We start from the raw sequence: 57,671 nt of genomic DNA, 5'->3' as shown, positions 1-57,671 counted from the left end.
CGTCGGCGATGGCGGCGCTGTCGATGTGACGATCGGCGCGGCGATCCATGCCACAGGTGACCAGGCAAATGGTGTGGTTGTCCAATCCATTGGTGGTGGCGGTGCCTCTGGCGGGTCGCTTGCTGGTGCAGGCGCCGGCGGCGGACTTCACCTGACGGTCAATGCCGACGTCACCGCCAGCGGTGCGGGCGCCACGGCACTTGTCGCCGAAAGCAGTGGCGGGAACGGCGCTGCGCCGATCATCGTCGATATCGGTGCAGTCGAGGTTGTTGGTGGGATCGGCGGCCATGCCCTGTCGCTCTTGGGCGGCACGGACAATAGCGTCACGAATGCTGGCACGCTTGCGACCCAGGATGGTCAGGACGGCATGGTGATCTATGCCCAAGGCGGCAACAACAGCATCACCAACAGCGGACTGATCGTCGGTTCGATCGACCTGGGCGCGGGCAACAACAGCTTCACCAACACCGAGGGCGGCATCTTCCTTGCCGGTCCGATCGTGAACATGGGCACTGGCACCTTCACCAACTCGGGTATCATCAATCCGGGCGGCGCGGGCGTCGTCGCTAATCTCAACGTCAGCGGCGGTCTGTCGATGACGTCGACGAGCGTCTACAATGTCGATCTCGACTTCAAGACCGGCACGGCCGACAAGGTCATCGTCTCGGGCGGTGCGTCGCTCGCCGGCTCCCTCACCACCAATCTGCTCAACCTGGGTTACGCCCAGACCGGGCACCATGGTCTTGTGGTCATGGACGCAGCCGCCGGCATAACCGGCCAGGACAGCATCAGCCTGATCGCGCCCAACTCGGCGGTCGCGACCTTCAGCCTCGGCTATCCGTCCGCTCAAGAGCAGTCGCTCGATTATGTCATCGAATTCTCGCCTGAGGGGCTCAGCGCGCGCCAGGCCAGGATCGGCAGGGTACTCAATCGCATCCAGACGACGCCGACCGATGCGTTCGCTCCGACCGCTGCCGCGATCATTGCCATTCCGACTGTGTCGGCCCTGGGAACGATCTACCAGAGTCTGACGGGCGAAGGCACGACCGCAGCGCAGTCGGCGACGCTCTCGGCGGTTTCGAACAGCCATGACATCGTTGAGAGCCAGATCGGCACGCGGGTGGGATCCTATGCGGCAGCATACCGCCCCGAGCCGGCAGGCAATCTCTGGCTCGCGATGAAGGCCGGTCGTCAACGGCTGGACGGCACCGATGGCGCATTCGACATGCGTTCGAATGGCTTCGACATCCAGGGCGGCTGGGACTACCGCCCCAATGCACGCACCGTGGTTGGCGCGACGTTCGGCTACGATCGCGAGCGGTTCGCGGTAGCCGGCGTGGACACGTCAGGCAAGGCGCAGGTCTATACCGGCGGCGTCTATGGCGGCATCAACCCGGGCGCGTGGACGATCAGCGCAAGCCTGCTCTACAGCGCTGCGGACACGTCGCACACCCGATTCATGACAGTGCCGGGGGCCGGCAGCGTCAATGCCTATGGCGACTACAGCATGCATGCATGGTCGAGCCGCGCGCAGGTCGGCTATCGCGTCGGGCTTGGCGATGTGCAGTTCCAGCCCTTTGGCGCGCTCGAAGCGACGCGGCTCAGCCTCCCCGCCTACCATGAGACATCGGCCACCTCGGACGGCGAGCCTGGTGCGCTCAGCCTTGCCTTCGATGCCAAGCGGATGACCCGGACACGTAGCTTTCTTGGCACGGATGTCGCGGGACGGATCAGCCTGTCGGGCAGCAGCGAACTCATCACAACGCTGCGCGGGACCTGGATCCACGATTTCGACACGTCCCGGTCGGTCATCGCATCCTTTGCGAATGCACCGGTCGAGAAGTTTGAAACCTTCGGCGCCCCGGCGGTGAAGGACAGCGGCCGTTTCGACCTGCGCACCACCCTGCGCAACAGGAACTTCGACTTCCAGGTCGGTGGCAGCGCAACCGTTGGCGCGGGCTATAGTGACGTCAGCGTCCAGGCCGGCATCAGGATCAGAATGTGACCCGGTGACGCTTCCCTACCATTTGCACACCCCCTCCAATCGGCATTTCGCTCGCGTGATAACAGGAGACAGAAAGTGAAAACCACGCTCATGATCGGCGCATCTGCGCTGGCCTTCAGTCTCGCGACGCCGGGCGTGGCGCTCGCCAATCAGGAATGCGGCCTGCCCGACGCAGCGCAGAACCCGAACGTCGCCAACTGCCTCAACGAGCCCAGTAATTGGGCCAACGGCATTACCTATGATCAGGGCGACTATGCGACGCCCGCCGGGATCAAGGTCGATCTGTGGGCAACGGCCGTCGTGGCGCCGACGACCAACGACACGGCGGTCACCGTCATCGGATCGCCCGATCAAGCAGCCGTCATCAGCGCGCGCGGTGGTTCGACGATCACCGCTATCGGTACCGGGCTTTCCGCGCAGACCACCGGAACGGGGGCCGCGATTGTCGAGAGCCATGGCAACGTCGTGGCTGGCAACAGGGGCCTGCTGGCCACCACCGATCTTGCCGGGGGAACAGGCCTTGCCTCGGTCATCAACCAGAGCGGCGGCACGGTCACTTTGACGCTCCCGGCCGCTCTTGCGCAAAGCGCCGCCCTGTTTGCCCGAGGCGGCTCGGCCAGCGCCACGAACAACGGCACCGTTAGCCTATCCAGCCTCGCGCCGGTCGGCGGGCTGGTCTACGGCATCGCCGGCGAAAGCCATGCGGCCGACGGGACGGTCACCCTGGCCAATGCCAACAGCGTCACCCTGACAGGCCTCGACACAGATTTTATCGGTGTCGGGACCACAGAAAGCAGCGGCCAGGTCGATATCAGCAACACCGGCTCCATCGCCATCGCGACCGCTGCGGGCGACGCGACAGGGCTTCACGTCGCAGGCGCCGGCACCCCGGGCGCGGTCACGCTTGCCAATAGCGGCCTCCTTTCGGTCTCCACGGACATTGCGGTCGGGAGCGGTCACGCGATCGGCATGGACGTCCAGCAAGGCACAAGCGCCACGCTCATTTCGGCGCGTACGGGCGCAACGGGCGGCATGACGGTGTCAGGCGGCGGCGCTGCAACTGGCTTCCTCGTCGAGAATGTCTCGGGGCCGGTCAGCGTCCGCAATACCGGCTATGTCCTCGATGTCGCATCGGGAGGCCTGGCGACCGGCGTACAGCTGTCCGGCGGATCGAGCCAGGCTGTTCGCTTTGAAGATACCGTGATCGGCGGCAATATCTACAATGGCGACCTGGTGGTCCAAGGCGCGGGCTCGGCTCGCGGGATTGTTCTCGACGGCGCAACCGACACCGTCTCGGTCGATTTTGACGGCGCATCTCTTTTAGTTACCAGCACCGGCGCGGACGCCTCGGGCATTGTCACGCAGGGCGGCGCGGATGTCGCAATCACGACCGCGGCCAAAGTACAGAACGGGAACGGCGCTGCCATCACCGTCAGTGCGGCTGACGGAACGGCAGCCGGGATCACGATTGCAGGGGCGACCGGCGCTCAAGCCGTTGCGCTTGGCGATGCCATCACCGTCACCAACATCGGCGGCAGCGCTGTCGGTCTCAGCCTGGCCGACGGCACCAGCCAGTCGGTCTCGTTGGCCAATGGCGCGACCGTGGCCGGGATGGGGGCGACCGGCGCGCAGTTCACCGGCGCAAGCGGCTCGATTGAGTTGACGAGCGCGGCGGGTTTCACCGTGGAAGGGGGGACTGGCGGGGCAACTGGCGTCATACTGGAAAACGGAGCCGACCAAACCGCGAACTTCGCGGGCAATTTCTCGGTCAACGCGGATGATGGCGATGTGAAGGGTGTCACTTCGTCAGGCGCGGGCGGTGCGGTGAGCGTTAACGCCCAGCAAGGTTTCAATGTCACGAATGGCGGTGGCCTTGCGGCTGGCATTATCGTTACGGATGGAACGAGCCAGACGGTGCTGATGGCCGATGGCCTCTCGGTCACCGGGACCAGCGCCACTGGTGCGCAGTTGACCAATGGCTCAGGAGCGGTGAGTTTCACTGCCAACGGTCCAGTCGCGGTCGATGGTGGCGTCGGAGGCGCGACCGGCATAGTTCTTGCCGACGGGTTCGATCAGACTACTCATCTGGCCGGCGATCTTGCGGTGGATGCCAGCGGCGGTGTTGCAACCGGCCTGATCTCGACGGGCGCCGCCGGCGCGGTGGAACTGAACGCGCAGGGCGCCTTCGCCGTCACCAATCGCGATGGGTCGGCGACCGGCCTCATCCTCGCGGACGGCACGAGCCAGGCGGCGACGTTGAGCGAAGGTCTGGGCGTCGCAGGGACCGGAGCCATCGGCGTGATCCTTACCGGTTCGGCTGGAGCTGCGACTTTCACGGCCAACGGTGCCGTTGCGGTAGATGGCGGAACCGGGGGCGCAATGGGTGTCCTGCTTGCCGACGGCATCGACCAGACCGTCACCTTTGCGGGCGATGTGGCGGTGGACGCCAGCGGCGGCATTGCGACCGGTGTCTTGTCGACCGGCGCCAGCGGCGCGGTGGGGATAGCAGCGCAGAACGGCTTTAGCGTCTCCAATGCAGGTGGCGCGGCGACGGGCCTCACTCTCGCCGGTGGAGCAAGCCAGACGGTTACGCTCGGTAACGGGCTCAGCGTTGTCGGTGTCGGCGCGACCGGCGCTCAACTGGTAGGCGCGACGGGGGCAGTCACTCTTGCCTCCACAAACGCAGTTGCCGTCGATGGAGGAACCAGCGGCGCAACGGGCGTCATTCTCGCCGGCGGGTCCGACCAGACTATCGATCTGAACGGTGATCTTGCGGTCAGGGCAAGCGCGGGGACTACGACCGGCCTCATTCTGACCAGCGCCAGCGGCGCGATGGAGGTTAACGCAAATGACGCGTTCAGCGTCACCAGTGGCGATGGTCCTGCGGCAGGCCTTATCCTCTCGGGCGGGACCTCCCAGGCGGTGGTTCTGGGCGAGGGGCTTCATGTTGCCGGGGCTGGTGGAGCAGGCGCACAGATGTCCGGTGCGCTGGGCTCTGTGGATCTGGCCAGCACAGGGGATTTCACGGTCGAAGGCGGCGCAGATCAGGCTGTCGGCGTGGTGGCGCGGGATGGCACCACGCAATCACTTTCGTTCGAGCAGGCTGTGCGTGTGAATGGGCTGGGAGCGACCGGCATCGATCTGGCGGGCGGCTCGGGAGCCTTGTCGGTTGCGCTCGGCGACGCCCTGACCGTCGTTGGTGGCGCAGCGGGCGCGACCGGGATTTCTCTCGCCGATGGAACCGCGCAGACGATCGACCTTGCCGGACCCGCCATCATTCAGTCGAGCGGCGGTGTCGCGACTGGCGTGCAATCCACAGGCGCGGCAGGAAACATCGGGATTGTCAGCCGGGATGCGCTGGCGGTCACCAACAGTGCCGGCAGCGCCGTCGCGATCGATATTGACGGCGGCACCGGCGCGGACATCGCGCTTGCCGGGCCGGTAACGGTTACCGCAAGCGGGGACACATCAGGTGTGCAGATAGCCGGCGCAGGGTCGCTGGACCTGATCTCGGCTACGGACTTCACCGTCACGAGCGGTGAAGGCGATGCGACAGGCGCTGCCGTGACCGGCGGGGCAAGCCAGTCCGCTACCTTTGGCGGTCCGGTTGCGATCACCGGTGCCGAGCGGGCGGTCGGCCTCAGCCAAACCGGCGCATCGGGCGCGATCGTCGCGTCCTTTGAAGGTCCGCTCACAGTTGCCGGTGGTTCTGGGCTCACCGCCGGCATTGTCCAGACGAACGGCACGACCCAGACCGTTTCCTTGTCCGACACCATGTCCGTTTCGTCGGTCGATGGGCCTGCCCTTGGCATCCTCCTCGAGGACGGTGCCGGTGTTGCAACGGCCCATCTCCCCTCGATGCTGACCGCAACCAGCCTTGAGAGCGATGCCTTTGGCCTCGTCGCGACCAATGGTCAGGGTCTGGTCATTGACGGTGAGGGGACTGTCACGGCAATCGCAGGGGGCACCGCCCGCGGGATTGCCAGCGTCGATCAATCCGGTGCCCAGACTGTCCAGATTGGCGATGTCACGGCCACTTCGACGGGAGGCATGGCATCGGGCGTCCTTCTTGGCGGTTTCGATGCAATCAGCGTGCGAAGCGAAGGAACGATCACGGTTTCGGCCATCGCGGGGGGTGTCGGCGTCGGCATCGACACCAGCGGTTCTGATGCGGCCATCGATGTCGTGCTCAACGATATTGCTGTTACAGGCGACAATGTGACGGGCATCAGCCTGAACCAGACGGGCGGCGCCGGCAGTAGCGGAACAATCGCCGCGTCGGTCAATGCGGTCACGACAAATGGTGCGAATGCCATCGGTATGTCGGCGACCGGATCCCAAAGCGGCGCAGTTGCGCTCACGCTCGGCCAGGCGAGCGCGGATGATCATTCGGGGGGTGTCACCACAGCCGGAGATGGCGCGACCGGGGTCCAGATGACAGTGACCGATGGCCCAGGATCGATCACCAACCTCGGCAGGGTCGCGACCAGCGGCGAGGCGGCCAACGGCATTGGCGCGGTGGCGACGGGCAACGGCGCTATTTCCGTCGATAGTTGGACCTTGGTCACCACTGGCGCGGGCTCGGACGGCATCGCTGTCACCACCGGCGCCGGCGCGCAAACCATCAAGGCGCATGCGGTCTCTGTTTCAGGCGCCGGCGCCAGCGGCATCGCGGCTAAGTCCGCCGCCGGTGCGATCGCGATCGAGACGGGAACGCTCGAAGCGCTCGATGGGGCCGGACATGCCATCGTCGCAAGCAGCGACATCGGGGCGATCAGCGTTACGAGCGTCAACAGCTCTGCCCAGAGCGCGGACGCCATTCATCTCAGCTCCGTGTCCGGCGACGTCGCCGTCACCCTTGTAGACGGGGGGAGAACCTCGTCGGCTAACGGCGCGGGCCTGTTTGTCGATACCGGCGGTCACGCAACGATCAACCTGGGAACCGAGACCAACAATGCCATCCTTCATGGTAGCACGGTCGGTCTGTCTTCACATGCGACCGATGGCCAGACGATCACGCTTTCGGGCGTCCTGGGGGCTGATAGCGATCTCGCGCTAAGCCTCACGGGTGGCTCGGCAACCCTCCTCAACAACGGCGCGATCAACGGCTATGTGTCGCTTGGGACCAGCAGCATCGCGTTCACCAACGCCGGCATCTGGAATGGCTTTGGCGGCAACTCGGCCTTCACTGCAAATTCGACCTTCACCAATAACGGTACGTTCAACGTCAATCCTGGCGCTGCCGGTCCAGCAACGATGCTGCTGACGGGCCTCGGCACGTTCCGGAACGCCGGAACGGTCAGTCTCGTCAATGGCCAGGCTGGCGACCTGCTCGACCTTGGCGGGGCAGCCTTTGCCGGCTCGGGCGGTTCGCGCGTCATCCTGGAAGCGAACCTTGGTGGCGCAGCGATCGGCGCGATTGCGGCCCAGACCGCTGACCAGCTTTCCATGGGAGCTGCCTCGGGTGTCACGACGATCGTCATCAACGATCTTAGTGGAGCTGCTGCCGCACAGTTCAATTTCTCGGGCATTCGGATCGTCAGCAGCACGTCAGCGGAGGACGGCGCCTTCATTCTCCAAGGCGGGAGCATCAACAAGGGCTTTGCGGAATATCAGCTGGTTGGCGACGGGAACGGTAATTTCAATCTCGTCAGCGTGCCCTCTGTCCAGGCCTTCGAACTTGTCCGGACCGGTGCGGAGGTCCGCCGCTACTGGCGCCGCTCCGGCGACGCCTGGGCCGAGCAGATGCGCGCGAGCAAGGGGCGGGAAGGGCTTTCGGCATGGGGCCAGTTTTACGGCGGCGGCGAAACGAACGAGGCGCGGCCGGTCTATTCCCTCACGGTGCTGGACCGTCCGATGAGCTTCACCCCGAACCTCGACATACGCGACAGCTGGACCGGGGCGCAGCTGGGGTTCGACTGGGGGCAGGGCGACTGGAGCGTCGGCCTGACCGGCGGCTATGTCGGTCAACAAGGCAGGGTGAAGGCGACTGGAGACGAGATCAAGCTTGATGGCGCGAATATCGGCGCTTATTTCCGCTATCGCTCGGCCAGCGGTTTTTTCGCTCATGTGCTGGCCAAGCTGGACCGCTTCTCTGTCAAATATGATCTTCAAGGTGCAGCGTCGGCCCGCAAGTTCGATGGCACCAGCTATGGCATCCAGGCCGAGGCTGGGTACCGCCTTGACATGGGCCGGGCCTTCATCGAGCCGGCCGTGAGCATTGCCTGGTCCCACAGCGATCTTGACGGTATCAAGGGCGCCGCTGGCGGCTTTGATGCATCGTTCCACAATGTTGGGAGCGCCTACGGACGTGCTGGAGCGCGAGCGGGTATCGCCGCTATGGCGGGCGGCTGGGCGATCAGCCCGTATGTGGGGCTCGCCTTCGAGGGCGAACTCAAGGACCAGCCCGGCATGACCCTTGTATCAGGCGGAAATGCCGTCTCCTTCCAGGACGTATCGGAGGGCGGGCGCGCGCGCCTGGAGGCCGGTGTCGAGGGAAGCGGCCACAATGGCTTGTCGGCTTTCGCCAAGATTGAGGGCATCACAGGCAAACATGCAAATGGGCTGGCCGGGCGCGTGGGCGTCGCGTTCCGCTGGTAGGAGCGGCATAGGGCCCAAGTCTTCAGGCAGAACGGATCGCCCCCTGGCGGTCCGTTCACCACTTCTCCCGTACCTCGAAGATGACATACTGTACTGGCCGAAGTACGTTGGACCGGTAACAATCCTGATGGGTGCGACCTTCGTAGCGGTTCAGCTCTTGAACTTCTGGATGATTGACAAGACCCGGAACCGCAACGGCAGCAATAGATCAGCTGCGAACTGTTTATGTGTTCACGGCCTAACCATATTCGCGGACAACGGGAGTGAGCCCGGCCAGAGATTGGGCTTGCCTTCCATCAAGACAGCTCCGGTTCCCGCATTGTGACGATGAGATGGTGGCGGTCAGCGTTCCCACGCCAGTGATGCTGGTGAGGATCACCAGCGTTGGCGCTGCCTCGGCGCCTGGGGGTGGTCTCGTTCGATCGCGTGCACGGTAAATCTTTCAACACTGGATTTAAACCTCTCTAACCTTTGTAACGCAATCATTGAAACAACACGCCGATGAGTGCATATAAGAGGCGAGGAGTGCACTCATGCTTGCTGCTTTTCTGGATGATATTCGCGAGGGTGACATGATCGCCCCACGCCGGATGGCGGAACGCCTGCGGCTTCCCATGACACGGCTGTCGCGGCTCGCACACCTCAATCGCAACACGATGACAGCGCATCCCGGGAGTCCTGCCGTGCAGGCCAAGCTGGGAGAGATTGCCCGGATTATCGCGCGCGCAGCCGAGCTGGCAGGGGATGAAGGCAAGGCCATCATCTGGTTCAAGCACCAGCCGCTCCCCGGATTTGGCAAGACGGCCGAGGAATTGGTTGAGGATGGTCATGCCGATAGCGTGATCCAAGATCTCGATCGCATGGCCGCCGGTGTCTATTCCTGACATGGTTCACGCTGGTGCGCAGGCTTGACCAAGTTCCTTTTCCCGCTCGCCGGTAGAGCGGCCCCATGACCTATGCTCTTGGCCAGTTGTCGCTTCCCCTCTGGGGCATGATCGGGATCCGCCATCAGTTCAGTCCAACCTCGGGAGAGGGGGCACGGCTCTACGGCGGCCGCTGGAACAGGCAGGGATGCTCGGCGCTCTATCTGGCGGCGGATGCTGTCACCGCGGTGGCGGAATATTATCAAGGACTGCCGAAGCCCGGGACGCTCGTCCCTTATCACCTCGATGCGGGGAGAATCGCGGATCTCACCGACGCTGCGGCCGGCCCCTGCGATGGGCGCGTTGCTGAAGCCTTGGCGGCGAACTGGAAGGCTGTGGCGTTGCTCGATGGCAAGACGCCGCCGAACTGGGCGCTAACCGAAGAGCTGATCGCGGCCGGAGCCGAGGGCGCACTTGTTCCCTCGGTCCAGAATCCTGGCGGCCGGAACCTGGTTCTGTGGCAATGGCACGAGAAGGGGCAGCAAGGCGACGGGGCCGCGCTCACCGTACTTGATCCTGATGCTGTTCTAGGAGCGCCCCGCTAGAGTTCACCCGAACTGCGGCCACTCTTGGCTCTCGCCGCGTCAAATTCGGCAGCCGCCGGGCGCAGGGGGGCAGGAGGCTTATCGAGGCCCGCCGGCCTGAAACACCCCTGGAGTATTGCGCGATAAGCAACATTTGCCCTTGACCGTCTGGTGCCGGGCCAGACCCGCGGCCACAGGGTTACTCGCCGCTGCGCGCCAGCAACAGCGATCCGAGGGGGATCAAAGCCAGATCAGGTCTCATCATCTTTCGCTACGGTCCAGCTCGACCAAGATTGGCCTTTCTCGCAGCTCACAGCATTCTCTGACGAGGCGATCTGCTCGCGAAAGCGAAGTCTATGTGTTTTACAGCGCAAGCTGGCGTCTGGCCGGCGTGGATGGTTTTGAACGTCCAGTCGCCGCATAGAAGGCTGGGCCCGCTTGGTCCTCTCCCGTCGCGGGGGACGATCAGCGCGACAGGGACTTGTCGGCACCGCGCAAGGCCAAGGCAGCAGGACATGATGTCGCGCGAAGCCATGAGGAGCGATCCTTCTTGCTCAGCGCCATTCGACCAGGGGCTCTTCCTTTCCCGGCGCGATGAACGCGACGCGTTCAAACTCTGCCGCGATCACGCAGCGTGGCATCAGGGTGCTGTCCTGCTGGATGCAATGCACAGGCTGTCCGTCGGGGAAGCCGGTGATGCGGCCTTCAAGCTGGATCTGGTAGCCCTCGGGGGAGGGCATCTCCCCCTCTTCCAGCTTGATGGTCGAGGCATAGGGGCGATCGCCCCGCCTCAGGTTTCGAGGGCTCTCGGGCGAAAAGAACTGGGCGATCGCCAGGCGCTGGTCGCCCGGGGTCGGCATAGCGTCGGACATCAGCTTTTCCCCGCGCACGCATTGATCCGCGCGGGTCCAGGGACGCTGGATCCAGAAGCCCTCTACCGCATCGAACTTCATCTCGCCAGCCAGTGGCGTCACCCAGTCGGCCTCAGCGAGATCAGTGGTCCGGGCACTGAGCCTCAATGCCCGGCTCTTCGGATTGAAAACCCACCCAGCCCAGCTTTTGGCGTCATCGGTCATTTCGCCCCGGCAGCCAAAAGGCATGCGCAGGATGAAGGAGCGCCCCACCAGCGCAGCGCTCGATCCGGGCAGGGCCGAACCGCTCGCCGTTGCATCGGCCGCCGCTGCCGCCACAGACAGCAATGCAGCTCTGTCCAACGGGGGAGGGGGAGTGACAGGGATTTTCGGGACGTTCACCTTCGGGGCAGCCTGTTGCGGTTCTGGCGCTCGCGGCTGCGGTTCAGGCCCCGGCGCCCCGGAAACCAGAGCAAAGGTCAGCGCGGAACCCGCGGCCGCCGCAATGAGATGGGAGAGGATGCGCAAACGGATGTTCTGTTCGGCCATCGGCCAAGCCTAGCAGATATGATGTTGAAATTGACCCCTCCTTTCAGGAATATTCCTTTCCCGATGCCATTTCGCCTGCCCGAGCCTGCCCTTTATGCTACCGGGTCGCCATGACATTGGAGCAACTCGTCACTCTTCTGGTCCTTGCAGGCGTGGTCATCGCGCTCATCTGGGACAAGGTGCGCGCGGATGTCGTGGCGCTGGCGGGGGCTGCGCTGCTGCTCCTTACAGGCGCCGTGCGGCCAAGCGAGGTGCAGGGCGCCTTCGGCAGTCCGGCAATCATCGCGCTTGCCTCGCTGTTCGTCATAGCCCACGCGATGGAACTTTCCGGCCTGCTCGATCTTCTGATCCGTAAAGCTGTCGCGCTTTGCGGTCGTATCGGGTCGCTTGGGCTATGGCTGCTGATCCTGATGTGCGGCGGGGCGTCGGGTTTCCTCAACAACACGCCCATCGTCGTGCTCGCAGCGCCGGTGGTGCGCGATGTCGCGACATCCTTAAGGCTCGATCCCAAGCGCTTCCTCATGCCGCTTTCCTATGTCGCGGTGCTGGGCGGATGCTGCACGCTGATCGGCACATCGACAAACCTGCTCGTCGATGACATGGCCCGCTCCTCGGGGCAGGCGCCCTTTTCCATTTTCGAAATCACGCCGGTGGGACTGGTGGTCGCCGCGGCCGGAGGGCTTTACCTCTTCCTCTTTTCCGGACGGCTCCTGGCAAAGCCCTTGCCTGGCGCGCTCGATCGGATGGAGGCGGCCTTGCCCCACCATGTGAGCCACCCCGATATCGCGGGCGATGCGATCGGCGATGCAGCCGACTTCGCGAAGCAGAGGCCGCTGGCCCCGGCAAAGGCGCTGACCTCGACCGCGATCTTTGCCGGCGTCATCCTTCTTGCCGCCCTCAATATCACGCCCATCGCCGCTTCCGCCTTTGCCGGCGCGGTGCTGCTCATCCTGCTCAGGGTCATCCGCCCCGAGGAGGCCTATGGCGGGTTGAGGCCGGAAATCCTGATGCTGATCGTCGGCATGGTTGTTATCGGCATCGCGCTCGAGCAGACGGGGCTTGCCTCCTCGGCGACCAACGCGCTGGTCGGGAGGGTAGGGCTCTTCGGTCCGCTCGGCGCCCTCATCCTGCTTTATGGCGCGACGCTGGTTCTGACCGAGCTGCTCTCGAACGCTACCGTCGCGGTGCTGGTCACACCCATCGCCGTTGCTCTTGCCGAAAGCCTCCATGTCAGCCCGCGGCCCTTTCTCGTGGCGGTCATGATGGCGGGGAGCGCCGCTTTTGCAACGCCTTTTGGCTACCAGACCAATGTCCTTGTCTACCAGATGGCGGGGTATAGCTATCTTGACTTCACCAAGGTCGGACTGCCGCTCAATCTTGTCACCTGGTTTGCGGCAGTGGCCGCTATCCACTGGTTTTTCCCGTTCTGAGACAAAGCGCAGCGGGTGGAGCCCGCAGCGTCGCGCTGGCTCGGCTGCGAGATCCCAGGAGGCAACAATCTCATAGGGAGCATGGCGCTCCAGCCAAGCCTGTCCCATGCCGAGGCGATGACAATCTGCGCTTTCTAAAAGTGACAGCGGCTTTCACTTTGGTCAGCACCCTTTGTTATGCCCGGTCCAAGATGATAGCGGCACTCAGCACTTGGGATCGCGCTGCGACGACCGGGCAGCACAGCATCGCATCGAGTAGGAGATTGGCATGAGGTTCACCAACTTTCCGGTCGCGGCGTACGGGATGCGGATCGCGCTGGCCTGTGCATCGATCGCCGGCGCCAGCGCGGGTCCGGCTTACGCACAATATGCTGAGGATGTCTCGGCTTCGATCGAGGTCGCCACAGATGAACGCCGCAGGGGGCTCAGTTGGAGCGACGGCGATCCGGTAGTGCGGGGCTCGATCCTGATACCCGTGGCCGCTGGGCTGAGCCTCGAAGCTACGGCGGTTTCGCTATGGGGCGCCAAACGGCACGGCGGCGCAGATGCCGTGGCTGACCTGGGCGCGGCCTATGTGCGGCAGACCGGCGGTTGGAGACTGAGGGCGCAAGCGCGTTATCATCTGTTCCCCGGCGCTGCCGGTCAGGGCTTTGGCGAGTTGGGCGCTGGTGCCGGATATCTGATCGGACCCGCGAGCGTCGATTTCCATGCCGTTTATGCCCCGCGGCAGTCATCGATCGGAGGCGACAATCTCGCGCTCTCCGTTTCCGCCGCTGTGGGGGTGCCCGGAATCCCGATCACGGTTGCGACCTGGATCGGGCGGTCTTCAGGCGATGCGCGAGATACGGTTGCGGCAGCCCGGCTACGGCCTGATGGTTCCTATTGGGACTATGGTGCGAGCGTCGATTATCTGAAAGGCCGTTGGTCTGCCGGGCTGCGCTACACCGACAGCAGCATCAATGCGCCCGGAAGCTGCCATACCGGGGCGACCCTGATCGGTCGGGTGGGATTGAGCCTCTAGCCATTCCGACCGGTCGCATCGGCTCGCCTGCCCGGAGCGTCGGTGTCGCCGCGACCGATCGCTTTGCGCCGCACCGTGATTGTCGGCAGGCTTCATTTCAGTGAACAGGCGCGGCAACGGTGATGGTCTACCAATCGCGCCATAACCGCCTAGGCCACCCAACAATGCAGATTGGCAGGCGTTCGGCGGATCGCGGGGCGTGCTGATTGCCGTTCGCCGTTGAAGCGAACCTCGGTTCCTTCCAAAAAAAATATGGCCGCCGATTTCACCCCCAGCGGCCCTATCGAAAGCGGCTTTGAGAATGCCGGCTGTCACATCAGAATTCGAAGCGCACGCCGACGTTGACATTGTGGCTGTGGTCGGTTCGCAGTTGCTTGTCATCGTGCATTCTGGCCGCCGCTGGCACAGTTCTGCTCCAACCATCCTGCGCACGGCATTCGGCCTTTCCATCGCCGAAATTGACGTTGCTTTGGCGCTCGCCCGAGGCGAGACCCGCGACGAGATCGCTGCTGCGCGCAGAACTAGCGTCCAAACGGTCAGGGCCCAACTCAAGTCCATCTTTGCCAAGCTGAGCGTAACGCGAGAGATTGAACTGGTCACGATGTTTGGGGAGACGCTCCGATTATGACGGCAAGGGCTGAGCGCGGGGAAGCCAGGACATGCAGCTGAATATGGGCGAAGATACCCTGATCGGGATATGACGCTGAACCGCAGAGTTGATAGGATCGCGCCTGCGACCCGAAGGCTCAGGCCTCTATGGTCAATGAGACTTCTCCTAGCTCGACTGCCCTCGTGACAGTCGGGCTATTTTTTGTGCCAAGAACGGCAGCTTACCGCGCGGCTCACATGCTGGGCTGACAGTCGGCAAACGGCCCCATGCCGCCCCTTGTCCTGCGTGACGCTCCGGCACTTGCCGTAGTAACAATTTGCTTGACGGCATGGCTTTCTGTTACTACAGATAGCATATGATCATCAAGTGGGGCGAACCGAAACGGCAAGCGAACATCGCCAAGCATCGCATCGATTTTGCTGACATCGGAGAAGAGTTTTTCGCTTCCGCACTGATCGGCGACGCCAAGGATGGTCGGTACTTCGCGCTCGGCGAGTGGAACGGTTTCATCGTGGTGATTTTTGTCAGGCTTGGCAGCGAGGGTGTTTCCATCGTTTCAGCCCGGCCCGCCAGTCGCAAGGAAAGGAAGCTGCTGTCATGACTCAAGCCAAGTATACGCAGGCCGATATGGATGCGGTGTCGGACAACCCTGAATTGACGGCAGAGGATATCGCTAAGGCCAAGCCCTTCGCTGAAGCCTTCCCGGATCTCGCTGCTACCATCCGTCGTCGGGGAGTACAGAAAGCCCCCACGAAGGTGAGTACAACCGTTCGGTTGGATCAGGACGTATTGGCCCGGTTGAAGGCCGATGGACCGGGCTGGCAGACCCGCTTGAATGACACGCTCCGAAAAGCGTTGGGAGTATAGCGTGATCCGCATCTCTGAATTGTACGATCGGCGCTAGGGGGCTTCTTGCTGGATAGAAGCGCAACGTCCGTGATTAGGGGTCCGACTTTGCCAAATGGAGACAATCAGAGCATCGTGCGCAAAAGTGGGAACCGGCTTTTGCGCAAAAAACGATGCGGCAACAAAGAACTGGAGCGCGCGACCTGCGTCGGATTTAACGCAGCGCGCTCCAGAGGCCGAACAGCTTGCGTCACTTTTTGCCCTCCGATTGAAATGATCACTCGCGCATCGGATCAGAAACTTCTTGCGCCACGGGCGGCAACCACATGAAATCCTATTGATCGGGTGCCCTGACCGCAGTGTAATCCGGTAAAAAAATCAGACTGAGGGCGCGCCGCATCCTCAATCGTTGCTGCGCAGGTTGGCTGTCGTCGGGAAAGGCCTCTTGGCGCATTCGACGAACAAGCGCCCTTAGTGCCGCTCGGCCGGGCCTCTGGCCAGTTCCGACGCTCGCCAGTATCACAGGATAGTTCCAGCACCGCTCGACCATTATTCGCCTCCGATATGCGGCGGCGCACGATCAGCACCGCTGAACAGCCACAGGAACAAAGCTCCGACAAGGACGCAGATTGCACTCAATCGAGCGAATTCACTTTGGTTCAGGCTGCTGAGGGGAACGATCGGCAGCAATATGACAACGAGGAAGGGCGCCCAGCGGGTATGGTGAAGCCGGACCGCGAGCCAACACAACGAGCCTGCGAGCACAACGCTTCCGACGACCAAGCCTACGGATTCGATGATAATGCTCAGCACGTACATCGACGCCTTCCTCGTTGTAGCGGTATCCTCTACTGAACATATTATATCGCGCTACGATATACTGGTCAACCTGTTTGAAGGGCCTTGTCGACCCGGTACGAATATCCTGGCCTATCTGCCGGCGTTAGTCGTACGCGCGCGATCCTTCTTGAATTCGCCACGCATTCGGCAGCTCGGCATCGGAAACCAGAACTCCGCTCGCCGCCGCCGCCAGCGTTTGTCCGCGTGGGACAATATGTGGTCGCCCGCCTTCCGATCGAGGGTGGGCGACCTTCTTGTACCGAAAAGTTCGCGGCACATGCCGCTCCCTAGCGAAGCCGGACAGGAACATAGCTTGGGCGTTGGCCGCGGCGTTGGACGCGCAGCAGAAGAGCGCCCCTTGAGGCGCGCCTCGCCGCCTCGATCCGGCTTTCAAGATCTCCGGCCGATGTGACCGGCCGATTATTTGCCGACAGCACGACATCGCCTCGCCGCAACCCCTTGGCCGCCGCGTCGGACGAGGAGTCCACGCTGGCGATCACAAGGCCTTGGGTCTTCTCACTCATTCCAAGTTGCCGCGCAATACGGGCCGTCAGCGGCTGGACCGAAAGGCCCAGAGCCTTTAGCACCGCAGCTTCGCTCTGATCCTGGGATGGGCCGCCAGACCTGTCGTCGCTGCGCCCCGGTTCAAAGCTCTGGCCCGCAAGCTGCGACTCCTTGGGCCGCAGGTCCAGTGTGACGTGCACGGTCATCTGCTTGCCGGCGCGGATCAGCGCGATGGGTATGCGTTCCCCGGGGTCCGTGTTTGCAATGAGGTAGGATAAGGATTGTCCCGCAGAGACTTCCTTGCCGTCGACCGTGATGATGACGTCGCCTGGCCGGACGCCCGCTTTGTCGGCGGCGTTGCCAGGTTCCACCGACTGGACGAAAGCGCCTCTCCGGTGCGGGATGCCCAGCGCCTCGGCGAGGTCGTCCGCGACTGGTTGTATGCGCACGCCAAGATAACCCCGGTCGATCGATTGACCGGCCTTGAGCTTCTCGACGATAGGCGCTGCGATTTCAGCGGGAATGGCGAAGCCGATGCCCACGCTGCCGCCATTGGGCGAGTAGATGGCGTTGTTGATGCCGATGACCTGACCCTGCATGTCGAACATCGGTCCCCCTGAATTGCCGCGGTTGATGGCAGCGTCGGTCTGGATATAGCGGTCGTAGGCGGTGCCCATGCCTGTGTGGCGATAGACCGCCGATATAATGCCCGACGTCACCGTTCCGCCAAGGCCAAAAGGGTTGCCGATCGCGATGACCCTGTCGCCCACACGCGCGCTGCGGGAATCGCCGAACTTGACGAACGGCAGAGGCTTGCCGGTATTGATCTTGAGAACGGCGAGATCTGAAGCGGCATCGCGGCCTACCAGCTCGGCGGGATACTCCGCGCCGTCCGGCATCGTGACGGTGATCGACTTCACTTCGGCTTCTTGCCCGCTGGGCGTGATCACATGATTGTTGGTCACGACATAGCCATCGGCCGAAATGATGAAGCCCGAGCCGAGCGATTGCGCTTCGCGCGTTCGTGGCCGAAGGCTGCGGCCACCGAACAAGTCTTCGAACGGCGTTCCGGCAAAGGGGTTGACGACCGGCGTCCGGACGCGCTGGCGGGTCGAGATGTTGACCACCGCGGGCGCGAGCCGTTCGGTCAGATTTGCAAAGCCGGCAGCCGCTTGCGGGCGTTGGGCGCTCGGCGCCAGGGGAACCGCCTCGTTCTGAGCGACCTCGGCTTGCGACGCAGATCCCGCCGCGAGAAAAATTGCGCTTGTTCCGATCAGTGCAGAAGCTGCCAGAGTATAGGTATATCGCACGCTTTCCACCTTCCTTTCTTCAATGGCCGTTTCCAACCCGTGCGCAGGGGGCGATGGCCAGAAAACCACCAGGCAATCGACGCATATGCGTACCTGGTAGCCAATGTCGGCGCGATGAGCGGGGGAAGCTCTTCGTCAAGCGCCAGTTAATGGGGATGGGCTATCGTTGTTCGTGGGCATTTTGCATATCCCAGGAGCAGAGGTGTACCGATACTGGTTCCATCGCAACACCGCGCTTGAAAGTTCGTACCGCTGCGCGACTATGCCAAATCCTGCGAGGACAAAAAAGACCATGAAGCAACTGCGTCCAGTGACCCCCATGTTTATAGGAGCGCGCGATACTATTGAGAAAGGCTGAACGCAGCATGACCGTCGTGCTGCTCAACGGGATTTGGTGCCATGCGACGTACGGCTTTTGCGAAGCCCCGGGACATGGTCTGGTGTCTGCTGCCCACGCGCGCCCCGGCGGCGTTACGGTCATCGGGCACGGCTTTGCGCCAGGCGACATGATGATCGGTCAGTGGCGAAAAGATTTCGCGGTCTCGGCGATCAGTCGGGTGCATCAGCCAGTGGCCGGATACATCGCCGCCAGGGACATCGCCAGGCGATATGGTCAGCGATGAACACCGCCTTTTTCCATTTTGTCGATCGCTGCCAGGGCCAGGCCGATGGGTTTGTTGCGACCTCGCCATTGGCGCGATGGCGATTGGGCGCCGTCCTCATGGCGCAGCATGCGGGGAATTTTGTAACGATCCGCAAATCGCCAGCCGATGGCGGGGCCTATGAATTTGGCGGTCTCCATGCCCTGCCAGGTGGAATGGTTCGGACCGGCGACTGGCCCGGAGAGGAAGAGGCGGCGGCGCCGGCGCTGGTCGAGGCGTCACTGCGAGCGCGTGTGCTCAAGGAAGCGTCGCTCACCTCGGCGGCGATACCTGCCATATCCTTCTGCGGATTGGGTCCGGTCGTTTCGAGCTACTCGGTCAAGGGGCAGGCCCGCTTCACGCTGATAGCGCCCTATGCTTGCCCGCTGGAGGAGCGCGCTTCGCTGCAGGCTGACGATCACTCCGTCGACGAATGCGCCTGGGTATCGTGCGCGGCGATCCCCTGGGACCGGTTCGCGCCTGCAAACCGCGTGATCGTAGCGCATCGGCTCTGGGCGATCCTTGCCGATTGCGAGCGTGAAAGCGCCCGCCCGCATGTCGCGCGCTCCGTTGCGCAATGTACGCGTTGGGCCACTTTGATGGGACTGCCTGCGGTTCCTCGTCCTTGGGATGGGCCCGAGCCGATCGAGGCCTGGCGGAATGCATGGGAGGCCGTTGGCTAGGTTTCGCGGTTCATGATCGGCAAGCCTTTGGTCAATCTGTGCCGGTCTGCCTATCTCACAAGCCTTGGAGGCTCCTTCATGACGGGCAGCGGCGGTAGCTGTAGGCCGCTCTGTTCTGTCAGGATGGAGAAAAGAGCGCGGAAATAAGGGTAGCAGGAGAAGCGGGCTACCCGATCAAGATAGCTTAGCGCGGCCTTCTCGTCGCATTCCGCCGACAGGCGATAGGTCGCGAAATAGCGGGCGCCAAGCGACACAGGATGCCGGCGCCCCTCGACACAGGCAACCTTGAAGGCAAAAATTCCACGTAGCTCGAGCGCATCGCAATCGAGGCTCCAGTCCTCGAGCGAGGCTGAAATCCTGTACGCCCAGTTGCGGCGGCTCTCGCCCATGGCATCGGGTTTGAGGTCGAAGCTCGAACTCATCAGCCGCAAGCGAGACAGGCGAGCATGCGCGACCAGCTTGTTGAAATTCTCGGGGTCGATCTTCTCGCTTTTCTTCGACGTCCTGACCTTCAAAGACTTTTTTTCGGTCATGCTGCGAGATCTTCATCAAAACAGGGCTCGTTCACCGCGAGATCGCTGTCGAACTCGACCCATGATGCGATGCCGGCATCGGGGTTCCGGGCGGTCGCCTCCGTCATGATCCAGCTTCCCGTGTCCAGGGACTGCTCTTGCGCCTTGATGACCGAAGGGGCGTGCTCGGCGCGCGCATGCGACCGGCCCGCAGAACTAAGCTCGAAGGAGACGTTACGTCCTTCCTCGACGCGCGTGATGAGCCCGGCATCGAGCAGGAGCGTGCTCACCCTCGTGAGATTGGCCTGCTCAAGCCCAAGGCGTTCGAGCAGCTCTGCCCGGCCGAGGCGACCATCTGCACTGGTTGCAAGTTCGCCGAGCAGCGCTGTTGCATGCTTGCGGCTCAGCACCTCGGACGCATCGCGCGTCTCGGCGAGGCCGATACGCTCGTACACCAGCTGACCGAGCACCTCGATCCGGATAGCCCAGTCACTCAGAGGACCGCGAAACTGGGCCCCGACGGCGCGGAACAGATTATACCACTCCCGAAGATCATCGCCCGCGATATTGGTGCGCAGCATGCGGCCTGTCCAGGAGCGGAGCGCTGAGAATATGTCGCTGGCAATTGCATCATCGCGGCCGATCTCGAGCACCCGGCGCAACAGCGCACGAGCCTCCCTCGCGTCGAGCTCGCCGGTTTCGAGACTTTCTAAGGCGGGCAGAATGTCCGCGAGGGAGGTGAGCCTGGTAGCCATCTTGGTCTCCAATGATGGATTCGTTTTACAACGTTTCAGCTATTGCGCAACCTTCCTGAAAATGCCCTACGCCTCATAGAGGTTCCACGCCTTCTCGATGCAGGTATCGTTCGTCGACTCCTGGGGGGCGAGGAGAATGAATCCCTGGGGCTCACCCTCCTTGCTGACAAGTCCCTGCTGCACGACAAAGGCGCGCAGCCCGTGCGTGATGCGGTCGGTCTTCGCTCGATTGATATGGCCGTCCATGGTCGTGGTCTTGCCCATCGAGGGCACGAGCAGGAAATCGACGTCCAGGGCCAGCCATGGCGGCGCTTCACTGAGGTTGCAATAATCCTTGCAGATCGCCACCGAGGCGAGGAAACGGTCGCACACCAGAACGATAATCTCGTCGCCGCACTCAATGTCTTCAAAGCGATTGGCGTCATCTGCGAAACGGACGATCTTGGAGTGCTGACCTTTTTCCTCGCCCTGACCTGTCAATATGGGAGCGCTGTTCCTGATCCTGCCATTCACCTTTCGGTGCCATGAGCCTGCAATGATGACATTGGGGACGGCGTCCTGGGCAAGAGACAGGACCGCCAGATGATCGGTCAAGGTTGCAAGCGCCTTGTCGTCGATGGTGAGCTCGGGCCAGACGATCGCATGGGCGCGAGACATGCTTTCCGCCTGGCTCTTGATGCAGCCATCGATGTCCGGATGGTCGACGCGCTGCACGCGGAAGCCGTTTGGGGTTTTCCTGGTCTTTACCTGGAGACCCGGGAAGATGGCGCCGCCTAACGTGACGTTATCCTTGACGCTCGAGAGATCAGCGGCAGCCAGCGCCACGATGCGGACCGGCACCTTTTGCAGGGCGGTCGGGATGATGCGATAATATCTGGTCCCTCGCCGGCCATAGCTGAGCTTGTCGCCAGCCGTACTGCCAAGGTCCCGCCGGCGCCTGGCAGGGATGACGAAGGCATTCCCGGATTTGCATAACCATTCGCGCATGGGATCGGAAGGGATGCGCGCATATCGCGTGTCCATGCCGTGCAGGATATGGTCGAGGCTTCGTATCTGGATTGCAAGGGCAAGGAGGCATTGCCGCGTCTGGACGAGGCCACAGGCCCAGGCCTTCCCACCTCCAAGGATGGCTGCTGCCTGCGTCCTGGTTGCTTCCTCGAGCTCCGCTTCGGGAAATTCGGCGTAGATCGTCCGGATATTCCATGGTGCATCGCGCATCGCTGCGTCGAGCTGCGCGAGGCAATCGCGAACGGTTTCGGGATTGGAGAGGTCGAGGGTTGCCTGTGCCTCTGCGAGCGCGCGGCAGCCACTGCGCCACAATGAATCCGGCCTTTGCATCACGAAACGGTCCAGGAAGAAAGCAGAGAAACTAACGACATGACCAGCCTGAAGGTACCGTTGCGCAGGGAATCGCGGGTAGCGGCTTTTGCGTCGATTGGCTAGGAAGCCCATGGCCGTTTGAGCGCGCCTGTGAACTGCGGCATGGCCGGGAATGACGATCCTGGCGACATTGCCCGGGCATGGCTACCCGGCCCCCCTGGCAGGCGCCCGGATCACCGATCTTGATCGAGAGAAAATCGATGCCCTTCGCGCCAGCTTGGGCAGGCTGGATGATCGCAAGGTTGAAGGATCGTGCAGATTGTCGTGATCGGGGGAGGGGGAAAGGCAGATCACCGAGCCGCTCGAGGCGGGAAGTTCGGGTGATTTCCAACCGATCGGAAGCCATCACGACTGCGAAAATCGCGGAAAGTGAGGGGCAGCTGGTCAAGCCAGAACGGATGCCTTTTGGATCGGGCCGCCAGAGCGCACCAGCATGTCCGAGATGAGGTGAGCAGTTCCGCTCGCGACGCCGACACTGCAGCTTGAAGGCCAGCTGGTCCGTTGCGAGCATTGCCTGGTGGGGGCATTCGCGGACGGTTCTGGAATGCATCCACCTATCCTTTTGCCCCACATCCTAACCCGTTGCGCGCATGTAAGGAGCGTGTCAGATTGGAACCCGGCGGCAAGGCCGCCAAGCGCCAAAGGGCATGAGGGCTGGGGGGGCGACATTCCTGAATTGTCCTGCTCAAAAACGCCGGGAGCGCGCTGAACTGCCATTGCGAAAGGCGAACATATGCGCAGCAAGGTCCTCTTGGCCGTCGGATTGATGCTTCTCGAGGCATGTGGGGGTGACAATTCGAGCGCGACCATGAATGCGTCGGGAGAGGCGTCGATCGCCCCCGAGCCAGAACGGAGTTCTGCAGCGCCGGCCGTTCAGAAAGTGGATCTGGATTGTGACAAGTTCAAACCTCAATCCGCAACTGGTGGGCAGCCTGCAGATGATGTAGCCGGGCTACGGCACGGTATGACGGAGGAGCAGGTTCGAGGTGTGCTGCTGTGCAAGAACGCAAGCTATGCGATCAATGCCAACAAGAATAATGCCTCGCTTCCCGCGGGGGGCCAGATCTCCCAGATCAATCTCAATGCGGATACCGGCATGGACAAGGTGAATGTCTGGCTGCTGGGCCCGGCCGGCGCTGAGCGCGTGGTGCATGTAGACCGCACCATCGAATATTCAGGCGGCAAGGAGCTTCCTGTCGCCAACATCACCAAGGAAGTAGCCGGCAAATACGGCAGTTTCGATGACACCGGATATGGCAGCCAGCGATCGGGGTGGATCGTCCGTGCCCGTAACGGTGAGCGGATGACGAACAGCAATACAAATTATGGGGAATGCCGCAGCCACAACCTTCGTACAGACAAGGTTCTGCCGTGTCTGCATGCGATTTCGTACGAGGTGGTGCCGAACCAGCAAAATCCGGCCCTTGCGTCACGCTTCAACGTCGCCATGACCAGTTTCGCGATGACCAATGAGATGATCACCGCCACGATGGACCACCAGGCGGATGCGGTCAGGCGCGCAGAAGAAAAGGCTGATACGCAGGGCCTGGATCTGTAATCATCGCCGACTTGACTGGAGGCAAATCCGACGCCCCAAATGCGCCCGATCTTCCGTCCTGTCGGGATGGCGGGTCCGACCGCCCCCTTCCGGCAACAGAGGAGGAGAGAGCATCGGCATTGAATACGCAAAAGGCAATTCACCGAGCTAACGGAAGGTGACATTGCCAAGCAAAGCCTGTTGACAGGATGAACCGCCTCATTCATCCGGCATCAACGGCGATGGATTTCCGCCTGGCTTCGGCCGAACCGCCTCGGGGTTGATGATTCCTACCTGCTGCGTTTCGCAACAAGGAGGAATCGTGCGCGCTACATTTGCCAATCTTTTCACGTCACTGAACCTTGAAGGGCATGCGCTGGCGCGGCGGGATCACGCTGCATCAGTGGTGTGCTGGACACTGTTGCTCGTCCTCATGGCGATCGCTGTAGGGACGCTGTGCGCCGCTTTCCTCTGGAGCCTCGAGGCTGCGACCCGCGCGCGTTTCGACCATCCCTGGTTGATCTTCCTGCTACCGATTGGTGGCGCGGGAATCGGCTGGCTCTATCATCGCCTTGGCCGATCGGTGGAAGGCGGCAACAATCTGATCGTCGAGCAGATCCACGAGCCTGGCGGCGGGGTCCCGCTCCGCATGGCGCCACTGGTCTTCCTCGGCACGATCGTCACCCATCTGCTCGGTGGCTCGGCCGGCCGCGAGGGAACCGCGGTACAACTGGGCGGCAGCCTTGCCAGCGCAGTGGCGGGATGGTTTCGCCTCGATCCTTCCAGCATCCGGGTCATCCTCATGGCGGGCGTTGCCGCCGGCTTTGGCGCGGTATTCGGTACGCCGCTCGCTGGGGCTGTGTTCGCGCTGGAGGTGCTTGCGCTCGGGCGGGTCGAATATTCCGCGCTCGTGCCGTGCCTCGTGGCGGCGCTGGTGGGTGACTGGACTTGCCATGCCTGGGGCATTCACCATACGGCTTATGCGGTCGCTGCTTTGGGCCCTACGGAGCCCAGCTTGCTGTTCGAGCCCCTGCTTCTGCTCAAGGCGGCGATGGCGGGGTGCGCTTTCGGCCTTGCCAGTCTGCTGTTCGCCGAGGCCAATCATGCCTTGGGCGGCTGGCTCAAGAGGATCATTCCCTATGGTCCCGTGCGCCCTGCGATCGGCGGGCTTCTCATCATCGCGCTCGTTTATCTGCTGGGCACGCGCGCCTATCTCGGGCTTGGCGTATGGAGCCTGATACCGGGGGATCCGACTATCGCGGGCTTCTTCCAGCCTGGGCGAGATAGCTGGAGCTGTGCGCTCAAGATGCTGTTCACCGTGGTCACGCTCAGCGCCGGATTCAAGGGCGGCGAGGTAACGCCGCTCTTCTTCATCGGCGCGGCACTCGGTCATGCGCTGGCTGCGCCCTTGGGTGTTCCTGTTGATCTGTTTGCGGCGCTGGGTTTCGTCGCCGTGTTTGCAGGCGCCGCCAATACCCCGCTCGCCTGCACGATCATGGGCATCGAATTGTTCGGCGCGGGCGCGGCCTTGCCGATCGCTGTCGCCTGCTTCGTCGCTTATGTCTGTTCGGGCCATAACGGCATCTATCTTTCGCAGCGTGTCGCCGTGCCGAAGCGGTCGCGGACGATGCTGCCCCCGGACCTGACGCTTCGGGAAGCACGCGCGATGCGCCCATCGCCGGACCTCTCGGCCATCTTCCTCCCTCAATCTTCGGAAGGCACGCTCCTGACCCAAACCCATCAACTGACGTCGCGCGAGATCGGCATGATCCGCATCTATCTGAAACCCGCCGACAAGGCACCGCCTGCGCTGTCCAAATCTCGTTGGGGCGCCAAGCCACTCTATCGCGCGCTGGTCACGCAGGCGAAGGCCGACGGCATCATTAATGCTGTCGCCCATCACACCCATTATGGCTTCAGCAATCATGGTCCGGTGCGCGAAAGCGGCGCAGACCTCTCCAATCCCCACCTCACCATGTGCGTGGAACTGATCGGAGCGAAGGATCAGCTTGAACTGTTCTGCAGGACGCACGGCGCGCTGCTCGCCGACAAGGTGATCGTCTACAAGCATCTGGAGCATTGGCATGTGGGGCCGGGCAGCCTCGAACATGAGGATGCCAGCGCTGCGCAACGCGCTGCGGAAGCGCAATAGCTCAAGGCGAAGAAAGGGATCGCGCTGTCGCAGTGGCTCAGCGACCCTGCTGTTCTGGAGAAGGAAGGCTACCATGTCCGATACCGCCCACTCATGGAATTTTTGGACCGGACTTTCTGCCCTCTTCGCGGCGCTGGTGGCGATCTTTTGAAAAAAAGGTCGACGTCGAGGGCATCGATTCAGATCTGGCGCCTCTTTCTAACAATGCTGATCGTCGTCTTTACCGGACTGCCCGGGCATGTCGCCAGCGGCGGCTTTGATGCAACGGTCACGCGCGCTCATGAATGGAGTGAAAGCAGCACGTGCCTCACCGTTGCCGTAGGTGACTGTCGCCTGCAGCCTCGTTCTCGATGGATCGGCTGGCTACAACTTTCGTGCGATCTGTCAAAGATCAGAGGTTCCTCCACATTCAACCCGGGATGATGTCTGCTTCGTATCCGGCAGATTCTTGGTGGCACGTCGGTTCCCGGCGCCTTGCAGATGATGGATGTCCAGATGGCCTTCAATGGCTGCTGCGCGCCGGTGCGTCCGCCTCAGCTAGGTGTTCGCGCATATAGGTGCTAATCTAGCTGTTCCCATCATGAGGATCGGATTGATGCGCGTTCGCTTTCCCGGGATTGCCACCGCCTTCCTCATCAGCATGCCAGCACTTGGCGCCCCTCCGGCTGCAGAGCAGGCATCTGTGTTCAGGTCAGCGGGATTCACCCAGCATGGCCAACAATGGAGGTCGGGCAACTGCGAGCCGCCGGAGCTATCCTATGAGCCCGGATCGATCACCATATTTCGGGACCTGAATGGCGATGGCCGACCAGAAGCGGTGATTACCGAAGGAGGCGGCCTATGCTATGGCAACACAGGCCAGAATTTCTGGCTGCTCTCCAAACAGTCGAACGGCACATGGAAAATCCTGGTCGAGTCTCTAGGCATGCCCGAGTTCCTGCCCGCTCGAGGCGCCAACGGTTATCCGGACGTGCTCGTCGGCGGACCCGGCTTTTGCTTCCCTGTGCTGCGGTGGAACGGCCGAACGTACACGCGTCATCATTTCGAATATGAGGGCAAGCCCTGCCGGCCTCCATCCTGAGTTTGTTCAAGCGGACTGTGCAGGCCAGGAACAAGGATGCACTGCGGCCTCTGGGCAAGGGACAAATCGCGGTCATCAAGCGATCGGACGCCTGCGAAGGGGTTTGAAATCTCGCCATGCAGACAGATTGTGAACCGGCAGTCGCCTGGCTCAACCGCGATTGCCGGGGTGCCAGGGACTTCGAGCAGCCCGCCGCCCCTGCCAAGGGGTAATTCTTGGCAGGGGCACGTACGCGGTCATTCGCCCAGCTGCGAGGGCCTGTCAGCCAACGGCATGGCTTTTGGTCCGACCCTTGGTCCAGCTGCCTGCACGCCTGCTGGCGCCCGGCGCTTTCAAGCATCAAAAGTCGATCGAGGCAGATGCCTTGAAGGTGCGCGGCGCGCCCTGCAGCAGGTCCGGGCGAAAGCTGTCGAAGGCCGACGCCCAGTAACGCTTGTTGGCGACATTATCGACACCAGCACGCAGGGTGAGCGGGCTGCCGCCCATCAGCGTCACATAGCGCACGCCAAGGTCGAACCGCGTCCAGTTGGGCAGGGACAGCGTGTTGGTGAGGTTCGCGGCCTGCTTGCCGGTGTTGACCACCCTGCCCGTCAGGGTGAGCGCGGGCACGAAGGGCACATCCCATTCGACATTGGCGTTGAGCATATATTCGGGAACGCCGGTCGGCTTGTTCCCCTCGTTGACCCCGCCCTGGGTGCGGCGCAGCTTGGCATCGATCACCGAACCGCCGGCGATGATGCGCAGCCCGTCCACCGGCTCCGCGTCGATGCTGAGTTCGATGCCGCGATGGCGCTGTACGCCGAACGGTCCATAGACCAGAAAACCTGGGCGCGTAGCATCAAGCGTGTATATCGCGATGTCCCGGTCGATCTGGAAAAGCGCCAGGCTGGCGTTCACCTTGCCCAGCGACAGCTTGCCGCCGAATTCATATTGGGTGGAGACAAAGGGCGCTAGCACCTCGCCGCCGTTGCTGACGGGCAGGGTGCCGCCGCCGCCATCGGCGGTGGCCGCAGCGGTCGCGCCGGGAACCAGCCCTTCGATCCGGTTGGCGTAAAGCGACACGCCCTGCGCCGGCTTGATGACCAGGCCCAAGACGGGCGTCACGGCATCTTCGTCATACTGCCCTGTCAGACCTCCGGCGGGGATCGCGCCTGTTGCGCTTGCGGCATAGGATTTGCTTTTGATCCTCTGCAGGCGGAGGCCAGCGGTAATCAGCACGCGGTCGTTCCAAAACCCGATGGTGTCGGATGCAAACAGGCTGCCCAGCTTCTGGCGGGTGATGGGAAAGGGATCATTGATGTCGCCGCCGACAAAAGTGCCGACATCGGGACGCGGGACAGTGACCGGATCAAAGATATTGGTCGTGACCGGCGACGCCGCGTAAAATTGGAACGCGTTGCGGTTGACCAGCCAGTTGATCGAGCCTCCGAAATTGATCTCGTGAGTCCACAGGTCCGAGGCCAGCCTGGCGCGCAGGCCTGCCGTCGCCGCTTCGTTATTGTCGGTGCGGGGGATATAGGATCCCTGCGCCGTCGCCGCGCCCGTCACGGCGTCGGTCAGCCGGATCGTCTGGTAGAAGCCGCGCTCTGATCCGTCGCGCGCGCCGAACGCCGCATAGATCATGGCGTTGTCGGCGATGTCATATTCCGCGCGAAACTGACCGAAAATGTCGCGCAGGGTGGTGTTCTGCCAGGGCTGACCATAATTGGTCGTGGCGCCGGGAACGGCGGGAATGACATTGCCGATGACAAGCTTGGGGCGCTGATGCGCTACCTTCACGCGCTGATAGACGATGTCGAGGGCAAGGCGCAGCGGGCCGCTCTTATAATCGAACGCGCCGCCCAGCACATAGGAGCTGCGGAATTCGTCGTCGATCGCCACATCGCCCCGGCGCGCCGTGCCGTTGATCCGCACGCCCCATTCGCCGTTCGCGCCGAACCGGCGGCTGACGTCGAACGCGCCGCCAACATGCCCGGGCCCTGTGTAATTGACGGTCAGGCGATTGAGGTCGCGCTCCCCTGCGCGCTTGGGCATCAGGTTGACGCTGCCGCCGACCCCGCTGCCGCCCGGCGCCGCGCCGTTGATGAAGGCGCTGGCGCCGTTCAGCACCTGAACAGACTGGGCAAGTTCAGGCGCGACCAGTTGGCGCGGCGCGATGCCATAGAGGCCACCAAAGCCGACATCGTCGCCGCTGAGCGCAAAACCGCGAATGACAAACAGTTCGCCGGCAATGCCGAAACCCAGGGTCGTGCGAACCGACGGATCGTTTTCCAGCACCTGGCCGAGCGTCTGCGGCTGCTGGTTGAGGATCAGCGCCTCATTATAGGTCTTGATGTTGAAGGGCGTGTCTTGCGCCGCTTTCTCGCCGAATATCCCGACGCTGCCGCCACGCAGCACGGCGGTCTGGTTCAGCTTCTGCGCGGTGACGATGATGCTATCGTCCTGGGCAAAGGCGGGCACGGCGAAGGCGGCAAGCGAAGCGCCCATCATCAGGCGTGTGAAATGGGATGTCACAGGATAGTCCCCCGGTTGGAAATAGGATCGAAAAAGGATTATTGAAATCAGCTTCGGCGCCTCTGCATCGCCCAGGCGACCGCCAGCACGGGCAATGCCAGCGCTGCCCAGGACAGCCAGTCGGCAGGGCCCTCGCCCGCCAGCGCCGCCACCAGCCCGAACAGGCTCAGCACGCCGATGACCAGAGGTGCGGCAAACACGGCACCTGCCGAACGCACTCGATTTTCGCGTCTGCCGGTCATTCGGCGGGCACCGGCATTCCACCGGTCTCCACCTCGCGGACATGAGCGTCAGTGCCTGCGCGCCGCTTGCCCTGCCACAAAAGGAGGCCGGTCCACAGCACATGAAGCGTGAAGAGGTCGAGAGCCGCCCACAGGATTTTCAATGGGAGCCCGCCATAGTCACCGAAATGGAGCGGCTGCGAATAGGACAATGCGACCATGTACCAGGGCATCTGGCGTATGTCGGTGAGTACGCCCCGCTCCGCATCGACGAGCGCCGGGGTCAGCACATGCTCGGTCAGCTTGGTCGTGCCCTGCAGGAAAATGGCATAGTGATGCTTGCTGCTGAATGCGCCACCGGGAAACCCGATGAATTGCGGGCTATTGCCCGGCCGCTCCTGACGCACAGCCGCCATCGCCTTGTCGATCGAACCGTAGCGCGATGGCGGCAGCGGCGGCTGGCCGGCATAAGTGCGGGTCATTTCGGCCAGCTCGCCCATCTGCCACATCTGGCGCAGGGGCGTGGCGGCTGCGTTGATCACGCCGGTCAGCCCGACGACGCTCATCCAGGCAAGTGCGACGATGCCTAGCAGATTGTGATAGTCCATCTGCCGCAGCCTTTCGCTGCGGCTAACCCGCAGCGTGCCAAATTTCAGCTTGCGCATGAAGGGCGCATAGAGAACCGCGCCCGAAACCAGCGAGAGGAAGAACAGGAAGCCCATCAGTCCCAGGAACAGCATCCCCGGGAGGCCCAGAAACATGTCGGTGTGGAGCTGCAGCAGAAAATGCATCGCACCTTCCTCGCTTTCCCGACCGGTCATTTCGCCTGTCGCGCGATTGAGGACATGGATCGTCATGTCCGCCGCCCTGCTGTCGGGACGCGGAGCGGTTGTGATGGTCATCAACGGCGTTTCATTGTCGAACGCCATGAAGACCGGGACCTGGCCGGGTTCATTCGCCAGCACCTTCGCCAGCATCGTGTCGAGCGGTTTCAATCCTGCCGCATCGCTCGAGGAGGGTGCCCCGGCGGTCGCTACCCTGTCAGGCTCACCCGACAGCAGATCGATCTCATCGTGAAAGATCAGAGGAAGCCCGGTGGCGCACAGCATCAGCAGGAACAGCGTGCAGATCAGGCTGGTCCACCTGTGGACAAGATACCAGACGCGGATGGTGTCTCGGGTCATCGGAAAGCGGCTTGCCTCTATAATGCGAATTATTCGCGATAACGAGGAACGGGCCAGCATTCAAGAGGTTTGGCAACTGATCTGCCGATGATTTCCCAGCATTTGATGACCATGTCTGGTCACGACATGCGCGGTAATCATGAGCGCCTTCCCGAGCGCGTGGTCGATTCCCGCGACCATGACGCGCGCCGACCTGTTCAGCGGTGGGGGAGCGCATTCCCCGTCCCTGCGGTTCTTGACCGTCGTTAACTGAAGGCGCTGAGCACGCTCTCAAGCCTGCACCGTCTCTCCGGCCACAAAATTGCGGCCGGCGGATGGATTCTCCATCTTGCCGGTGCCATCGACAGAAAGGCAATGAAGTGGCAGAATTCTTCCCGCCCGCCCGCGCATTTGGCAGGCTCGTCGAAGTCGAAGCGTCGTTTTTGAGCACCTGTGAGGGCGGCGATCCCCGCACGCCGGACAACCCGTCAATCTGGCTGTTGGGCATTGAGCCTGGCTGGTCCATAGCGGTCCAAGCAGCTGCCCAGAAAAAGGACCCCTAGCGTACTGCGATGGAAGCCGAATATTCGGTCGAACTTCAGTTGATATTTCCATTCAACCGACAGGCTTTCAAACTTCTGAGCGTTCTTAATGACGGAGCGCCTGTTGATTTGCAGGCCTCGCAGGTCTCCCGCCATTCGCATCGACAAAGTCGATAAGAGCCCCAGATGGAGTCATTTCGAATCAAAGAGCGTCCCCGCTGCCACCGCAGGCGGCTGTACGCGCTGTGGGCCGCAAATTGTTTCAAACGGAATGGCGGGATTTCGGCGCGAAGTTATTTCCCCTCGGGCAAGCCCAAGTTAATCTAGACGTTACCAAGAATGCCCATTGACCGCGTAACGATCGCGGTGGCATATTCGGTTGATTATCAGGGGGACACAATGGACCGTCGTAAATTTCTGAAGCCCTTTGCTGCTTCCGTTGCTACTCTGTTGGCTACCGCTCAAGCGCAGGCGGTCGTGCATCCTGAGGTCGCCACCTCAATCACCAAGGTTGCCGAACAGACGGGGGCCGCGCCGGATCTGGTTCTTTCGAAAGCTGACGCTCCAGTTCAGCTCGCCATCCATGGCAGCCATAGCTCGCATTCCAGCCATAGCTCCCATTCGAGCCACAGCTCGCATTCTTCCAGCGCATATTAAGAAGGCGCGCTCGCGGCGACCCTATCGATGAACTCGCTCACCGGCGAGGCTCGGACAGTGCAGCTGTCCCGGGCCGTCTTTTCCGTAGAGGCTGTGAAGCGGGCCTCCTATTCCCTCATGGCGCTATACGACGTGTCCGTCACCCTTTCGGACGACGATATTGTTTGCACATTGACGCCCGCTACCAAAGCATCGCCGATGGAGACGGCAGAGCGCGACTTTCGGCGGGAAGTAGTCGATCAGGATCTTCGCATTTCGATCGAACAGCGCACCGAGGCTTATCGGGATACCATCCTGGGTCTCGCCTTCTCCCGCACCGGGCTTCAGGATGGCTAAGTTCCGCGATGTAGCTGCGTTCGACGAGTCCGGTGACGCTGGCTACACAATGATGCCCTGGCGTTTTACAGCCCTCGATAATGAGCGTTGCGTCGCGACTAACATGGCCGGCGAATATATCGCTATGTCGCGTGAAGAGGTTTCCGACTTCGCTTCGGGTCGCCTGACGGTGGACTATGATCTTTATAGCGACCTCAAGGCGAAGCACTTCCTGATTGACGCCGATACAGATGTCGCCGTCGACCTCCTGGCTCTCAAAGTCAGGACGAAGCTCGCCCCATTGGCGAACTTCACCGGACTTCACATCTTCGTGACGACCCTTCGGTGCGAGCATAGTTGCCCATACTGCCAAGTCTCCCGCGCCAACGACGACAAGCGCGAGTTCGATATGACCGAGGAAACGGCGATGCGCGCGCTCGACCTCGTCTTCAGATCACCTTCCCCCACGATCAAAATCGAATTTCAGGGTGGCGAATCGCTTCTGAACATGGCGATGATACGTTTCATCGTTGCGGAAGCTCTCCGACGCAACGAAACGGCGCAGCGCAATCTGGCGTTCGTCATCGCGACAAATCTGGCTATACTCGATGAAGAGATGCTGGCATTTGCCCGCGAACACGGCATCCTTATGTCGACTTCGCTCGATGGCCCAGCGGATCTCCACAACCGGAACCGTCCACGGCCCGGCAAAGATTCGCATGAGAAGGCGATCGACGGAATCAGGCGCGCGCGCACCGCTCTTGGTCACTACAATGTCGGCGCGCTGATGACAACGACAGCCGCAAGTCTTTCTCGCGTGCGCGAAATTATCGACGAATATGTGAGGCTCGATTTCGGCGGCATCTTTCTCCGTCCACTGTCCCCTTATGGCTTCGCCATTAAGACGAAGACCTACGCCGCATACGACCAGAAAAAATGGCTCGACTTCTATTTCGAGGGGCTGGACTACATCATCGATCTGAACCTCGATGGCCACGAGTTCATCGAGCATTATGCCGCGATGGTTTTGAAGAAGATGCTGACACCGTTACAGACCAGCTATGTCGATCTCATGAGTCCTGCGGGAATCGGGATCGGCGCGATCGTCTACAACTATGACGGCACCGTCTACGCATCAGACGAGAGCCGGATGCTCGCGGAGATGGGCGACACAACCTTTGCGCTCGGCAACGTGCATGAAAATGACTTCGCCGACATCATGCTCGGTGACGCGCTTCTAAATCCGTTGGAGCAGTCCTTTGCCGGCAGTGTGCCGGGCTGCTCATGGTGCGCTTTCGAGCCATGGTGCGGCGCAGAGCCCGTCTTCCACCATGCGACGCAAGGCGACTTCGTCGGCAAGAAGCCGCTTTCGTCCTTCTGCACCCGCAACATGGCGGTCTTCAGGGGGCTGATACTACGTATGGAAGCGAATCCGGACATCAAGCGCATGTTCGAACGCTGGGCCAATATTGTATGATCACGCTGCGCGGACGTTCTGTTGAGTTCAATCCGGCCGCAATGGAGAGCGGATCACCTCTGCTACGCCTGACTACCAATCGCACCCGGCCCGCCCCTCTGCGCGCGGCCGAGGGGTTCGTCCACGAGGGCGGGGACATGCCCGACGGCTTTGGCTGGTATCTGCTCAAGGCAACCGAAGCCATGACGCTCGTGCCTCCGGGAGTTCCTGCAGCCGTGCTACCTGCCGAGTTTGACCATCTCGCCGATGGCGATGTCGTCAGGCTGGAGCCATCGCGCGGCGGCCTCCGAACGCTCTTCCGCAAGGCGGTCCCTTACAACCACTTCCTGCTTACCGAACGGTGCAACAACTATTGCCTCATGTGCTCCCAGCCGCCGCGAACCGTGGAAGACGGCTGGATCGTAGACGAAATCCTGGAGGCGTTGCCGCTCATGGATCGCCAGGCAACCGAAATCGGTTTCACTGGCGGTGAACCGACACTGCTGGGTGACAGGTTCATCGAACTCGTGCGGGCAGCCGGTTCCCATCTCCCAACGACCGCTCTTCATATTCTATCGAACGGTCGCACCTTTGCTAATGGAACGCTCGCGCGCGACCTCGGCGCCATCCGACATCATGACCTCATGATGGGCATTCCAGTCTATGCTGACTTGGCGCATGTCCACGATCACGTTGTACAGGCCAATGGTGCGTTCGACGAAACCATTCGAGGCATTCTCGCGCTCAAAGCCCATGGTGTTCGTGTTGAAGTGCGCGTTGTCCTCCAACAACAGACCATAGCCCGCTTAGTCCCACTGGCTCGATTCTTGGCGCGAAACCTCCTCTTCATTGATCATGTTGCTCTCATGGGCCTTGAACTTACAGGCTTTGCTCGCGCGAACTTGGACCAAATTTGGATCGACCCCATCGACTATCAGGCAGAATTGGTAGAAGCCGTAGGCATCCTTGATCGAGCCGGGCTTAAAACATCGATTTACAACAGTCAGACGTGCGTTCTCGCGCCGTCGATCCGACGCTTCGCTCGCCGCTCAATCAGCGACTGGAAGCAGGACTACATGCCCGAATGCTCAGGCTGTTTGGGCAGGAACGGATGCGGTGGGTTCTTTGCCTCCGCCAAGCTTCGTTATAGTCGAGCCATTTCGCCGATTACTGAACAGGCAACCTAAATTGCCGCCACTCCTTTACATATCGCACAATACACGGGCTCCGGCTTAGATGATGATGGCCTGAGCGGCATTTAGAGCGGTGATGGTCGTCTGTACCTCGGCATAGAGATCTGCTTCGACCCCTTGCGTATCGATTTCGACGACAAGAGCGAAACGAACCTGCGGTTCTCCGTCCTTCAACATCGCAGTGTGTTGCCACCATCCGGCGACTGGATGAATGGCCAGGAGATTGCGGCGGGCAAGATCCGAGGCTTTGCACGTCAACTGGTCGATATGGAGGGAGCCTACGTCGCGTCTGCTGCTTCCAAAGTCCCACAGATCGTCTTCATCGACCTGAGGCCCGGCCGGCTCGGCGGCCTTGCTGATGCGGGCCATGAACTGCTGGGCATTCTCGCCGGCGCGGTTGAGCTTGAACCGGAGGTTGTGGGATGCGTAGCGATAGCGCGAGCCACGGGATGCTTCGGCGGGATTGGGGGCAATGAAGGAGCTGAGCGCGACCCTGAGCGTCACCTCCGCATTGCCGAGCTTGCGCAACTCCTCGACCGGCCATGGCAGCGTGAAGAGCCGCATCTCCTTATGGACGCCTCCACCTGTTTTCTCCGATAGACCGTAAGGAATGATGACGTCCTGAACGATCAGCGACAGGGCGTTCGATGCGCTACGATGGGCTCTGTCGAGATCGGGCACCCCGTAGCCATAGCGCTGGAACAGGCGCGCATAGCTGCCCTTGTTTGGTTGCGCGGGAAGGTGCGAGCGCATCTGCGGCGTCCAGCGGGCGGATGCCACATAGAGCGCCCGGATGGTTTCGGGCCAGAGCAGTGGATAGTCTGACCACAACTCGGTGATCTGTTTGGCCGCGATGGCCGTTGCAGCGCTCGTGTCATAGGTGAGGCTGAACGAGCGTTGGGGATAGGCATGATGGACCGTGAGCAGCGACAGATCGCTATGCCGCATGGGTGGAGGCACTGTGCCGGCAGCCCAGTTGCCGCCTTCAAGGACAATGTCGGGCTTGAGTGGCCATGTCGATGACCACGATGCTGTTCGGGAGCTGGGCGAGAGGTCGCCAAAAGGCGCAACGAAGGTGAGGCCGTCGGTCGCCGGAAGCATCGTCTTTTCGGTGTAGGCCCCAACACTGATCGCATTCCACGCCTGCGCCGGTGATTCCAGCTCATTGTCGGGATGGTCGCAGGTGCCGAGATATGGATCCGCGGTGAACTTGAAATTGTCAGTGTTACCGGCAGACACCAGGATCAATCGTGGGTTTGTGCGCTGGCCCGATACGCCGGCGGCAAGCTGGTCGACTTCGGTGGACCATGACGTCGGCGCACCGTCGTGGGGAGTGTCCTCGTCAGTTGTGGCGGCCATGGTGAAGGTCCGCCTGCGAATAGTGTGCTCGACAGTGTCGATCGCGCGGCGGGTCATAACGCCCAGCAGGTGATGCGGGTTCCCCCCTGCATCCGGAACCAGTTTCACCGATTCCAGCCGATGCGAGACCGTAACCGGCATCGTTGATTGCAGGGTGAAGGTCAGATCGCCGAAGAGCGCGAGGCCGGCGAGCTGGGTTCCATGGCCCCTGACGTCCTCCAGCCCCCATGCAGGCTCAGCGGCATGCCGATCCGGCGCGAGCAGCACAGGAGCGAGAAGCGGATGGGCGCGGCTGATGCCCGTGTCGAGGAGGGTGACATAGCCACCGTTCGCCCCGCCGGTATAGGTCGTTCGCTGGGAAAGGTCCTCAACCCAGGCAACCTGCTCCTGCACATCCATTGCGTCGAAGAAGTCGGCGGTGGCCGCAGGCGCTGCAAGAGCGCGAACGCCGCCAAGTCGTCGCACGGCGAGGGCGATATGATCCCGCGTTGCCTGCCCTATTACGACCACATCTTCCGGGAAATACAGTCGATCGGTTTCGATCTGCACCTGATAGGCAGCGGCCTGGGCAGTGAAAGCGTCCACTTCTTCGGGCTCCAGCCAGATTTCCCAGTGCGTCTCGCCATTATCTGCGGGGAACTTGTCCTGCGGACCGCGCCAGAGCGCCCGCAAGCCAGCTTCGGTGATGGCGGCCAGGCTCTGGACGAGATTGGCGTTCTTGGGCCGACCAGGGATGAGCCGACCGTCCTTTTCCCTGTCGGGCGTATCTTCCGTTTCGAACTGTTCGATCTTCTTGCGGAGCTTCTCGACGCCCTTTGCCGTGGCGAAAACGGTCGCTGTCTCGATCGTACCCGCTTCGCTGACCTCGGCATCGCTACGCAGCAGGGCAATGCCGCTCGATCCCAGACTATCCTTTGCCAGCGGCTCGTTCGGTCGTCCTTTGACCTCAAGATAGACGCCGGGGAGGCCGTCGGTCGCTACCGGGGGGAGGAGATCAATGGCTTGAAGCAGAGCCTGGGCGTGGCCCGACCGATTGAGGACGTCACTTGGCGATTTGCCCCCGCCCCCGCCTTTTGCTCGAAACGGATGCGCCTGTCCGAGATCCTTCAGAAGAAAGTGCCGTAGATTCCGTGGCATTCGCGCCTCTTCCCAGTCCCTGTAGCGAGCGACGGCGCTCCAGCGAGTTTACCAGATCAAGCGTTGTTATCGTGTTCCGATCGCCAAGTACTGCCCGGCGGGCGGCGTCTTCGGCCGCGGCTATGACGTCAGCTGTCGACAGACCGATGGCACAGTCGGTGACCCTCTTCCACGACAGGCGAGCATAGGAGAAGCCGGTCAGACGCCGTTCGAGAGCCTCGCGGATCGCGGTCGCATCGGGCAGCTCGTAGGAGAGAACGAGATCGAACCGACGCAGCACCGCGCGATCAAGGATCTCGGCGAGATTTGTGGTAGCGATCACGATCGAGGGGCCCGTGTCCTCGTCGAGAAACTGTAGGAATGAGTTCAGAACGCGGCGGGCTTCGCCGACATCGTTTCCGTCGCCTCTCGCTGCTGCAAGGGCGTCGATCTCGTCGAACAGATACACGCCACGCGTCGTTTTGATCGCGTCGAACACGAGCTTCAGCTTCTGGGCCGTTTCACCCATGAACTTCGTGATGAGGCCGTGCAGCATCACCGAGAAGAGCGGGAATTGAAGCTCGCCGGCGAGGCCATGGGCGCTCATGGTCTTGCCCGTGCCCGGAGGCCCGGACAGGAGAATGCGCCGCCTCGGCTTGAGGCCCTTTTCCTCGAGCTTCTCGCGCATCCGCGTTTCTATGACGATGTGCGATAGTTCCTCCTCGATCAGAGGCGGCAGGATGACGCTGTTCAACCGCTCGCTTGGATAGGAGGCGAACAGGAATTGCGCGAGATCGCCGCGAGGCGCAGCGATCGGTGTGAGGTTGGGCGTTCGCGAGGCCGGTTGCGGCGGTGTCTGGCCGGCATTGGCCCATTGACGCAGGGTTTCGGCGAGCCGTTTATGCCCCTTCTGCTCCTCGGCAGCAGAGAGCTGCATGGCGAGATCGAAGAAGCGATCGGAATCCCCCTCCGCGTGGCTCTTTACGAGACCTATGAGTTGCTGCGCTGATGCCATTTTCATTATGTATCGCGCAATTGCTCGCGATACACCCCCCCATTTGCCTGTTTAGATAACGCAGCAATTGCGCGTTGCGTCAATCCTGGACTGAGCCCGGAACGGCCGCTCATCTCCATTCCCTGGCTGCGGGCCCGATACTGACCAGTCGATGACGGCAACGGCGCGAACTGGACCATTTTGCGCTCCGAACGGGCGCGAAGATGCTGGTACCAGACGCAAAAGAGCAAGTCTGTGCCAGGAGACAGGGTCGCGGGGTCAGCGGCTGCGACACCGTTGAAAATGACAGCGACCCGCCCACGTTGCGAGTTTGTGAGTTTATGTTGCAGCGCAGCGTGGGGCCTTGCGTTACCGGGTCGGCGGCTTAAATGCGGCGAAAAGCAGGTCGATGAGGTTCATATTGGCTGGGGAGCGTCCGGGTCTGCGGCAGGCTGCCGCATGGCTCTCTCAAATCGTGGGACCCGACAAGGGCTATGTGAATGTAGGCCTCGTCTACACATTGGCGATCACGCTGCTGTCGCTAGCGATGCCGATTTCGGTGCAGCTGCTGATCAACTCGGTGGCGCGCACTGCGCTGATTGCGCCACTTTGGATCCTTTCCGGCGTTCTGCTGGCCCTGTTGCTGCTGGTCGCAGGCTTGAGCGCGTTGCGCATTTACCTGCTGGCCATGTTCGAACGGCGCATCTTCTCCCGTGTCGTGGCGGAGGTCACCGTGCGTGCGGTACACGCGCAAAATCCATTTTTTGCGGACGACAGTCGCGGCAGCCTGTTCAATCGCTATTTCGACATGGTGGTCGTCCAAAAGGCGGTGCCGAGCCTCGTGATCGGCGCCTTCACAATCATCCTGCAGGGTGCTGTCGGCCTGATAGTGACCAGTTTCTACCATCCCTTCTTCCTGGCGTTCAACATCATCCTGGTGGCGACATGCCTGCTCATCTGGCTGGTATGGCGGCATGGCGCGATCACCGGCGCTGTTGGCGTGTCGCACGCCAAGCATGAAGCCGCGCACTGGCTGGAAAGTGTCGGCGCGTCCAACGGCTTCTATAAATCCGCGCGCCATCTCGATTTCGCGATGGACCGGTCAGAGGCAGTGACAGCCCATTACATCCAGGCGCACCGGCACTATTTTCGCTACAGCTTTGCGCAGGCGCTGGGCTATTTCCTGGTCTATGCGCTCGCTGCGGCGGCGCTGCTGGCGCTCGGCGGGAACCTCATCCTCGCGGGCCAGCTTTCGATCGGCCAGCTCGTGGCGGCCGAGCTCATCATGTCCGGCGTCTTCTACGGCATCTATCAGCTGGGCTGGTATCTCGACACCTTTTACGATCTGGTGGCGAGCGCAGAGGAACTGTCGCAGATTTTCGCCATCCCGCAGGAACCCAAAGGTCTGAGCGGTCAGGCGCCGCCAGATGGATCGGTGCGTTTTCGCAATGTTGACCTCGCAGGATCCCGCTTCGATTTCGAAGTCGGCAGCGGCGAGCAAGCCGTCATCGTGGCGGAGCCCGGGATCGAGAGCCAGGTCGCGCTTCTGCTCAAGCGTCATGCGAGCCCTGACAGGGGATTGCTGTCGATCGGGGGCAGCGAATTGGGCAGCTTCGACATGTATTTACTGCGATCCGCCGTGATGGTGCTGAACCGGCCCACGATCGTGGACATCACCATCCGCGAATATCTCAATCTGGCGGCAGGTCGCAATGCTGACGGCGCCATGATCATGCGTACGCTCGACATGGTCGGTCTTGCCGCGCGCATCGCGAGCCTGCCCGACGGGCTGGACACGCGACTGGCCAGTTCAGGCTCGCCCTTCTCGATCGTCGAGGTGATGCAGCTGAAGCTGGCCAACGCGTTGCTCGGGCGGCCCAAGGTGCTGTTGCTGTCGCAACTCTATGACATGATGCCCGCCGGACCGTTGCGCGCGACGCTAGGGATGTTGAGGGAGCATGGCACGACGGTCCTTTTCTTTACCGGCCGGCCCGAAACGCTCGATCTTGATCGCTGCTACTGGCTTGGCGCGCGTTCGCAGCGCCGTGTCCGTCGTCAGAACATTTGGCACAACTCGCGGCGTAGATTAGCGGAGTGCGGGCTTCGTCTGGGGGTTGATGTTAGGCGGCGAGTTTGCGGTGTTGCAAGCGCCGATGTTCGATGGTCTGTCGCTTGATCCTTTCACGCTGTTTGATGATGGCTGGTGCCCTGCCGAAGTAGGCGTCGGCGGGCGTCACGTTGTTCAGGCTCTCGTGGTAACGCTGGTTGTTGTAGTGCTCGACGAATGCCTCGATCTGGGTTTCGAGGTCGCCGGGCAGGAAGTAGTTCTCCAGCAGGATGCGGTTTTTGAGGGTCTGGTGCCAGCGTTCGATCTTGCCCTGGGTTTGCGGGTGCAGCGGGGCACCGCGAACATGGCTCATCTTCCGGGCCTCGATGTATTCCGCCAGTTCGCCCGCGATGTAGCTGGGGCCATTGTCCGACAGCAGCCTTGGCTTGTGCAGCACCGTGGCGCTGTCGCAGCCCGATGCGGCCAGTGCCATGTCCAGCGTGTCGGTCACGTCCTCGGCGCGCATGTTGGTGCACAGCTTCCAGGCGATGATGTAGCGTGAGAAGTCGTCGAGCACGGTCGACAGGTACATCCAGCCCCACCCGATAATCTTGAAGTAGGTGAAGTCGGTCTGCCACATCTCGTTCACCCGCGTGGTCTTGGTGTGGAACTGATCGGCGGCCTTGATCACCACATAGGCCGGGCTGGTGATCAGGTCATGGGCCTTCAGAAGGCGGTAAACCGTGGCTTCCGACACGAAGTAACGCCTTTCGTCGGTAAAGCGCACCGCCAGCTCCCGTGGGCTCAGCTCGGACTGCTCCAGCGCCAGTTCGATGATCTGATCATGGATGTCAGGCGGGATCCGGTTCCACACGCGGCTCGGTGCCGATGACCGATCTTCCAACGCCTCCGGTCCGCCTGCAAGGAACCGGTCGTACCAGCGGTAGAACGTCCGGCGTGCGATCCCCAGCTTGTCGAGAGTGAGCTTCGCCGGCAGATGCGACTGCTCGACGATCCGGATGATCTCGAGCTTCTCGGATGCGGGATACCTCATTCGTCGTCGCCCCCATCCGCGATCATGCTTTTTTTGAGCAGACGGTTTTCGAGCGTCAGGTCGGCCACGCATTCCTTCAGGGCACGGGCTTCGCGGCGCAGGTCCTGCACCTCGCCGCTGGTCGCGGCACGAGCCGTGTCACCCGCCAGGCGCCGCTTGCCCGCTTCCATAAACTCCTTCGACCAGGTGTAATACAGGCTCTGTGCAATGCCTTCCTTGCGGCATAGTTCGGCAATGCTGTCTTCGCCGCGCAGCCCATCGAGCACGATGCGGATCTTGTCTTCGGCCGAGAAGTGCCGCCGGGTCTGCCGCCGGATGTCCTTCACCACCCGCTCAGCAGGGGCCTTGGCAGACGATTTTTTCAAGGAGTGTTGGGGCTTCATCTTCGTTCCTTCGTCACTACGACGAAGCCCCAACACTCCTTAAATCACAACCTCAAATCTGTGCCATTGGTGCTGACGGCGGACACGTCTCTTCCTTGTCCTCAGCCTCCTTGACCCTGAGGCGGCATCGCGTCTGGAAAAGGGAAACCAGCGAGTTTCCGCGATCCCGGGGCACATGAACGACGACCAGGACGGGCAGGCGATAGCCTGCCGGAAGGGCGGGAAGGATCTGGAGCAGGGCCTCCACCGCGCCCGCCGAGGCCCCTATCGCCACTGCGCTTGGCTCCTCCCTCATGTCTCGTTCCTCCGGTAGATTTTCTCCTCGCGGATGAAATCGGTAAAGGCATCGGCATGGCGCGAGAAACGCAGGCTCTCCTTGGAGCCCAGGCCCAGAAATCCTTTGCGGGCGAGCGATTCCCTGAACAGGCCTATCGCCCGATCCTGCAGATCGCGGTCGAAATAAATGAGGACGTTGCGGCAGGAGATGAGATGCATCTCCGCAAAGACGGCGTCGGTGACGAGGCTGTGATCGGAAAAGACGACCCGCTCGCGCAACCCGGCATCGAACGCCGCACGCCCGTAATCGGCGCGATAATAATCCGAAAGCGAGGAGCGGGCGCCTGATTTTTGATGGTTCTGCGTGAAATTGCGGATCTGGTCGAGCGGATAGACGCCTGCCTGCGCCACCTTGAGGGCCTCGGGATTGATGTCGGTCGCATAAAAGATCGTGCGCTGGTCAAGCCCCTCTTCACGGAACAGGATCGCGAGCGAATAGAGTTCCTCGCCGTTGCTGCAGCCCGCGACCCAGACCTTGAGAGAGGGATAGGTGCGCAGGTGCGGCAGGACCTGCTCGCGAAGCGCCCGGAAATAGGAGGGATCCCGGAACATCTCGCTTACCTGCACGGTAAGGTAGTTCAACAGCCGCGGCAGCATGGCGGGATCGTGCAGGATGCTCTCCTGCATGCCTGAGATGCTGGCAAATCCAAGCTGCTGCCGCGCCTGGAGGAGACGCCGCTTGACCGAGGCGCGCGCATAGTACCTGAAATCATAATGGTAACGCTTGTACACAGCTTCGAGCAGCAGCTGGATCTCGATATCCTCGATGGCGTCCCGGCCCGTCACCGGGGCATCCATACACGAACGAGCGAGAGCAATTTGTCGACATCGATGGGCTTTGCCATGTAATCGTTGGCGCCCGCCTCCAGGCAGTGCTGCTGGTCGTCCGGCATCGCCTTGGCCGTCAGCATGACGATCGGCAGCTTCGTCCATCGCGCGTCCGCCCTGATCAGCCGCGTCGCGGCCAATCCGTCCATGACGGGCATCATGACGTCCATGAGCACCAGGTCGATGGCCCGCCCGGGCTCGGCCGAGGCCGCTTCCAGCGCGTTGATCGCCTCCTGGCCGTTGCGGGCGATCTCGATCAGCGCGCCGCGCGGCTCGAGGACGCTGCTGAGCGAATAGACATTGCGGATATCGTCCTCGACAAGAAGGATGCGGCGTCCCTCGAGCATGGCATCGCGATGCCGCGCCTTCTGGATCATCCGGCGCTGTTCAGGCGGAAGCTCGGCCACCACCTGATGGAGAAACAGCGACACCTCGTCGAGAAGGCGTTCGGGCGATTTGGCGCCCTTGATGATGATCGAACTGGAGTAGCGCCGAAGCCTCTGCTCGTCGTCGGGCGAAAGATCGTGGCCGGTATAGACGATGACAGGCGGGAATGCCCGGTCCTCATCCTGGCTCAGCGTCTCGAGCAAGGTGTAACCCGAAGTGTCGGGCAGCGTCAGGTCAAGCACCATGCAGTCGAAGCTTTCGCGGCGAAGCTGCTCGAGGCATTCGGCCGCCGTGCCGACGGCGACGGTTTCAACGTCGTCCGACAACAGCAGCTTGCCGACCGCTTCACGCTGCACGGGATCATCCTCGACGATCAGTACGCGCCGCATGCGGGTGGAGAGCTTGGCCTGGAGACCGGCGAGAACCTGCGCGAGCTCCTCACGCCTGATCGGCTTGACATGATAGCCCACGGCGCCCAGCGAAAGGGCGGTCTGGCTTTGATCGGCCGCGGAGATGACATGGATCGGAATGTGCCGGGTCTCGTCGTCATGCTTGAGGCGGTCGAGCACCGTCAGCCCCGACTGGTCAGGCAGCCCGAGGTCAAGGACAATGGCACTGGGCCGGAACGTGCCTGCCAGGTCCACCGCTTCCCCGGCCGTCGTCGCGATGATGCACTGGAACCCCATTTCCCGGGACAGGTCGCGGACGATGGAGGCGAAGGCCTTGTCATCCTCGATGACGAGCAGCAGCTTGCGGTCGGCGGCGATCGAACCGCGATCGTCCTCGATCGTCCAGTGCGGAGCGGGGACGGCCTGGGCTGCTGAGGACTGCGTCTGACCCTGGGGCGGGGCGGGGGAGGGGGAGACAGGCCTTGCCGTGGCTGTCTCCTCGAAGCTTCGCGCGGTAACGCCCGCAGGATCGTATACGAGCGGAACCGTCAGCGTGAACGTGCTGCCCTTGCCAGGCTCGCTCTCAAGGTCGATCGCGCCTCCCAGCAGCCGGGCGAGTTCGCGCGAGATCGAAAGGCCAAGGCCAGTGCCGCCATATCTGCGGTTGATGGTGCCGTCGGCCTGCTGGAACGCCTCGAAGATGCTCTGTTGCTGGTCGGGCGAAATGCCGATGCCGCTGTCCTCGACCGCAAAGGCGATCCGGCCGTCCGCCGCCGGCGCGATGGCGAGGCGAACGCCGCCACGCTCGGTGAACTTGAAGGCATTGGAGAGAAGGTTCCTCAGCACCTGTTCGATCCGCAGCCGGTCGGTCTCGAGCGCGCCTGGCGCTCCTTGTGCCAGGACAATCTCGAACGAGAGGCCGCGATCCTCGGCGATGGGGGTGAACTGTTGGCGGATATCGCCGGCGAGCCTCTGTATGGACACCGTCTCGGGCTGGATCTGCACATGCCCCGCCTCGATCTTGGACAGATCGAGGATATCGTTGATGAGGGTGAGCAGATCGTTGCCAGAGGATTCGATTGTCCGGGCATATCTGACCTGTTCGGCCGAGAGGCTGCCATCGGGATTGTCGCCCAGGAGCTTGGAGAGGATCAGCAATGAATTGAGCGGCGTGCGCAGCTCATGCGACATGTTTGCAAGGAAGTCGGACTTGTATTGGCTTGCCTGTTCAAGTTCACGGGCCTTGAGCGCCAGGGACGCTGCCGATCGTTCGAGCTGATCGCGCTGGCTCTCCAGCGCCTGCGTCTGCTGTTCAAGCTCGCTGTTCGTCTGCTCGAGTTCGACCTGTTGCTGCTCGAGGCGCACCTGCGTTTCCTTAAGGGCGCGGCCCTGTTCCTCCAGTTCCTCATTGGATACGCGAAGCTCTTCGCTCTGGGCCTGCAGTTCGCCGGCCTGGCGCTGCGTCTCTTCCAGCGCATCCTGCAGTCTCGTCCGGAAGCGCGCCGAGCGCAGGGCCATGCCCATGCTTCCCGATGCCTGATCGAGAAAGTCGAGGATGCGCTCGTCGACCGGATCGAAAAAGCCCAGTTCCATGACCGCGTTGACCTTGCCGTCCACCTTGCCCGGCACGATGACCAGATGTCGCGGCTGGTCACGACCGAAGGCTGAACCGATGGTGAGATAGCGATCGGACAGGTCGTGCAGGACAATGGGGTCACCGTCGGCGGCGACCTGTCCGAGCAATCCTTCCCCCAGGCCAAAGGCCGCGGGCATGTCGGCGTCGGGAGGCACGCCAAGCGTCGCCACGCGCAGAAAGGTGCCGCCCTCGCCCTTGAAGAGCGCGCCGCCCTCGAAACCGAGATATCGGGACAGATAGGCAAGGATCGTCGTCCCCAGCGCTTCGACCGTCTGGTCCCCCTGCATCGCGTCGGCCAGGCCGAGCTGTCCCGCCTGCAACCATTCTTCCCGGACGCGGGCGCGGCTGTTGCGGCGCACGAGGATGAAGACGGCGATGGTGAGGCCCGCGCCCAGGAGCGCCGATATGAGGCTGCTGGTGACGGCCGTTCTCGAGGCACTCGCCATTTCCCCGATCCGCACCTGCCGCAGCCGCATCTCCTCGCCTGCCATCGTATCGAGCCGGGCGCGGATGGCATCCATCTCGATCTTGCCACGGTCGCTCCTGACCGTTGCAAGGGCGGCAGCCATGTCGCCCGCGCGGCTGGCCGCTATGCTCTCGTCCAGTTCGGCCAGTTTGGCCTCGATATGGCGCCGCAGCCCCTCGAGACTGGCTTGTTGCACCGGATTGCCGCCGGTGAGCCTGGCGATGCCGTCGAGGCGGCGAGGCAGTTCTGCAACGGCGCTCCTGTAAGGCTCAAGATAGGTCTGGGCGCCCGTGAGCAGATAGCCGCGCTGCCCCGTTTCAGCGTCCTGCAGCGTGGAGCGCAGCTTGTCGAGCGCGCTGAGGACGCTGTGCGTGTGCCGGATGGACTGGTCGCTTTCGCGCAGTGCCTGGATATTGAGATAGGCTGTCGCCCCGCTGATGAGAAAAAAGGCAAGTCCCAAAAGGAGACCCGCCATGGACCAGGTCTTCACGCGCGATGCGACATGGACGCCGTGTTCTGCTTTGCGCATGATTGATCGGATCTCGTTCTGGAGGGGAGCGCAAAAAGCCTAGCGACTGTTGCCCGGCAATCAAGCGCCGTCACTCCCTGCGCGATGCGATCGGGTCGATTATCAGACGAGAGGGTGGGAATGCGCGCCATGCAAACGCTGCGCCACGGGCAAAAATTCCTCCCGTTTCAAAGATCATCGGACCGCCTGGCGGGGCGATAAGCTGGGCCAGGGCGGCTGGGCGCTTCGATGCGCGCCGATCGATCCGAGGCATAGGAAAGTCATAATAACCCTGTGCGGTGCACCAGGCTAAGTTGCCGGTCCGCCAGCATTTCAATCACCTGCAAGAACCGCTGATGCCCACCATGATCACCCTCTTGTCGCTGGCCCTTGCGGTCAGTGCGACGAAGGACATTCCCCGCTCTTCCCAGGGCAGATCCAGCGATGCCGGCGGCGTTGCGCAGCCCGGACGAGGCGGCGCAGACCCCAGTCCATGGCAGCGGGCCAAGGGCCGGATCGGGGTTGCAAGCGATCCTGCCATCGTCCGCACCATCAGCCAATGGCGCGCGCTTTTGCGCAGTGACGCTCTGGGCTTTTCGGCTTATGCCGGCTTCATCATGGCGAACCCTGGCTGGCCCGGGGAGAGCCGGATGCGCCGGCTGGCGGAAAGCAGCATCAATCCCGACAGCTATGATCCCGATAAGGTCATCGCCTTCTTCACCCGCTTCCCGCCGCGCACCGCGACCGGGAACGCGCGCCTTGCCTTTGCGCTCATGCAGGAGGGCCGGATGGACGAGGCGCGCAGAGCCGCGCACGATGCCTGGATCGGCGGGACATTGTCGAGAGGTGACGAGGCCGAGCTGCTCGCCTCCTTCGGCGCGCGCTGGACGGGGCTGGACCATGACCGGCGCGCCGACGTCCTTCTCTGGAAGGGCGACGTCGCGGGCGCGCGGCGGATGCTGCCCTATGTCCTTTCCTCTCGTCGTCCCATCTATGAGGCGCGGATCGCGCTGCGCCAGAAGATAGCCGATGCGGCAGCGAAGATGCACCGGGCGCAAGCGGCCGGCGCAAGCGATGCCGGCTTTGTCGCGGACAAGGCGACCTGGATGCGAAAGACCGGCGACCGGATCGGGGCACGCCAGTATCTCGCCAATCGCCCGGCGCTGGCCGTTCGGCCGGGTGACGCGGAAAAATGGTACGAGCTGCTGTTGGCCGAGGCCCGTGCCGCCGCGAAGGAGAGCCAGTGGAGCTTTGCCTATGGCATAGCGAGCAAGCTGGACGATGCCTATGCGCCAGGGACGGACGTCAGCGACCGGCCGATAGGGGAGCGCGACGACTATACCAGCCTCGCCTGGCTTGCAGGCTCGACCGCTTTCTACAAGCTCAACAAACCCCGGGCGGCCATGGAGATGTTTCGTCGCTACGCCACGGCCGCCAAGTCGCCCCAGACCCGGTCGAAGGGCTTCTACTGGGCTGGCCGCGCGGCGCTCCAGGCGGGTAAGGCGGGCGATGCCAAGCGCTATTTCGCGCGTGCCGCGGTTTTCCCGCGCCAATTTTACGGCCAGCTCGCGCTGGAACGGCTGGGTCGCCCGATCCCCGCGCCCGCCCCTGCCAGGCGCCAGGCTTCGATATCCTCCGCCGAGCGCTCCGCGTTCGCCAGCCGCTCGGTCGTTCGCGCGGTGAAGGCGCTTGGGCAGATGGGTTATTGGAAGGAGCAGAGCCAGTTTGCCCGCGCCATCGCAAACCACGCCGCCAGCGATGCCGAACATCATCTCGCCGCCGAACTCGCACAGAATATCGGCCGCCCGGACATGGGCGTCATGGTCGGCCGGCGCGCGCTCTCGAGCGGTCTGGCGGGCTATGGGAAAAGCGCCTTTCCGCGCGTACCTGTTCCCGCTGAAGCACGATCCAGCTGGACCATGGTGCATGCCATCGCGCGGCAGGAAAGCCAGTTCGACAGGAGCATCGTCAGCCATGCGGGCGCGCGGGGCCTGATGCAGCTGATGCCCGGTACCGCCCGCGAACAGGCCGGGAAGCTGGGATTGCGCTATAATCCTGGATCGCTCGATGACCCCGGCTACAATATCAGGCTCGGAGCATCCTATATTGAGCGGATGCTCTCTTATTATCGCGGCAGCTATCCCCTCGCTGTCGCGGCCTATAATGCGGGACCGGGCAATGTGAACCGCTGGCTTCGCGCCAATGGCGACCCAAGGGCGCCAGGCGCCGACATGCTGCGCTGGATCGAGGAGATCCCCCTCTACGAAACGCGCAACTATGTGCAGCGCGTACTGGAAAATGCTGTAACCTATGATCTGATGAACCCTGAGCGCGCACCTTTTCGCGGCTCCGACACACCGCTTTCCAAATATCTGGGCAAGGAGGCAAAAGGCTGATTATCGGGGATGGCAGCGCCGACATTTTCGAGTTTTGTCCAGGATACTTTCCTCTTGCCGCGCCTGCTGAACTGGGACCAGGTGCCAGGATGACGCGAGAACCCGCTCGGCGCCTGTGGCTTCTCTTCCTCATTCTCGTCCTTTTACCGGCCATGGGCGCCAACGCGCGTCCCTATCATCTCGACGCCGTCGACGGGAATGACGCGAACGATGCGTTGCTCCCCGGCACGGCCTGGCGCTCCCTCGCCCGGCTGCGGGAAGCGAAGCTGGAACCGGGCGATCAGGTGCTGTTGGCCGCAGGTTCGGTCTGGCGCGAGCCCCTCGTCGTTACCCGGTCGGGCCGAAAAAACCTCCCGATCATCGTGAGGGCCGCCGGGATTGGAGCGCGGCCGCGGATCGAGGCGGGAGGCATTTCGCAATATGGGGTGGCGGTCCTGAACGCCGAATATGTCGAGGTGAGCGGCCTTGAAGTCACCAATGACGGCCCGCCTGGGGGACCTCGCTACGGTGTGCTGATATCGCAGCGGGATGTGGGGGTCGCCCGCAACATCGCCGTGCGGGACATGTATATTCACGATGTCCGCGGCACCAATGAACGAAAGGATAATGGGGGCATTGTTTTCCAGGCGCTGGGCGGCAAGAGGGCGACGCGCTTTCACGGCCTGACGATCGAGCGCAACATCATCTGGAGGGTGGATCGTTCGGGAATTGCCGGCATCAGCGATCAGGTCACGCTGGACCGCTGGTTTCCAGGCGAGCGCGTCGTCATCCGCGACAATTATCTGGAGGATATCGGCGGCGACGGGATCGTCCCGCGCGGAACCGACGGCGCGCTCGTTGAACATAATATCGTGCGCTACGCCGCCAGCCGCGCTCCAGGCTATAATGTGGCCATCTGGCAGTGGAGCACCGACAACACGCTGATCCAGCTGAACGAGGCAGCCTTCACCCAGGGACGATGGGACGGACAGGGCTTTGACGCTGACTTCAATTCGCGCAGGACCACGATCGCCCATAATTTCAGCCATGACAATGAAGGCGGTTTCGTCCTCATCTGCTCGCCCGGACGGATCGGCCCCGATAATGTCGGCAACCAGCGGACCCTCGTGCGCGGCAATGTGAGCCGCCACGACGGCGCGCGGGTCATTCAGCTGGCCGGGGGCATTTCCCATGCCCGGATCGAAGGCAATGTCATCCATTTGGGGGGGCAGCAGGATGTCGCCATGGTCGCGGCCACCCAATGGCAGGGCTGGCCCAGCGACGTGAAGATCGCCAACAATCTTTTCGCCGTTGCCGGTGTCGCGCGCTATGGCCATGAGACAGGACGCGACGGACCCGACTATATCCTGGGCCCTGGCTTCCCGCACTCACCTTCCATCCTGTTCGAGGGAAACCGCTTCCTTGGCCTCCATCTCGATCCGCCTGAAGATCCGCGCGGCATATGGCAGGCGCAGTATCAGCCTGCGACGGTGGACTGGGCGGTGCCCACCTTCGATCCTTCCAGGGCCGAGGGGTTCGATGCCTTCCTGACAGCGCATCGAGACTGGATGATGGCCATGCTTGCAAGAGAGCTTGGCCAGCCCGTGCAGCTTCTTGCCACCCGACGTTCCACCTGGATCGAAGCCCGGCCCCGATCATGACTCCGGGCGAGCGCGCGATTTCTAGGCAGGCCTTCCCTATCGGCAATGGCGCTGCCTGTATCGTGCAGGCTGGTGGCGTCCGGGATGTCCGAAAATGCGGTGGGAATCCGGCTCAACAGCGTTCCCGCGTCGTTTTGCCAATCGTCCTCGGCCTGCCATCAGGCAAGGCTCAGGCGCCTTGCCGCGCCTGTTCCATTCTTTCGCTGTGCGCGAGCCGCAGCACGGCATATCCAAGGAGTCCCGAGAGCAGCGAGCCCGCCAGAATGCCGATCTTCGCTTCCGAGATCAGGATAGGAGCTGCCGGGAAAGCAAGCAGGCCGATGAACAGGCTCATCGTGAATCCGATGCCGCACACAAGCGCCACGCCGAACATCTGCCAGGGGCTGGCATGGGCCGGAGCATCGGCCAGTCCCAGGCGGACAGCCAGCATCGACAAGCCGAACACACCCAGTGGCTTTCCCAGCAGCAAACCGGCCGCGACCCCCAGGGTGACTGGCGCTGTCAGCGCATCCAAAGACAGATCGAGGAAGGGAACGCCCGCGTTTGCGAGCGCAAATAGCGGGACGATGAGAAAGCCCACGGGGATATGCAGGGCATGTTCCAGCCGATGGAGGGGGCTGACGCTTTCATCATCGGATTGTCCGGGTCTTCCATCCATCGGGATCGCCAGCGCCAGAAGAACGCCCGCGAGCGTCGCGTGAATGCCTGAGCGATAGACGAGCAGCCACAGCAACGCTCCCAGAAGCAGATAGGGCGCAAGACGGCGCACCCCGCGGCGGTTGAGGGCGAATAGCAGCGCAACCACGCCAGCCGCTCCCGCCAGATCGATGATCGAGAGCTTTGCCGTATAGAACAGGGCTATGATGATCACTGCGCCCAGATCGTCGATGATGGCGAGCGCTGCCAGGAACACACGCAGCGAGGCGGGAACCCGTGTTCCCAGCAGAGAGATGACGCCAAGCGCGAAAGCGATGTCGGTTGCGGCGGGGATCGCCCATCCGCGCGCGGTCGGCCCTGAATTGAAGGCGAGATAAAGCAGGGCCGGCACGGCCATGCCTCCAAGGGCCGCAACCCCGGGCAATATGCGGCGCGACCATGTGGAAAGCTGGCCGTCGACCATCTCCCGCTTGATCTCGAGCCCGACCAGCAGGAAGAAGAGGGCCATGAGCCCGTCATTGATCCAGTGGATGACCGACATCGGCCCGAGATAGGTGCTCAGCAGTGCCTCATAGGCGGGGCCGAGAGCAGAATTGGCGATCAGCAGCGCCACGGCGGCCGTTCCGATAAGGACAAGGCCTCCCGTCGACTGGTTGGTCAGGAACAGGCGCAGCGCGCTAGGGGGTCTGTGATGATGTTCGGGCATCCGATCTCCGGACAGGATTCTGCCGTGCTGGCGGCCCGACCAACACATTGTGAACCTGCCCGCCAGCTCACAAGCGTGCACCCACAGCCGCTATCGCAGCAGCGTCCGGGAAGTGCAAGATCACGATGCGCCAAAGAGGCTGATCGACCGGGTCACGCCGCCGCATGCCGGGGCATGCTCCTGGTGTCAGCGACACCTGCGATATTTCCGATGCCCTTGTTTGGGTGAAGCATCAGGCCGATAAAAATCCTATAAAAACACTTTCCCCGGTCCCGTGCTATGGTCGCCTCCTGCGAAGGAGAAATTTGATGGACGCAGAGTGTTGAACGATCACACGAAGGATCATCTCGATTTTACTGTGTCGAAAGGCGGCGCCGGCTCCCTGGAGGATTGGTGCGGCTCACAGGCCGTGCGCGGGGTCCAGTCATTGGTTGAACAGCGGCTTTCGCAGGGTTTTGCCGAGCTGGACTGCCAAACCGGTGATGTCGAGGTGCGGCAGCAGCTTTACGCCACGCTCGTGGGCAAGGCGATCAGCCTGGCGCGGCAGCGGCTGCCGGACAATCCCTTTCTTGAAGATGTGCTAAGGGCGAGCCACTTTGATGATGAAGTCGCCGCGCAGGCCGGCCAGGCAGGCGAAGCCATCCCTTTGCGATCCCCGGTCACGATCTGACAAGGGGGCTTTCCGGCGCGTCGTCCAGGAAGCCGATGAAGGTCCTCCACCACCAGCTAGTATCCTGGGCCTCGATGACGTCATTCAGTAGCCGCCAGCGTCGCAGGCGTTCAGATTTCGACATCGAGAGCGCCTGGAGGCACGCCTCGGATACCTCTTCGCTGCTATAGGGGTTGACGAGCAGCGCTTCATCGAGTTGGGCAGCGGCTCCGGCAAAGCGCGAAAGGACCAGAACGCCAGGATTGTCGGGATCCTGCGCGGCGACATATTCCTTGGCAACAATGTTCATGCCATCGCGCAGCGGCGTCACCAGTCCCACCCGAGCCGCACGGTACATGCCCGCGAGCGTGGCGCGGTCGTAGCTCTGGTTGACATAGCGTATCGGCACCCAATGGGGGCTGGCATAGGCGCCGTTGATACGGCCTGAGAGCGCTTCCAGCTCGGATCGGATTTCGCGGTAATGGCCAAGATCATCGCGCGCGATGGGAGAAATCTGCAACAGAAACAGCTGCTCGTGCAATCTTGGATATGTCGCTAGCAGCCGTTCAAATGCACAGAAGCGCTCCTTAACTCCCTTGGAATGATCAAGCCTGTCGACGCCAATGATCATGGATCGATCGGCGCGGCTCTGGACCATGGAATGATAAGCCGCCTTCGCGGCTCCGCTTCGGACTATGGTTTTGAAGTCCTCACTATCCAGTCCAACAGGGCAGACGACCAGCTGGATCGTTCGTCCATTCCACGCAATCTGGTTCTTTTCATCCTTTTCCAGACCCAACTGTACGCGCAGATAGTCATGAAAGGATTCGAGCCAGTCCTCGGCCTGGAAGCCCACGACGTCATAGGCCAGCAGGAGCTCGACGAGCTGACGGTGGCTGGGCAGGGAGAGGAGAAGGCGCATGGGTGGCCAGGGAATATGCAGAAAAAAACCCAGACGGTTGGACCGTCCTAGCCTGCGTATCTGATCCCCCAGAGGGATGAGGTGATAATCATTCACCCAGACGAGATCGCCCTCTTCGATCAGGGGGACCAGTGTTTGGGCGAACCGCTCGTTCACCCGCTCATAGCCATTGGCGAACATCCGGTCATAGCGGGCAAGGTCGAGGCGATAGTGGAACAAGGGCCACAGCGTGCAGTTGGCATAACCGCTATAATATTCCTCCACGTCCCTTGCCTCGAGATCGACGGTGACCGTCGTTATCCCGTTCTCCTTCTCGAAATGCATGCCGCCGGAGAAATGCTCGGCGATATCGCCCGACCAGCCGAACCAGATGCCTCCGGATTCCCGCAGCGCTGCTGAAAGGGCGACCGAAAGCCCGCCCTGGTTGCCGCTGCCATCCTCGAGCCTTGCGGCCTGGACCCGGTTGGAAACGATGAGGAGGCGTCCCAACGTCAACCGGTCCCGATCAGGCGATAGCCAACGCCCGGTTCGGTGAGGAGAAGGCAGGGATCTGAAGGGTCCTGCTCGATCTTCTGGCGCAAAAGGCCGATATAGACACGCAGATATTGGGTGTCGGTGGCCTCCGCGCCCCAGCCCGCGGCGAGCAATCGCTTGTGCGTCACAACCTGTCCAGCCCTGCGCGCCAATGTCTGGAGGAGATCATATTCCTTTGGCGAGAGTTTGACGGTTTCTCCTGAAAGCGTCACGCGGCGGGTTGGAAAATCGATCGCCAGTCCACCCGCGCGGTAGGTTGATGCCTCCGCCCGGGAAAGAGAATGACGCCGGATCGCCGCGCGCATCCGCGCCATCAGCTCTCCGATCTCGAAGGGCTTGTTGACATAATCGTCCGCGCCCTCATCGAGCGCGGCGATCTTCTCTGCCTCCTGATGCCGCGCGGAAATGACGATGACGGGCACGTCCTGGTCGAGCCGGACGCGCTGCAGCAGCGATTTGCCGTCGATGTCGGGTAAGCCCAGATCCAGCAATATGAGGTCGAATTCGATCGCCTCTATGGCTGCCTGGGCGCTGCGTCCGTCCTGTGCCACCGTGATGCGATAGCCAGCTGTCTCGAGAACGGGCTGAAGTACGTCGACCAGGGAAGGCTCGTCATCAACGACAAGGATGTGCAAGGCAGTCATGCGGGCGAGCTTTCCGTGGCCAGGGGTAGCATGATGGTGATGACGGTGCCGCGCCCGCCTGGCCCCGGAGAGGCAGCCCCGATCCGGCCGCCAGCCGCTTCTGTGAAGCCCTTGGCGATGGCGAGGCCAAGTCCGCTTCCGCGTGGCGACGGGCGGGGGCGGGCAACCCGGTAGAAGCGGGTGAAGACCCTTTCCAGATCGTCAGGCGGGATGCCCTGTCCTTCGTCGGAGACGCAGATGACGCAAAAATCGCCGTCGCGGCCTACATCGAGGTGGATGCTGGTTCCATCGTCGCTGTAGATGATCGCATTGTCGAGCACATTGACCAGTACGAGATCGAACAGCGCGGCATCCACATTGACCAGCAGATCCTCGTCGCTCATCCGGCGCACGATCCGGCGATGGCTCGCCCGGGGACGGACCCTCTGGACGATCGCGCTCATCGTGTCGGCCACGCCCAGCGTCTGCCTGCGGGCAAGCGATTGTCCCGCCTCGAGCCGGCTCATCTCCAGCAGATTGGAGGTGTAGCGATTGAGGCGATCGCATTCACTGACGATGCCGCGCAGCAGCCGCTCAGCCGCTGCCGGATCGAGCCTGTCGCGAAACTCGATGAGGCTTGAGGCAGAAGCGCTGATCGCGGTGAGGGGCGTCCGAAAATCGTGGCTTACCGACGAGATCAGGGCCGTCTTGAGTTCCTCTGTCCTGGCCTGGGCGCGCCGCTCGGCATTGCTCTCTGAAAGCGCGGCGCGCTCGACCGCCAGGGCGATGAGATTGGCGAGCGCCGACATGAAGGCCTTGTCGGGTGGCCGGGACAGGCCGTGGCCGAACAGAATGGCCCCTTCAAATCCCGCGGCGCTGTCGAGGCGATAGACGGTATAGGGACCCTCCTCCCGGGGGCTGTCCTCGCTATCTGCCGCTTTCCGCACAAGCTGGAGGCCGATGTCATCGCTTGGGCCGTTTACGGCGGCATCGAATGTGTCGTCTCTCACGAGGAAGAGCGTTGCCAGCGTATCGAACGAACCTGACAGATGATCGTCGAGCGCGCTGGCGATATCGGGGACGCGGACGGCGGACTGGAGGGACCGGCTGATCTCGAGCAGGCTGCTCAGCTGGCGGTAGCTGTCGTCGGCGGCCCTCGCGCGATCCTTCAGCCTTGCGGCGAGGACCCCGGCCACGACAGCGCACAGGCTGAACAGGAGCAGGGGAATGACGTCCCGGCCAGTGGAAATCTCGAAGCTCAGAACCGGCTCGACCAGATAGAAATTATAGAGGAGGAAGGCGGCTGTTGCCGCGGCAAGTGCCGCGCCCAGGCCGCCGAGCGCGCCGCAGATCACCACGCCCAGGACGAAAAGCAGGGCGGCGGCCACGCGTCCCAGCCCGGGCTGGGCATAGATGGCGATGAACCAGGACGGCAGGACGACAGCCCCGGCCAGGAGCGCGGCACGCCATGAGAGCGCCCCTGCGCGCGGTTGCGAAAACGTCCTTTGATGCTTCCTGTCGATCATGGACGCAAGATCGCCCGCCGGCTGAAGAAAAGAGGCATTTCCCGTCTTAGCCAGCAGGCCCGGGGCGGTCCATGTATATAAAAGCTATAATAACGCCACGGCGCCGTGTCTGTCTAAAAGGCAAGAGAGAGGCGTCCGGCTCGCGGCCGGACTGACAGTCCATGAGATGATTTGGATGCTGTACGGCGAAATATCTTTGCGGCTCATATCCTCCCCGCGGCGCACCTGCGCCAGGGACATGATAATCGCCCTTCCCTTTTACCAAGACATAAGGGCGGCATGAAGCACAAGGAGCAGTTCACGACCGCAGCGCCGACTGGCAGACCCCGATTTCCCAGACCGGTCATCATTCTTGTGGTGGAAGATGAAGCCCTGGTCAGCATGAATGTGTGCGAGTTTCTGGTCGACCAGGAGTTCACCGTTTTCGCCGCGCAGGATGTCGAGGAGGCGCTTGGCGTTCTCCACCAGCTTGACGGCCGGATCGACCTCGTCTTCACCGATGTGAACATGCCCGGCGCGCAGGACGGCTTCGACCTGGTTCGTGAGGTGAGCCGGCGCTGGCCCGAGATCAGGATATTGGTGACCTCGGCCGGCCTGAACGGGCAGGAGCCCCCGGCGGACCTGCGCACTTTGGTCCCATCCTTGCCAAGCCCTACCGGCTCGATGTCCTCGCCTTGAAGATCATCGACGCCATATTCCCGCCTTCTGAACCAATAGACCTATTGGCGACCTAGGCATTCCCTCAAGGCAACCGTGGCTGCTTGTCGGAGTTCAACCTCCCTGAGAGCCATCAAAGCGGAGAAAAATCGATGTATAAAACTGTACTGACGACCCTCTTCCTGTCCACTGCCCTGCCCGCCGCCGCGCAGGAAGCCGCAGCGCCCGCGGTTCCTCAAGCGCCGGCGGCAACTGCGGCGCCGGCGCCCACCGCCGCTGCCGCCGCTACCCTCAGCCAGGAACAGATCGTTGCCTTCAACAAGGCCGTGACCGATTTCACCGCTGGCCAGCAGGCGCAGCAAAAGGGCGACAATGCGACGGCTCTTGCCAAATATGAAGCGGCGCTTCCGGCAATCCGCGACGCAGTCAAAACCCAGCCCGAGAAGATCGACAATGTGAACTTCCTCGCCAACGCGCTCTACGCTGCGGCTGCTGCGAACGCGGCCTTGCAGAAACTGGACGCTGTCGCTCCCCTCTATGAAGAAAGCCTGCCCCATTGGCGCAAGGTCGTCGCCGCCAGGCCTGCCGATGCGCAGAGCAGGGGCGTGCTGACCGGCATCCTCATCCAGCTGGGGAATTTCAGGCTCGGCAAGCAGGACAAGGCAGGCGCGGCGCCGCTTTATGCCGAAGCGATCCCGCTCGCCCGCAAGACCGCCGCTGAACAGTCCAATCCTGTCAACCGCAATCTTCTGCTCGCAGCGCTCATCGGCGCGAGCCAGACCAGTGAGGATCAGGCGCTCAAGGACGAAGCCGCGACGATGTCGAAGGCGATGCTCGCCGATGGATCGGTCGACGCGGCCAACAAGCCTTCCGCCCAGGTTCTTGCACAGGCAGCCAAGGCCGGCTGAGGCCGGTTGTCCGGCGCGCCCTCGGGTCTGCATGCTCGAGGCGCGCCGAAACTGTGACCAGTCAGGCGGTCACAACCACCCTTTGCTTTCTGACGCGAGGACAGGGGCTCGACCTTGCACGGGCCGGCGTTCGTC

General features: G+C 62.3%; 43 protein-coding genes, 1 pseudogene and 1 riboswitch (1 of these 45 cut by a window edge). Of the genes and pseudogenes, 24 read left to right on the top strand and 20 right to left on the bottom strand.

Annotation, left to right across the window (positions count from 1 at the left end; genetic code table 11):
* Together K426_RS26535 and K426_RS26530 are read left to right on the top strand one after the other, a co-directional pair.
* On the top strand, positions 1-2,005 hold the final stretch of the coding sequence (locus tag K426_RS26535) for an autotransporter outer membrane beta-barrel domain-containing protein (RefSeq protein ID WP_145907795.1). It extends 19,520 nt beyond the left edge of the window; only the last 2,005 of its 21,525 coding nucleotides appear in the window; its start codon lies beyond the left edge, outside the window; its stop codon occupies positions 2,003-2,005.
* A gap of 75 nt (positions 2,006-2,080) precedes the next feature.
* Positions 2,081-8,605: a hypothetical protein gene (locus K426_RS26530; protein ID WP_066564209.1), complete on the top strand. Its 6,525-nt coding sequence runs from the start codon at positions 2,081-2,083 to the stop codon at positions 8,603-8,605.
* A gap of 238 nt (positions 8,606-8,843) precedes the next feature.
* On the opposite strand, the gene K426_RS33185 is transcribed toward K426_RS26530, so the two are convergent.
* Positions 8,844-8,960 (bottom strand): hypothetical protein, encoded by a 117-nt coding sequence (locus K426_RS33185; protein WP_443018234.1) that lies wholly within the window; start codon positions 8,958-8,960, stop codon positions 8,844-8,846.
* A 178-nt stretch (positions 8,961-9,138) separates the two neighbouring features.
* Here K426_RS33185 and K426_RS26525 point away from each other — a divergent pair, with 178 nt between their 5' ends.
* Both K426_RS26525 and K426_RS26520 read left to right on the top strand, forming a co-directional pair.
* Positions 9,139-9,489: an antitoxin Xre/MbcA/ParS toxin-binding domain-containing protein gene (locus K426_RS26525; RefSeq protein ID WP_021243658.1), complete on the top strand. Its 351-nt coding sequence runs from the start codon at positions 9,139-9,141 to the stop codon at positions 9,487-9,489.
* A gap of 65 nt (positions 9,490-9,554) precedes the next feature.
* Positions 9,555-10,073, top strand: a complete 519-nt coding sequence (locus K426_RS26520; RefSeq protein ID WP_021243657.1) for an RES family NAD+ phosphorylase — start codon at positions 9,555-9,557, stop codon at positions 10,071-10,073.
* A 533-nt stretch (positions 10,074-10,606) separates the two neighbouring features.
* On the opposite strand, the gene K426_RS26515 is transcribed toward K426_RS26520, so the two are convergent.
* Positions 10,607-11,452: a hypothetical protein gene (locus K426_RS26515; protein ID WP_031290547.1), complete on the bottom strand. Its 846-nt coding sequence runs from the start codon at positions 11,450-11,452 to the stop codon at positions 10,607-10,609.
* Positions 11,453-11,562: 110 nt separating this feature from the next.
* On the opposite strand from K426_RS26515, the gene K426_RS26510 reads away from it, so the two are divergent.
* The 5 genes from K426_RS26510 (at position 11,563) to K426_RS26490 (ending at position 15,380) form a co-directional block, all read left to right on the top strand.
* The gene (locus K426_RS26510) at positions 11,563-12,882 is read left to right on the top strand and encodes an SLC13 family permease (protein WP_031290546.1); all 1,320 of its coding nucleotides are present in this window, start codon (positions 11,563-11,565) and stop codon (positions 12,880-12,882) included.
* A 268-nt stretch (positions 12,883-13,150) separates the two neighbouring features.
* Complete coding sequence (locus K426_RS26505) at positions 13,151-13,903, top strand: TorF family putative porin (protein WP_031290545.1); 753 nt, start codon at positions 13,151-13,153, stop codon at positions 13,901-13,903.
* A gap of 301 nt (positions 13,904-14,204) precedes the next feature.
* Positions 14,205-14,531: a helix-turn-helix transcriptional regulator gene (locus tag K426_RS26500; RefSeq protein ID WP_021243653.1), complete on the top strand. Its 327-nt coding sequence runs from the start codon at positions 14,205-14,207 to the stop codon at positions 14,529-14,531.
* A 337-nt stretch (positions 14,532-14,868) separates the two neighbouring features.
* Entirely contained in the window at positions 14,869-15,114 is a 246-nt protein-coding gene (locus K426_RS26495; protein WP_021243652.1) for a BrnT family toxin, read from the top strand.
* The gene (locus K426_RS26490; RefSeq protein WP_021243651.1) at positions 15,111-15,380 is read left to right on the top strand and encodes a BrnA antitoxin family protein; all 270 of its coding nucleotides are present in this window, start codon (positions 15,111-15,113) and stop codon (positions 15,378-15,380) included. The genes K426_RS26495 and K426_RS26490 overlap by 4 nt, the downstream gene beginning before the upstream one ends.
* Before the next feature lie 528 nt (positions 15,381-15,908).
* Here the strand turns inward: K426_RS26490 and K426_RS26485 are convergent.
* Both K426_RS26485 and K426_RS26480 read right to left on the bottom strand, forming a co-directional pair.
* Entirely contained in the window at positions 15,909-16,178 is a 270-nt protein-coding gene (locus K426_RS26485; protein ID WP_021243650.1) for a hypothetical protein, read from the bottom strand.
* A 308-nt stretch (positions 16,179-16,486) separates the two neighbouring features.
* Complete coding sequence (locus K426_RS26480) at positions 16,487-18,013, bottom strand: Do family serine endopeptidase (protein WP_031290542.1); 1,527 nt, start codon at positions 18,011-18,013, stop codon at positions 16,487-16,489.
* Positions 18,014-18,378: 365 nt separating this feature from the next.
* Between K426_RS26480 and K426_RS26475 the strand changes: the two genes are divergently transcribed.
* Both K426_RS26475 and K426_RS26470 read left to right on the top strand, forming a co-directional pair.
* Positions 18,379-18,636 (top strand): hypothetical protein, encoded by a 258-nt coding sequence (locus K426_RS26475; RefSeq protein WP_066564206.1) that lies wholly within the window; start codon positions 18,379-18,381, stop codon positions 18,634-18,636.
* The gene (locus K426_RS26470; protein WP_021243647.1) at positions 18,633-19,337 is read left to right on the top strand and encodes a hypothetical protein; all 705 of its coding nucleotides are present in this window, start codon (positions 18,633-18,635) and stop codon (positions 19,335-19,337) included. Before K426_RS26475 ends, K426_RS26470 begins: the two co-directional genes overlap by 4 nt.
* Positions 19,338-19,387: 50 nt before the next feature.
* Here the strand turns inward: K426_RS26470 and K426_RS26465 are convergent, their stop codons facing one another.
* The 3 genes from K426_RS26465 to K426_RS26455 all read right to left on the bottom strand — a co-directional run bounded on the left by K426_RS26465 (position 19,388) and on the right by K426_RS26455 (position 21,942).
* Positions 19,388-19,870 (bottom strand): hypothetical protein, encoded by a 483-nt coding sequence (locus K426_RS26465; RefSeq protein ID WP_021243646.1) that lies wholly within the window; start codon positions 19,868-19,870, stop codon positions 19,388-19,390.
* Complete coding sequence (locus tag K426_RS26460; protein WP_059140379.1) at positions 19,867-20,604, bottom strand: hypothetical protein; 738 nt, start codon at positions 20,602-20,604, stop codon at positions 19,867-19,869. Before K426_RS26460 ends, K426_RS26465 begins: the two co-directional genes overlap by 4 nt.
* Before the next feature lie 66 nt (positions 20,605-20,670).
* Positions 20,671-21,942, bottom strand: a complete 1,272-nt coding sequence (locus K426_RS26455; protein WP_059140378.1) for a hypothetical protein — start codon at positions 21,940-21,942, stop codon at positions 20,671-20,673.
* A gap of 775 nt (positions 21,943-22,717) precedes the next feature.
* On the opposite strand from K426_RS26455, the gene K426_RS26450 reads away from it, so the two are divergent.
* From K426_RS26450 to K426_RS32715, 3 genes and pseudogenes are all read left to right on the top strand, one after another.
* The gene (locus K426_RS26450) at positions 22,718-23,542 is read left to right on the top strand and encodes a hypothetical protein (protein WP_145907792.1); all 825 of its coding nucleotides are present in this window, start codon (positions 22,718-22,720) and stop codon (positions 23,540-23,542) included.
* Between the two features lie 208 nt (positions 23,543-23,750).
* Positions 23,751-23,821, top strand: a riboswitch (Fluoride riboswitch).
* Positions 23,822-23,843: 22 nt separating this feature from the next.
* Positions 23,844-25,196, top strand: a pseudogene (locus K426_RS26445) (voltage-gated chloride channel family protein); the annotation flags it as partial.
* Positions 25,188-25,673 (top strand): DUF190 domain-containing protein, encoded by a 486-nt coding sequence (locus K426_RS32715; protein ID WP_198147596.1) that lies wholly within the window; start codon positions 25,188-25,190, stop codon positions 25,671-25,673. The pseudogene K426_RS26445 and the gene K426_RS32715, both read left to right, overlap by 9 nt.
* Before the next feature lie 1,420 nt (positions 25,674-27,093).
* On the opposite strand, the gene K426_RS26435 is transcribed toward K426_RS32715, so the two are convergent.
* From K426_RS26435 to K426_RS26425, 3 genes are read right to left on the bottom strand one after another with little or no spacing between them, the layout of a single operon-like run.
* Entirely contained in the window at positions 27,094-29,268 is a 2,175-nt protein-coding gene (locus K426_RS26435) for a TonB-dependent receptor (RefSeq protein WP_082749213.1), read from the bottom strand.
* Positions 29,269-29,315: 47 nt separating this feature from the next.
* Entirely contained in the window at positions 29,316-29,468 is a 153-nt protein-coding gene (locus K426_RS26430) for a hypothetical protein (protein ID WP_236614711.1), read from the bottom strand.
* 38 nt (positions 29,469-29,506) lie between these two features.
* Entirely contained in the window at positions 29,507-30,673 is a 1,167-nt protein-coding gene (locus tag K426_RS26425; protein ID WP_066564199.1) for a PepSY-associated TM helix domain-containing protein, read from the bottom strand.
* Positions 30,674-31,593: 920 nt separating this feature from the next.
* Between K426_RS26425 and K426_RS26415 the strand changes: the two genes are divergently transcribed.
* Genes K426_RS26415 through hxsC form a run of 4 tightly spaced genes read left to right on the top strand, consistent with a single transcriptional unit; the run spans position 31,594 to position 34,809 of the window.
* The gene (locus K426_RS26415) at positions 31,594-31,851 is read left to right on the top strand and encodes a hypothetical protein (RefSeq protein WP_145907791.1); all 258 of its coding nucleotides are present in this window, start codon (positions 31,594-31,596) and stop codon (positions 31,849-31,851) included.
* A 27-nt stretch (positions 31,852-31,878) separates the two neighbouring features.
* A complete protein-coding gene (locus tag K426_RS26410) occupies positions 31,879-32,187 on the top strand; it encodes a hypothetical protein (RefSeq protein WP_021243633.1) in 309 nt (102 codons plus the stop codon).
* Positions 32,180-33,643 (top strand): His-Xaa-Ser system radical SAM maturase HxsB, encoded by a 1,464-nt coding sequence (gene hxsB, locus K426_RS26405; RefSeq protein WP_046766088.1) that lies wholly within the window; start codon positions 32,180-32,182, stop codon positions 33,641-33,643. The genes K426_RS26410 and hxsB overlap by 8 nt, the downstream gene beginning before the upstream one ends.
* Entirely contained in the window at positions 33,640-34,809 is a 1,170-nt protein-coding gene (hxsC, locus tag K426_RS26400; protein WP_046766089.1) for a His-Xaa-Ser system radical SAM maturase HxsC, read from the top strand. Before hxsB ends, hxsC begins: the two co-directional genes overlap by 4 nt.
* 45 nt (positions 34,810-34,854) lie before the next feature.
* On the opposite strand, the gene K426_RS26395 is transcribed toward hxsC, so the two are convergent.
* Together K426_RS26395 and K426_RS26390 are read right to left on the bottom strand one after the other, a co-directional pair.
* Entirely contained in the window at positions 34,855-37,311 is a 2,457-nt protein-coding gene (locus tag K426_RS26395) for a S8 family peptidase (RefSeq protein WP_082749212.1), read from the bottom strand.
* A complete protein-coding gene (locus K426_RS26390; protein WP_335339813.1) occupies positions 37,217-38,311 on the bottom strand; it encodes an AAA family ATPase in 1,095 nt (364 codons plus the stop codon). Before K426_RS26390 ends, K426_RS26395 begins: the two co-directional genes overlap by 95 nt.
* Positions 38,312-38,705: 394 nt before the next feature.
* Here K426_RS26390 and K426_RS26385 point away from each other — a divergent pair, with 394 nt between their 5' ends.
* Positions 38,706-40,460: an ABC transporter ATP-binding protein gene (locus tag K426_RS26385; protein WP_237230214.1), complete on the top strand. Its 1,755-nt coding sequence runs from the start codon at positions 38,706-38,708 to the stop codon at positions 40,458-40,460.
* On the opposite strand, the gene K426_RS26380 is transcribed toward K426_RS26385, so the two are convergent.
* The 4 genes from K426_RS26380 to K426_RS26360 form a co-directional block, all read right to left on the bottom strand.
* A protein-coding gene (locus tag K426_RS26380) for an IS3 family transposase (RefSeq protein WP_145907759.1) occupies positions 40,405-41,768 on the bottom strand; the annotation gives its coding sequence in 2 pieces (ribosomal slippage) (positions 40,405-41,420 and positions 41,420-41,768; 1,365 coding nt in all). The two genes, K426_RS26385 and K426_RS26380, sit on opposite strands and share 56 nt — an antisense overlap.
* A 52-nt stretch (positions 41,769-41,820) precedes the next feature.
* Positions 41,821-42,063 carry a chemotaxis protein CheB gene (locus K426_RS26370; RefSeq protein ID WP_066564195.1) on the bottom strand — a complete coding sequence of 81 codons (243 nt, stop codon included), beginning with the start codon at positions 42,061-42,063 and terminating at the stop codon, positions 41,821-41,823.
* On the bottom strand, positions 42,060-42,902 hold the full coding sequence (locus K426_RS26365) for a CheR family methyltransferase (RefSeq protein WP_021243608.1): 843 nt from the start codon (positions 42,900-42,902) through the stop codon (positions 42,060-42,062). The genes K426_RS26370 and K426_RS26365 overlap by 4 nt, the downstream gene beginning before the upstream one ends.
* On the bottom strand, positions 42,887-46,339 hold the full coding sequence (locus K426_RS26360; RefSeq protein WP_082749211.1) for a response regulator: 3,453 nt from the start codon (positions 46,337-46,339) through the stop codon (positions 42,887-42,889). Before K426_RS26360 ends, K426_RS26365 begins: the two co-directional genes overlap by 16 nt.
* A 335-nt stretch (positions 46,340-46,674) precedes the next feature.
* Between K426_RS26360 and K426_RS26355 the strand changes: the two genes are divergently transcribed.
* Together K426_RS26355 and K426_RS26350 are read left to right on the top strand one after the other, a co-directional pair.
* Positions 46,675-48,714 (top strand): lytic transglycosylase domain-containing protein, encoded by a 2,040-nt coding sequence (locus K426_RS26355; protein WP_051187054.1) that lies wholly within the window; start codon positions 46,675-46,677, stop codon positions 48,712-48,714.
* An 89-nt stretch (positions 48,715-48,803) separates the two neighbouring features.
* On the top strand, positions 48,804-50,354 hold the full coding sequence (locus tag K426_RS26350) for a right-handed parallel beta-helix repeat-containing protein (RefSeq protein WP_031290526.1): 1,551 nt from the start codon (positions 48,804-48,806) through the stop codon (positions 50,352-50,354).
* A gap of 169 nt (positions 50,355-50,523) precedes the next feature.
* On the opposite strand, the gene nhaA is transcribed toward K426_RS26350, so the two are convergent.
* A complete protein-coding gene (gene nhaA / locus K426_RS26345) occupies positions 50,524-51,717 on the bottom strand; it encodes a Na+/H+ antiporter NhaA (RefSeq protein WP_021243604.1) in 1,194 nt (397 codons plus the stop codon).
* Between the two features lie 322 nt (positions 51,718-52,039).
* Here nhaA and K426_RS26340 point away from each other — a divergent pair, with 322 nt between their 5' ends.
* Positions 52,040-52,387 carry a hypothetical protein gene (locus tag K426_RS26340; protein WP_021243603.1) on the top strand — a complete coding sequence of 116 codons (348 nt, stop codon included), beginning with the start codon at positions 52,040-52,042 and terminating at the stop codon, positions 52,385-52,387.
* Here the strand turns inward: K426_RS26340 and K426_RS26335 are convergent.
* From K426_RS26335 to K426_RS26325, 3 genes are read right to left on the bottom strand one after another with little or no spacing between them, the layout of a single operon-like run.
* Complete coding sequence (locus K426_RS26335) at positions 52,377-53,777, bottom strand: alpha,alpha-trehalose-phosphate synthase (UDP-forming) (protein ID WP_031290525.1); 1,401 nt, start codon at positions 53,775-53,777, stop codon at positions 52,377-52,379. The two genes, K426_RS26340 and K426_RS26335, sit on opposite strands and share 11 nt — an antisense overlap.
* A 2-nt stretch (positions 53,778-53,779) precedes the next feature.
* Positions 53,780-54,466 (bottom strand): response regulator transcription factor, encoded by a 687-nt coding sequence (locus K426_RS26330; protein ID WP_021243601.1) that lies wholly within the window; start codon positions 54,464-54,466, stop codon positions 53,780-53,782.
* Positions 54,463-55,971 (bottom strand): sensor histidine kinase, encoded by a 1,509-nt coding sequence (locus K426_RS26325; RefSeq protein ID WP_066564193.1) that lies wholly within the window; start codon positions 55,969-55,971, stop codon positions 54,463-54,465. The genes K426_RS26330 and K426_RS26325 overlap by 4 nt, the downstream gene beginning before the upstream one ends.
* Before the next feature lie 279 nt (positions 55,972-56,250).
* On the opposite strand from K426_RS26325, the gene K426_RS26320 reads away from it, so the two are divergent.
* Together K426_RS26320 and K426_RS26315 are read left to right on the top strand one after the other, a co-directional pair.
* Entirely contained in the window at positions 56,251-56,649 is a 399-nt protein-coding gene (locus tag K426_RS26320; protein WP_237230207.1) for a response regulator, read from the top strand.
* 131 nt (positions 56,650-56,780) lie between these two features.
* Complete coding sequence (locus K426_RS26315; RefSeq protein WP_021243597.1) at positions 56,781-57,536, top strand: hypothetical protein; 756 nt, start codon at positions 56,781-56,783, stop codon at positions 57,534-57,536.
* Positions 57,537-57,671 lie beyond the last annotated feature (135 nt).

The organism is Sphingobium sp. TKS (assembly GCF_001563265.1).
Taxonomy (GTDB): Bacteria; Pseudomonadota; Alphaproteobacteria; order Sphingomonadales; family Sphingomonadaceae; genus Sphingobium.
This window is presented reverse-complemented; position numbering and strand designations above follow the sequence as displayed.

What these genes read in the sequence shown, in the direction of transcription:
- K426_RS26525 (WP_021243658.1), top strand. Translation starts at nt 9,139, where the DNA reads ATGCTTGCTGCTTTTCTGGATGATATTCGCGAGGGTGACATGATCGCC.
- K426_RS26520 (WP_021243657.1), top strand. Translation starts at nt 9,555, where the DNA reads ATGACCTATGCTCTTGGCCAGTTGTCGCTTCCCCTCTGGGGCATGATC.
- K426_RS26515 (WP_031290547.1), bottom strand. Translation starts at nt 11,452, where the DNA reads ATGGCCGAACAGAACATCCGTTTGCGCATCCTCTCCCATCTCATTGCG.
- K426_RS26510 (WP_031290546.1), top strand. Translation starts at nt 11,563, where the DNA reads ATGACATTGGAGCAACTCGTCACTCTTCTGGTCCTTGCAGGCGTGGTC.
- K426_RS26505 (WP_031290545.1), top strand. Translation starts at nt 13,151, where the DNA reads ATGAGGTTCACCAACTTTCCGGTCGCGGCGTACGGGATGCGGATCGCG.
- K426_RS26500 (WP_021243653.1), top strand. Translation starts at nt 14,205, where the DNA reads ATGCCGGCTGTCACATCAGAATTCGAAGCGCACGCCGACGTTGACATT.
- K426_RS26495 (WP_021243652.1), top strand. Translation starts at nt 14,869, where the DNA reads ATGATCATCAAGTGGGGCGAACCGAAACGGCAAGCGAACATCGCCAAG.
- K426_RS26490 (WP_021243651.1), top strand. Translation starts at nt 15,111, where the DNA reads ATGACTCAAGCCAAGTATACGCAGGCCGATATGGATGCGGTGTCGGAC.
- K426_RS26485 (WP_021243650.1), bottom strand. Translation starts at nt 16,178, where the DNA reads ATGTACGTGCTGAGCATTATCATCGAATCCGTAGGCTTGGTCGTCGGA.
- K426_RS26475 (WP_066564206.1), top strand. Translation starts at nt 18,379, where the DNA reads ATGACCGTCGTGCTGCTCAACGGGATTTGGTGCCATGCGACGTACGGC.
- K426_RS26470 (WP_021243647.1), top strand. Translation starts at nt 18,633, where the DNA reads ATGAACACCGCCTTTTTCCATTTTGTCGATCGCTGCCAGGGCCAGGCC.
- K426_RS26465 (WP_021243646.1), bottom strand. Translation starts at nt 19,870, where the DNA reads ATGACCGAAAAAAAGTCTTTGAAGGTCAGGACGTCGAAGAAAAGCGAG.
- K426_RS26460 (WP_059140379.1), bottom strand. Translation starts at nt 20,604, where the DNA reads ATGGCTACCAGGCTCACCTCCCTCGCGGACATTCTGCCCGCCTTAGAA.
- K426_RS26455 (WP_059140378.1), bottom strand. Translation starts at nt 21,942, where the DNA reads ATGCAAAGGCCGGATTCATTGTGGCGCAGTGGCTGCCGCGCGCTCGCA.
- K426_RS26450 (WP_145907792.1), top strand. Translation starts at nt 22,718, where the DNA reads ATGCGCAGCAAGGTCCTCTTGGCCGTCGGATTGATGCTTCTCGAGGCA.
- K426_RS32715 (WP_198147596.1), top strand. Translation starts at nt 25,188, where the DNA reads ATGCGCCCATCGCCGGACCTCTCGGCCATCTTCCTCCCTCAATCTTCG.
- K426_RS26425 (WP_066564199.1), bottom strand. Translation starts at nt 30,673, where the DNA reads ATGACCCGAGACACCATCCGCGTCTGGTATCTTGTCCACAGGTGGACC.
- K426_RS26415 (WP_145907791.1), top strand. Translation starts at nt 31,594, where the DNA reads ATGGACCGTCGTAAATTTCTGAAGCCCTTTGCTGCTTCCGTTGCTACT.
- K426_RS26410 (WP_021243633.1), top strand. Translation starts at nt 31,879, where the DNA reads ATGAACTCGCTCACCGGCGAGGCTCGGACAGTGCAGCTGTCCCGGGCC.
- hxsB (WP_046766088.1), top strand. Translation starts at nt 32,180, where the DNA reads ATGGCTAAGTTCCGCGATGTAGCTGCGTTCGACGAGTCCGGTGACGCT.
- hxsC (WP_046766089.1), top strand. Translation starts at nt 33,640, where the DNA reads ATGATCACGCTGCGCGGACGTTCTGTTGAGTTCAATCCGGCCGCAATG.
- K426_RS26395 (WP_082749212.1), bottom strand. Translation starts at nt 37,311, where the DNA reads ATGCCACGGAATCTACGGCACTTTCTTCTGAAGGATCTCGGACAGGCG.
- K426_RS26390 (WP_335339813.1), bottom strand. Translation starts at nt 38,311, where the DNA reads ATGAAAATGGCATCAGCGCAGCAACTCATAGGTCTCGTAAAGAGCCAC.
- K426_RS26370 (WP_066564195.1), bottom strand. Translation starts at nt 42,063, where the DNA reads ATGAGGGAGGAGCCAAGCGCAGTGGCGATAGGGGCCTCGGCGGGCGCG.
- K426_RS26365 (WP_021243608.1), bottom strand. Translation starts at nt 42,902, where the DNA reads ATGGATGCCCCGGTGACGGGCCGGGACGCCATCGAGGATATCGAGATC.
- K426_RS26360 (WP_082749211.1), bottom strand. Translation starts at nt 46,339, where the DNA reads ATGCGCAAAGCAGAACACGGCGTCCATGTCGCATCGCGCGTGAAGACC.
- K426_RS26355 (WP_051187054.1), top strand. Translation starts at nt 46,675, where the DNA reads ATGCCCACCATGATCACCCTCTTGTCGCTGGCCCTTGCGGTCAGTGCG.
- K426_RS26350 (WP_031290526.1), top strand. Translation starts at nt 48,804, where the DNA reads ATGACGCGAGAACCCGCTCGGCGCCTGTGGCTTCTCTTCCTCATTCTC.
- nhaA (WP_021243604.1), bottom strand. Translation starts at nt 51,717, where the DNA reads ATGCCCGAACATCATCACAGACCCCCTAGCGCGCTGCGCCTGTTCCTG.
- K426_RS26330 (WP_021243601.1), bottom strand. Translation starts at nt 54,466, where the DNA reads ATGACTGCCTTGCACATCCTTGTCGTTGATGACGAGCCTTCCCTGGTC.
- K426_RS26325 (WP_066564193.1), bottom strand. Translation starts at nt 55,971, where the DNA reads ATGATCGACAGGAAGCATCAAAGGACGTTTTCGCAACCGCGCGCAGGG.
- K426_RS26320 (WP_237230207.1), top strand. Translation starts at nt 56,251, where the DNA reads ATGAAGCACAAGGAGCAGTTCACGACCGCAGCGCCGACTGGCAGACCC.
- K426_RS26315 (WP_021243597.1), top strand. Translation starts at nt 56,781, where the DNA reads ATGTATAAAACTGTACTGACGACCCTCTTCCTGTCCACTGCCCTGCCC.